At 38.9% G+C, this 57,671-nt stretch carries 48 protein-coding genes, 6 tRNA genes and 4 pseudogenes (1 of these 58 running past the window's edge); 17 read left to right on the forward strand and 41 right to left on the reverse strand.

What is annotated here, in order from left to right; translation table 11 throughout:
* Positions 1 to 152 precede the first annotated feature (152 nt).
* The 11 genes from I6F10_RS05340 to I6F10_RS05390 form a co-directional block, all read right to left on the reverse strand.
* The gene (locus I6F10_RS05340) at positions 153 to 2,054 is read right to left on the reverse strand and encodes a SurA N-terminal domain-containing protein (RefSeq protein WP_165744919.1); all 1,902 of its coding nucleotides are present in this window, start codon (positions 2,052 to 2,054) and stop codon (positions 153 to 155) included.
* Between the two features lie 171 nt (positions 2,055 to 2,225).
* Complete coding sequence (locus I6F10_RS05345) at positions 2,226 to 2,516, reverse strand: HU family DNA-binding protein (protein ID WP_158000827.1); 291 nt, start codon at positions 2,514 to 2,516, stop codon at positions 2,226 to 2,228.
* Positions 2,517 to 2,699: 183 nt separating this feature from the next.
* Positions 2,700 to 5,069 (reverse strand): endopeptidase La, encoded by a 2,370-nt coding sequence (gene lon / locus I6F10_RS05350; protein ID WP_024596372.1) that lies wholly within the window; start codon positions 5,067 to 5,069, stop codon positions 2,700 to 2,702.
* Positions 5,070 to 5,220: 151 nt separating this feature from the next.
* Positions 5,221 to 6,504 carry an ATP-dependent protease ATP-binding subunit ClpX gene (gene clpX / locus I6F10_RS05355; protein ID WP_002958344.1) on the reverse strand — a complete coding sequence of 428 codons (1,284 nt, stop codon included), beginning with the start codon at positions 6,502 to 6,504 and terminating at the stop codon, positions 5,221 to 5,223.
* A gap of 135 nt (positions 6,505 to 6,639) precedes the next feature.
* Positions 6,640 to 7,257 (reverse strand): ATP-dependent Clp endopeptidase proteolytic subunit ClpP, encoded by a 618-nt coding sequence (gene clpP, locus I6F10_RS05360; protein ID WP_002958346.1) that lies wholly within the window; start codon positions 7,255 to 7,257, stop codon positions 6,640 to 6,642.
* A 164-nt stretch (positions 7,258 to 7,421) separates the two neighbouring features.
* The gene (tig, locus tag I6F10_RS05365) at positions 7,422 to 8,726 is read right to left on the reverse strand and encodes a trigger factor (RefSeq protein WP_197098567.1); all 1,305 of its coding nucleotides are present in this window, start codon (positions 8,724 to 8,726) and stop codon (positions 7,422 to 7,424) included.
* A gap of 378 nt (positions 8,727 to 9,104) precedes the next feature.
* Positions 9,105 to 9,181 (reverse strand) — tRNA-Pro (locus I6F10_RS05370).
* A gap of 70 nt (positions 9,182 to 9,251) precedes the next feature.
* Positions 9,252 to 9,328, reverse strand: a tRNA-Pro gene (locus tag I6F10_RS05375).
* Positions 9,329 to 9,342: 14 nt separating this feature from the next.
* A tRNA-His gene (locus I6F10_RS05380) sits at positions 9,343 to 9,418 on the reverse strand.
* A gap of 23 nt (positions 9,419 to 9,441) precedes the next feature.
* Positions 9,442 to 9,518: transfer RNA gene (locus I6F10_RS05385), tRNA-Arg, on the reverse strand.
* A 57-nt stretch (positions 9,519 to 9,575) separates the two neighbouring features.
* A tRNA-Pro gene (locus I6F10_RS05390) sits at positions 9,576 to 9,652 on the reverse strand.
* A 353-nt stretch (positions 9,653 to 10,005) separates the two neighbouring features.
* Here I6F10_RS05390 and folD point away from each other — a divergent pair.
* The gene (gene folD, locus I6F10_RS05395; protein WP_002958348.1) at positions 10,006 to 10,860 is read left to right on the forward strand and encodes a bifunctional methylenetetrahydrofolate dehydrogenase/methenyltetrahydrofolate cyclohydrolase FolD; all 855 of its coding nucleotides are present in this window, start codon (positions 10,006 to 10,008) and stop codon (positions 10,858 to 10,860) included.
* A gap of 72 nt (positions 10,861 to 10,932) precedes the next feature.
* Here folD and cysS read toward each other — a convergent pair whose 3' ends face one another.
* Entirely contained in the window at positions 10,933 to 12,312 is a 1,380-nt protein-coding gene (gene cysS, locus I6F10_RS05400) for a cysteine--tRNA ligase (protein WP_165744918.1), read from the reverse strand.
* 155 nt (positions 12,313 to 12,467) lie between these two features.
* Between cysS and I6F10_RS05405 the strand changes: the two genes are divergently transcribed.
* From I6F10_RS05405 to I6F10_RS05415, 3 genes are all read left to right on the forward strand, one after another.
* A complete protein-coding gene (locus tag I6F10_RS05405) occupies positions 12,468 to 12,959 on the forward strand; it encodes a peptidylprolyl isomerase (RefSeq protein ID WP_002958350.1) in 492 nt (163 codons plus the stop codon).
* A gap of 89 nt (positions 12,960 to 13,048) precedes the next feature.
* Complete coding sequence (locus I6F10_RS05410) at positions 13,049 to 13,786, forward strand: UDP-2,3-diacylglucosamine diphosphatase (RefSeq protein WP_165744917.1); 738 nt, start codon at positions 13,049 to 13,051, stop codon at positions 13,784 to 13,786.
* Between the two features lie 54 nt (positions 13,787 to 13,840).
* A complete protein-coding gene (locus tag I6F10_RS05415; protein ID WP_165744916.1) occupies positions 13,841 to 14,626 on the forward strand; it encodes a transporter substrate-binding domain-containing protein in 786 nt (261 codons plus the stop codon).
* 2 nt (positions 14,627 to 14,628) lie between these two features.
* On the opposite strand, the gene miaE is transcribed toward I6F10_RS05415, so the two are convergent.
* Positions 14,629 to 15,390, reverse strand: a complete 762-nt coding sequence (gene miaE / locus I6F10_RS05420) for a tRNA isopentenyl-2-thiomethyl-A-37 hydroxylase MiaE (RefSeq protein WP_165744915.1) — start codon at positions 15,388 to 15,390, stop codon at positions 14,629 to 14,631.
* Between the two features lie 206 nt (positions 15,391 to 15,596).
* Here miaE and I6F10_RS05425 point away from each other — a divergent pair, with 206 nt between their 5' ends.
* The gene (locus tag I6F10_RS05425) at positions 15,597 to 16,196 is read left to right on the forward strand and encodes a Yip1 family protein (protein WP_165744914.1); all 600 of its coding nucleotides are present in this window, start codon (positions 15,597 to 15,599) and stop codon (positions 16,194 to 16,196) included.
* Between the two features lie 114 nt (positions 16,197 to 16,310).
* Here I6F10_RS05425 and purF read toward each other — a convergent pair whose 3' ends face one another.
* The 10 genes and pseudogenes from purF to I6F10_RS05475 form a co-directional block, all read right to left on the reverse strand.
* Complete coding sequence (purF, locus tag I6F10_RS05430) at positions 16,311 to 17,837, reverse strand: amidophosphoribosyltransferase (protein ID WP_024596369.1); 1,527 nt, start codon at positions 17,835 to 17,837, stop codon at positions 16,311 to 16,313.
* 18 nt (positions 17,838 to 17,855) lie between these two features.
* Positions 17,856 to 18,350: a CvpA family protein gene (locus I6F10_RS05435; RefSeq protein WP_002958356.1), complete on the reverse strand. Its 495-nt coding sequence runs from the start codon at positions 18,348 to 18,350 to the stop codon at positions 17,856 to 17,858.
* A 190-nt stretch (positions 18,351 to 18,540) separates the two neighbouring features.
* Complete coding sequence (locus I6F10_RS05440; RefSeq protein WP_165742690.1) at positions 18,541 to 19,182, reverse strand: SPOR domain-containing protein; 642 nt, start codon at positions 19,180 to 19,182, stop codon at positions 18,541 to 18,543.
* A gap of 11 nt (positions 19,183 to 19,193) precedes the next feature.
* Positions 19,194 to 20,459, reverse strand: a complete 1,266-nt coding sequence (gene folC, locus I6F10_RS05445; RefSeq protein WP_182682347.1) for a bifunctional tetrahydrofolate synthase/dihydrofolate synthase — start codon at positions 20,457 to 20,459, stop codon at positions 19,194 to 19,196.
* A 25-nt stretch (positions 20,460 to 20,484) separates the two neighbouring features.
* Entirely contained in the window at positions 20,485 to 21,360 is an 876-nt protein-coding gene (gene accD / locus I6F10_RS05450; RefSeq protein ID WP_024606166.1) for an acetyl-CoA carboxylase, carboxyltransferase subunit beta, read from the reverse strand.
* A gap of 155 nt (positions 21,361 to 21,515) precedes the next feature.
* The gene (gene truA, locus I6F10_RS05455) at positions 21,516 to 22,310 is read right to left on the reverse strand and encodes a tRNA pseudouridine(38-40) synthase TruA (RefSeq protein ID WP_002958360.1); all 795 of its coding nucleotides are present in this window, start codon (positions 22,308 to 22,310) and stop codon (positions 21,516 to 21,518) included.
* Between the two features lie 279 nt (positions 22,311 to 22,589).
* Positions 22,590 to 26,660, reverse strand: a complete 4,071-nt coding sequence (locus tag I6F10_RS05460) for a FimV/HubP family polar landmark protein (protein ID WP_197098568.1) — start codon at positions 26,658 to 26,660, stop codon at positions 22,590 to 22,592.
* 354 nt (positions 26,661 to 27,014) lie between these two features.
* On the reverse strand, positions 27,015 to 28,031 hold the full coding sequence (locus I6F10_RS05465; protein ID WP_024594855.1) for an aspartate-semialdehyde dehydrogenase: 1,017 nt from the start codon (positions 28,029 to 28,031) through the stop codon (positions 27,015 to 27,017).
* Positions 28,032 to 28,079: 48 nt separating this feature from the next.
* Positions 28,080 to 29,201 carry a 4-phosphoerythronate dehydrogenase gene (locus I6F10_RS05470; protein WP_197098569.1) on the reverse strand — a complete coding sequence of 374 codons (1,122 nt, stop codon included), beginning with the start codon at positions 29,199 to 29,201 and terminating at the stop codon, positions 28,080 to 28,082.
* Between the two features lie 265 nt (positions 29,202 to 29,466).
* Positions 29,467 to 30,807: pseudogene (locus tag I6F10_RS05475) on the reverse strand (TonB-dependent receptor); the annotation flags it as partial.
* 94 nt (positions 30,808 to 30,901) lie between these two features.
* Here I6F10_RS05475 and I6F10_RS05480 point away from each other — a divergent pair.
* Positions 30,902 to 31,159: pseudogene (locus I6F10_RS05480) on the forward strand (hypothetical protein); the annotation flags it as partial.
* A 12-nt stretch (positions 31,160 to 31,171) separates the two neighbouring features.
* Positions 31,172 to 31,579 (forward strand): phosphate ABC transporter substrate-binding protein, encoded by a 408-nt coding sequence (locus I6F10_RS05485; protein WP_197098570.1) that lies wholly within the window; start codon positions 31,172 to 31,174, stop codon positions 31,577 to 31,579.
* Between the two features lie 224 nt (positions 31,580 to 31,803).
* Here the strand turns inward: I6F10_RS05485 and I6F10_RS05490 are convergent.
* From I6F10_RS05490 to rlmE, 8 genes and pseudogenes are all read right to left on the reverse strand, one after another.
* Positions 31,804 to 33,429 (reverse strand): annotated as a pseudogene (locus I6F10_RS05490) (methyl-accepting chemotaxis protein).
* Between the two features lie 208 nt (positions 33,430 to 33,637).
* Positions 33,638 to 33,722: transfer RNA gene (locus I6F10_RS05495), tRNA-Leu, on the reverse strand.
* 80 nt (positions 33,723 to 33,802) lie between these two features.
* Entirely contained in the window at positions 33,803 to 34,156 is a 354-nt protein-coding gene (gene secG / locus I6F10_RS05500; protein ID WP_002962769.1) for a preprotein translocase subunit SecG, read from the reverse strand.
* A 1-nt stretch (position 34,157) separates the two neighbouring features.
* On the reverse strand, positions 34,158 to 34,907 hold the full coding sequence (tpiA, locus tag I6F10_RS05505; RefSeq protein ID WP_197098571.1) for a triose-phosphate isomerase: 750 nt from the start codon (positions 34,905 to 34,907) through the stop codon (positions 34,158 to 34,160).
* 71 nt (positions 34,908 to 34,978) lie between these two features.
* Positions 34,979 to 36,328 carry a phosphoglucosamine mutase gene (glmM, locus tag I6F10_RS05510; protein WP_197098572.1) on the reverse strand — a complete coding sequence of 450 codons (1,350 nt, stop codon included), beginning with the start codon at positions 36,326 to 36,328 and terminating at the stop codon, positions 34,979 to 34,981.
* Positions 36,328 to 37,173, reverse strand: a complete 846-nt coding sequence (gene folP, locus I6F10_RS05515) for a dihydropteroate synthase (protein WP_197098573.1) — start codon at positions 37,171 to 37,173, stop codon at positions 36,328 to 36,330. Before folP ends, glmM begins: the two co-directional genes overlap by 1 nt.
* Before the next feature lie 78 nt (positions 37,174 to 37,251).
* Positions 37,252 to 39,186 carry an ATP-dependent zinc metalloprotease FtsH gene (gene ftsH, locus I6F10_RS05520; protein WP_138488736.1) on the reverse strand — a complete coding sequence of 645 codons (1,935 nt, stop codon included), beginning with the start codon at positions 39,184 to 39,186 and terminating at the stop codon, positions 37,252 to 37,254.
* 66 nt (positions 39,187 to 39,252) lie between these two features.
* Positions 39,253 to 39,882 carry a 23S rRNA (uridine(2552)-2'-O)-methyltransferase RlmE gene (gene rlmE, locus I6F10_RS05525; protein WP_002963155.1) on the reverse strand — a complete coding sequence of 210 codons (630 nt, stop codon included), beginning with the start codon at positions 39,880 to 39,882 and terminating at the stop codon, positions 39,253 to 39,255.
* Positions 39,883 to 39,970: 88 nt separating this feature from the next.
* Between rlmE and yhbY the strand changes: the two genes are divergently transcribed.
* Positions 39,971 to 40,267, forward strand: coding sequence for a ribosome assembly RNA-binding protein YhbY (gene yhbY / locus I6F10_RS05530; RefSeq protein ID WP_002963153.1), 297 nt, complete (start codon positions 39,971 to 39,973; stop codon positions 40,265 to 40,267).
* Positions 40,268 to 40,349: 82 nt separating this feature from the next.
* On the opposite strand, the gene I6F10_RS05535 is transcribed toward yhbY, so the two are convergent.
* A complete protein-coding gene (locus I6F10_RS05535; RefSeq protein WP_002963152.1) occupies positions 40,350 to 40,850 on the reverse strand; it encodes a SixA phosphatase family protein in 501 nt (166 codons plus the stop codon).
* On the reverse strand, positions 40,847 to 42,001 hold the full coding sequence (locus tag I6F10_RS05540; protein WP_197098574.1) for a serine hydrolase domain-containing protein: 1,155 nt from the start codon (positions 41,999 to 42,001) through the stop codon (positions 40,847 to 40,849). Before I6F10_RS05540 ends, I6F10_RS05535 begins: the two co-directional genes overlap by 4 nt.
* Before the next feature lie 112 nt (positions 42,002 to 42,113).
* Here I6F10_RS05540 and I6F10_RS05545 point away from each other — a divergent pair, with 112 nt between their 5' ends.
* The 6 genes from I6F10_RS05545 to I6F10_RS05570 all read left to right on the forward strand — a co-directional run bounded on the left by I6F10_RS05545 (position 42,114) and on the right by I6F10_RS05570 (position 47,838).
* On the forward strand, positions 42,114 to 42,917 hold the full coding sequence (locus tag I6F10_RS05545; protein ID WP_188085382.1) for a hypothetical protein: 804 nt from the start codon (positions 42,114 to 42,116) through the stop codon (positions 42,915 to 42,917).
* A 164-nt stretch (positions 42,918 to 43,081) separates the two neighbouring features.
* Positions 43,082 to 43,864, forward strand: coding sequence for a MipA/OmpV family protein (locus I6F10_RS05550; protein ID WP_231619887.1), 783 nt, complete (start codon positions 43,082 to 43,084; stop codon positions 43,862 to 43,864).
* Positions 43,854 to 44,237, forward strand: coding sequence for a DUF3019 domain-containing protein (locus I6F10_RS05555; RefSeq protein WP_149591801.1), 384 nt, complete (start codon positions 43,854 to 43,856; stop codon positions 44,235 to 44,237). Before I6F10_RS05550 ends, I6F10_RS05555 begins: the two co-directional genes overlap by 11 nt.
* Before the next feature lie 24 nt (positions 44,238 to 44,261).
* Positions 44,262 to 44,966, forward strand: a complete 705-nt coding sequence (locus I6F10_RS05560; protein ID WP_165742699.1) for a response regulator transcription factor — start codon at positions 44,262 to 44,264, stop codon at positions 44,964 to 44,966.
* 19 nt (positions 44,967 to 44,985) lie between these two features.
* Positions 44,986 to 46,278, forward strand: a complete 1,293-nt coding sequence (locus I6F10_RS05565; protein ID WP_149591799.1) for a sensor histidine kinase — start codon at positions 44,986 to 44,988, stop codon at positions 46,276 to 46,278.
* A gap of 204 nt (positions 46,279 to 46,482) precedes the next feature.
* Entirely contained in the window at positions 46,483 to 47,838 is a 1,356-nt protein-coding gene (locus I6F10_RS05570; RefSeq protein WP_138488731.1) for a sodium-dependent transporter, read from the forward strand.
* A gap of 78 nt (positions 47,839 to 47,916) precedes the next feature.
* On the opposite strand, the gene I6F10_RS05575 is transcribed toward I6F10_RS05570, so the two are convergent.
* Complete coding sequence (locus I6F10_RS05575; protein ID WP_004335742.1) at positions 47,917 to 48,366, reverse strand: GNAT family N-acetyltransferase; 450 nt, start codon at positions 48,364 to 48,366, stop codon at positions 47,917 to 47,919.
* 69 nt (positions 48,367 to 48,435) lie between these two features.
* Positions 48,436 to 49,179 (reverse strand): sporulation protein, encoded by a 744-nt coding sequence (locus tag I6F10_RS05580; protein WP_004335740.1) that lies wholly within the window; start codon positions 49,177 to 49,179, stop codon positions 48,436 to 48,438.
* A gap of 266 nt (positions 49,180 to 49,445) precedes the next feature.
* On the opposite strand from I6F10_RS05580, the gene I6F10_RS05585 reads away from it, so the two are divergent.
* Both I6F10_RS05585 and I6F10_RS05590 read left to right on the forward strand, forming a co-directional pair.
* A complete protein-coding gene (locus I6F10_RS05585) occupies positions 49,446 to 51,020 on the forward strand; it encodes a cation:proton antiporter family protein (protein ID WP_004335737.1) in 1,575 nt (524 codons plus the stop codon).
* Between the two features lie 350 nt (positions 51,021 to 51,370).
* Positions 51,371 to 51,592 (forward strand): DUF3820 family protein, encoded by a 222-nt coding sequence (locus I6F10_RS05590; protein ID WP_024594942.1) that lies wholly within the window; start codon positions 51,371 to 51,373, stop codon positions 51,590 to 51,592.
* 91 nt (positions 51,593 to 51,683) lie between these two features.
* Here I6F10_RS05590 and I6F10_RS05595 read toward each other — a convergent pair whose 3' ends face one another.
* The 6 genes and pseudogenes from I6F10_RS05595 to ilvY all read right to left on the reverse strand — a co-directional run bounded on the left by I6F10_RS05595 (position 51,684) and on the right by ilvY (position 57,328).
* A complete protein-coding gene (locus tag I6F10_RS05595; protein ID WP_197098576.1) occupies positions 51,684 to 52,931 on the reverse strand; it encodes an ATP-binding protein in 1,248 nt (415 codons plus the stop codon).
* A 25-nt stretch (positions 52,932 to 52,956) separates the two neighbouring features.
* On the reverse strand, positions 52,957 to 53,649 hold the full coding sequence (locus I6F10_RS05600) for a response regulator (protein ID WP_004335729.1): 693 nt from the start codon (positions 53,647 to 53,649) through the stop codon (positions 52,957 to 52,959).
* A 14-nt stretch (positions 53,650 to 53,663) separates the two neighbouring features.
* Positions 53,664 to 54,044, reverse strand: a complete 381-nt coding sequence (locus tag I6F10_RS05605; protein WP_024594944.1) for a DUF3019 domain-containing protein — start codon at positions 54,042 to 54,044, stop codon at positions 53,664 to 53,666.
* 1 nt (position 54,045) lies between these two features.
* Positions 54,046 to 54,858: a MipA/OmpV family protein gene (locus tag I6F10_RS05610; RefSeq protein WP_197098577.1), complete on the reverse strand. Its 813-nt coding sequence runs from the start codon at positions 54,856 to 54,858 to the stop codon at positions 54,046 to 54,048.
* Positions 54,859 to 55,259: 401 nt separating this feature from the next.
* Positions 55,260 to 56,306 (reverse strand): annotated as a pseudogene (locus tag I6F10_RS05615) (GGDEF domain-containing protein).
* A gap of 116 nt (positions 56,307 to 56,422) precedes the next feature.
* Positions 56,423 to 57,328 carry an HTH-type transcriptional activator IlvY gene (ilvY, locus tag I6F10_RS05620; protein ID WP_024594947.1) on the reverse strand — a complete coding sequence of 302 codons (906 nt, stop codon included), beginning with the start codon at positions 57,326 to 57,328 and terminating at the stop codon, positions 56,423 to 56,425.
* Positions 57,329 to 57,466: 138 nt separating this feature from the next.
* On the opposite strand from ilvY, the gene ilvC reads away from it, so the two are divergent.
* Positions 57,467 to 57,671 carry the 5' end (the start) of a ketol-acid reductoisomerase gene (gene ilvC / locus I6F10_RS05625; protein WP_197098578.1) on the forward strand. Its footprint extends 1,268 nt past the window's final position, so only the first 205 of its 1,473 coding nucleotides appear in the window; the start codon lies at positions 57,467 to 57,469; its stop codon lies beyond the right edge, outside the window.

Raw genomic sequence — 57,671 nt, forward strand, 5'->3', positions numbered from 1 at the left:
TGTTCGTTAATCATAATGTGCCCTCAAACAAGATTTGAAGATCTGATCATGACATTGAGATTTAGTTCAAAAAAATCCCCGCTAATTTCTTAGCAGGGATTTGTGTATAAGAGACAGCTTTAAAAGCGCCTTTCTTTATGAGCTAAAATTAATTACTCAACAGTTTGTGTAGCCGTTGGTAAGTTAAGCTCAGCATTGGCTTTAAGCGCTTCAATAAATACCATGTAGTTTTTATTAGCTTGCGCCATAGTAATGCTTTGTTTTGCTTGAGGGTCAATATTAGCTGCAACTTGTGCATCTGTTACCGACTTAAGCGCAACAATTGCTGCATCACCATTATTTAAATTAACGAGATCGACTACCGCAGAATCCGCTGGGTGAGCCATTTTAAAAGCTTGAGTCACAATAGCAGGTGAAACAGTGTAGCTTTGACGTGTTAACTGCGCTTCTTGGCGAAGTGTTAAGCTTTGCTCGTTAGCAACATCGTTTAAGCTCTTACCTGCTTGTACTTCTGCAAATAAGCTACGTGTCTTTTCTTTAGCAAGCTCAGATGATTTTTCATTAACTAAACGCGCTTTAATTTCCTCGCTTACTTCATCCAGCGGCTTAGTAGCAGCAGCTTTGTGCTCGTTAATACGAACAATGATTGCATGCTCATCACCAAGCTCAATAACTTCAGAATTTACTTTATCTTCAAGTAAATCAACTGATGTTAATGCTGTAACAACTGCAGGGCTGTTTAACGGCTCTGGTAGAGCATTAAGTGCTAAAAGAGGTGTAGATTTAACTTCCACTTCAGCAACTTCTGCAGCATCATCTAAGCGGTCTGAAATTTCAAATGCAAGTGCACCCATTTCAGTTTGCTTTTCGTAAAATGCATCTATTTTTTCAGCTTGTTCTAATTCAGCACGTAAGTCAGCTTTAACATCGTCATACGCTTTAACTTGTTGTGGTTGAATGTCAGTAAGTTTAATTATGTGATAACCAAACTCAGAAGTAACAACGTCAGAAATATCACCTTTATTTTCAAGCGCGAAAGCCGCGTCTTCAAATGCAGGGTCCATTACGTCACGCTCAATCCACTCAAGATCGCCGCCCATTTCGCCACTAACGATATCGTCAGACGATGATTGTGCTAACTCAGCAAAGTCTGCACCTTGCTCTAGCTGTGCATGAAGAGCATTGGCTTTTTCTTTTGCTGCATCATCGTCTTCACTGTTATCAATTAAGATATGCGATACGCGACGCTTTTCTGGCTCAACGTATTGTGCTTTGTTTTGCTCATAATACGCTTTAACGTCATCCTCGGTTACCGATTCAACATTGATATCTGCTGCTTTAAGCTCAATGTAACTTACTGAGATAAGCTCTGGAGATAAAAATTGAGATGCGTTTAAGTCGTAGTAATCAGATACTTCTTGATCTGATACTTCAACATTCGCGGCAAGTGCCTCTTTGTTTACAACTACGTAATCAATACTACGAGTTTGCTGCTGAAGAGCAATTGCGCTTTTTAGCTCGCTCTCTAGAGCAAAGTCTGTACCTGCAACAGCAGATACTACCTGGCTGCGTGTCATATCTTTACGTAAATATTCACGAAAAGCATCTGGTTGAAAATTCATTTGACGAATTACTTGTAGGTAACGGTCGTTATTAAATTTTTCACCAATTTGAAAGTATGGTAATTCTAAAATTGTTTTACGTACACTTTCGTCGCTTACGCGAAGGCCTAAATCAGCCGCTAGCTGTGATTGCAATTCTTGTTGTACTAAGCGGTCAACTACACCTTGACGAATTTGTGCCATATAATTAGGATCAGCTGCAATTTGTGTAAAGTATTCACCAAATTGTTGCTCTAAACGGCTACGTTCATTTTGGTAAGCACGGTTAAAATCGGTTTGACTAATTTTAATTCCATTTACTTCAGCAACGGGTTGTTCTGTGGTTTGACCTAAGTAACTACCGATCCCTGCTAAGGCAAAAGATAAAATCACCGCGCCTAAAATTATTTTGGCTACAGGTCCTTGCGAACCTTCTCTGATTTTCTCAAGCATTTGTTTATCTCTTTTTGATCAAGGTATTTTACCTTGTCACATGTAAAAAAAGCGTATCTTACCAGATACGCTTTTTCACTTGAAGTAACTGGCGGAAAAGTTACTTAACTCATCTGTTGTGGTGAATCAGTAACTTTACACTCGCCATAACTAATGTGTTTAAAACAGTGATTAGTTTACTGCGTCTTTAAGCGCTTTACCGGCTTTGAAAGCTGGAATAGTTGCAGCAGCAATTTGGATAGTTTCACCAGTTTGCGGGTTACGGCCTGAACGTGCAGCACGTTCACGTACTGAGAAAGTACCAAAACCTACAAGTGCAACTGAGTCGCCATCTTTTAGCGCGCCAGATACAGATTCGATGAATGAATCTAGTGCACGACCTGCAGCCGCTTTAGAAATGTCAGCATCAGCTGCGATTTGATCGATTAATTGAGATTTATTCACAATATCATCCTCTTTCATTGTTATTATCAAGAGCGATGGTTTTTTAAACTAACATCACTTTTTTGAAAATTTTAGAGCAAACTTTTAATGCCCACATGATTATATTTTTCTTAAGCCTAGGCCCCGTAAGGGCTAGGCTTGAAAACCAGTGCTTAACTTATCATACCGTTTAGATTTGAAAAGCCCTAAAAAGCACTTTTTTTATGTTTTTTCTTGGTTTTTAGGTGTTTCGACCGAAAAACTCTCAACAGGATGCACTAAAGCAAGCTTTAACACCTCGTCAATCCAAGTAACTGGGTGAATATCAAGACCTGCCAGCACATTGTCTGGTATCTCTTTTAAGTCACGTTCGTTAATTTTTGGAATGATCACTGTTTTAATTCCACCACGATGCGCCGCTAATAACTTCTCTTTTAAGCCACCAATCGGAAGCACTTCACCGCGTAGCGTAATTTCACCCGTCATAGCAACATCTGCTCGTACAGGATTACCCGTTAAGCTAGATACAAGACCCGTTACCATTGCTGCGCCAGCACTAGGACCATCTTTTGGTGTTGCGCCTTCAGGTACGTGTACGTGAATATCACGTTTTTCGTAAAAGTCGCTGTTAATACGGAAAGTATCTGCTCGATTACGCACAACCGTCATTGCCGCTTGAATCGACTCTTGCATTACATCGCCAAGAGAACCGGTGTAACTTAACTTGCCTTTACCTGGCACTGCCGCACATTCAATTGTTAGCAAATCACCGCCAACTTCTGTCCATGCTAAACCTGTAACTTGACCAATACGGTCGCCATCTTCAGCTTTGCCATAGTCAAAGCGCTGCACACCTAAAAAGTCTTCTAGGTTATCTTGATTGATGGTCACTATCTTAGTGTCTTTTTCAAGTAAGATATTTTTAACGGCTTTACGACATAGTTTCGAAATTTCGCGCTCTAAGTTACGTACACCCGCTTCACGTGTGTAATAACGAATAATGCCAATAATTGCGCTGTCTTCGATAACTATTTCAGACTCTTTTAAACCGTTACGTTTAACTTGTTTAGTAATTAAGTGCTCTTTTGCAATGTTTAGCTTTTCATCTTCGGTGTAACCCGACAAGCGAATAACTTCCATACGGTCCAATAATGGGCCAGGAATGTTAAAGCTGTTTGATGTTGCTACAAACATAACGTCAGATAAATCGTAATCGACTTCAAGATAGTGATCGGCAAAATGACTGTTTTGTTCCGGATCAAGCACCTCTAACAATGCTGATGCTGGGTCGCCGCGCATGTCCGATGACATCTTATCGATTTCATCTAATAAGAATAATGGGTTTTTAACGCCCACTTTTGTCATGTTTTGAATTAGCTTACCTGGCATTGAACCTATGTATGTACGACGATGACCGCGAATCTCAGCTTCATCACGTACGCCGCCAAGCGCCATACGAACATACTTACGACCAGTAGAACGTGCAATAGATTGCCCAAGTGATGTTTTACCAACACCTGGTGGTCCAACTAAACATAAAATTGGCCCTTTGAGCTTATTAGTACGCTGTTGTACTGCGAGATACTCAATAATGCGTTCTTTTACTTTATCTAAGCCGTGGTGATCGCTATCAAGAATTTTTTGTGCGCCTGCTAAGTCTTTTTTCACTTTAGAGCGTTTTTTCCATGGCACATTAATTAATGTATCTATGTATGAACGCACTACAGTCGCTTCTGCAGACATTGGCGACATCATTTTAAGCTTATTGAGCTCTGTAGTTGCCTTTTCTTTAGCTTCATCAGGCATGCCAGAATCTTCAATACGCTTTTTAAGCGCTTCAAATTCATCAGGCACATCATCAAGCTCACCAAGTTCTTTTTGAATGGCTTTCATTTGCTCATTGAGGTAATACTCGCGCTGAGATTTTTCCATCTGCTTTTTAACGCGGGTACGAATTTTCTTCTCAACTTGCAATAAGTCTATTTCGCCTTCCATTAGTGCCATTAAATATTCAAGACGTTCTGTGACACTTGAAATTTCGAGCACTTTTTGTTTTTCAGGTACTTTAAGCGGCATATGCGCTGCCATTGTGTCGGCAAGACGTGCTGGCTCATCAATACCTGAAACTGAAGTTAGTACTTCAGGTGGAATTTTTTTATTTAGCTTTACATAGCCTTCAAACTGGCTAATTGCGCTTCGGATAAAAATATCTTGCTCTTGTTCATCTACAGAATCAGATTCAATAAATTGAGCATTAGCGACAAAAAAGTCATCGTTATCTACAAATTCTTCAATTTGTGCGCGCTGTGTACCTTCGACTAAAACTTTAACTGTACCGTCTGGTAATTTTAATAACTGAAGTACAGTGGCAATAGTACCGATACGATAAATATCATCTTGCTCTGGTTCATCTACAGTTGCATCTTTTTGTGCAACCAAGAAAATTTGTTTGTCTTTGTCCATTGCCGCTTCTAGGCATTTTATTGATTTTTCACGGCCAACAAAAAGCGGGATCACCATGTGCGGGTATACCACAACATCGCGCAGTGCAAGGACTGGGATTTCGACTCGGTCGGTTCTCTCAAGCGTCATTATAGTTTCTCTTCGCACTTCATTTATTTTAAAGATTACTCAAGTATATGGGGATAACCTAATTAAAGTTCAACAATTTTCCCTAACTCGATTAAATTAATTATAAAAAAAGGAGCCTAAGGCTCCTTTTTCCATTCAAATAGCTTAAAAACTATTCTGATGCAGCTTTATCTTGTTTATTATTTTCATAAATCAAGATTGGATCTGACTCACCTTTAATAACGGTTTCATCGATAACCACTTTGCTTACATCATCCATTGAAGGAAGCTCGTACATAGTATCAAGTAGTACACCTTCAACAATTGAACGAAGACCACGTGCGCCTGTTTTACGCTCCATTGCTTTGTGGGCAATTGCAGCTAAGGCATCATCGCGAAACTCAAGTTCAACGTCTTCCATACCAAACAATACTGAAAACTGTTTAGTAATCGCGTTTTTAGGTTCACTCAATATTTGTACAAGAGCTGCTTCATCAAGTTCTGTTAGCGTAGCCACTACCGGCAAACGACCTATAAACTCAGGAATTAAGCCATATTTAACTAAATCTTCTGGCTCTACATCTTTAAATGTTTCACTTAAAGAACGACTCGCCGCAGACTCTTTTACGCTAACGCCAAAACCGATACCGGTGTTTTTATGGCTACGTTGCTCAATTACTTTATCTAGGCCTGAAAATGCACCACCACAAATAAACAAGATTTTAGATGTATCTACTTGTAAAAACTCTTGCTGTGGATGTTTACGACCACCTTGCGGTGGAACAGAAGCAACGGTGCCTTCAATCAGTTTAAGTAGCGCCTGTTGAACGCCCTCGCCTGATACGTCACGCGTAATTGAAGGATTATCTGATTTACGAGAAATCTTGTCAATTTCATCGATGTAGACAATACCGCGCTGTGCTTTTTCAACATCGTAATCGCACTTTTGTAAAAGCTTTTGAATGATGTTTTCAACATCTTCACCTACATAACCTGCTTCGGTTAATGTAGTGGCATCGGCCATAGTAAACGGCACGTCAAGTAGGCGCGCTAATGTTTCTGCAAGTAATGTTTTACCACTACCTGTTGGGCCGATAAGCAAAATATTACTTTTACTTAATTCAATGTCTTGCTTAGTCGATTGGTTACGTAGGCGTTTATAATGGTTATAAACGGCAACAGACAATACTTTTTTAGCATGATCTTGACCAATAACATAATCGTCTAAGTGTTTACGAATTTCTTTTGGTACAGGTAGTTTGTCAGACGTATCATGCTTAGGAGCAATGTCTTTGATCTCTTCCCTGATAATATCGTTACACAACTCTACACATTCATCACAAACGTATACTGAAGGGCCTGCAATTAATTTACGCACTTCATGTTGGCTTTTGCCACAAAAAGAGCAGTATAACAATTTATTACTTTTGTCGCCGTCTGTAGGAGTGTCAGACATTCAGCTACCTCATTTTATTACGTTGGCCACCAAAACTATTGGCGGCTATTTCAATACGCTTTAACTATACCAAAATTTATTGGTTTTCGCATAGTAACTCAAAGTGGCAAACAGGTAGTCCTGCTTACCAAGCGCTTACTTTTTGTCGCGATTTGTAAACACAGAGTCTACCAAACCGTAATCTACAGCTTGCGAAGCACTCATGAAGTTATCACGATCTGTGTCTTTAGAGATAATATCCAATGGTTGGCCTGTATGCTCAGCCATTAAGCGGTTAAGCTTATCTTTAATAGACAGAATTTCTTTAGCGTGTATTTCAAAGTCAGATGCTTGACCTTGGAAACCACCTAATGGTTGGTGAATCATCACACGTGAGTTTGGTAGGCAAAAACGCTTACCTTTAGCACCAGCAGTAAGCAAAAAAGCACCCATGCTTGCAGCTTGACCTACACATATTGTACTTACATCTGGTTTGATGAAGTTCATTGTGTCGTAAATAGCCATACCCGCAGTTACTGAACCACCTGGTGAGTTGATATATAAAAAGATATCTTTATCAGGGTTCTCTGATTCTAAAAATAGCATTTGCGCTAAGATCAGATTTGCCATGTTGTCTTCAACTTGACCTGTTAAAAAGATAATACGCTCTTTTAATAATCTCGAATAAATATCATACGAGCGCTCGCCTTTTGGTGTTTGTTCAACAACCATTGGGACCAATGCATTTAGGGGATCTGTAATACCAGTATTCATACTTATTTAATTCCTTATGCGCTTATACTTATCCTTATTATAAGGAAGCATAGTTATCGTTTTTCGCAAATTTAGAGCCAAAAACTAAAATGGCCCGGGCACGCTGTATAAACAGTGTAACACGAGCCATTTAATCGTTAGCGAGAGCTTAAGTCAATGACTTATTAAGCACCTTGCTGTGGATTCATGATGTCATCAAATGCTTTTTCAACATCAGTAACAACTGCTTTAGCTAAAATAGCTTCAACAGCTTGCTCTTCCATTGCTACATTACGCATTTGCTGCATAAGTTGATCATTACCTTTGTAGTATTCTACTACTTCAGTTGGATCTTCGTATGCAGAAGCTACTGTTGCGATTAATGCTTCAACTTTAGCATCATCAACTTTGATGTCGTTAGCTTTAATCACTTCACCTAATAAAAGGCCAGTTTTTACACGTGTTACAGCTTGCTCGTGGAACAATTCAGCTGGAAGCTCTGGCATGTTTTGAGCGTCGCCGCCAAAACGTTGAGCTGCTTGCTGACGTAGAGCATCAACTTCTTGATCAACAAGTGCTTTAGGCACTTCGATTTCGTTGTTAGCTAAAAGACCTTTGATTGCTTGGTCTTTAACGCTTGCTTTAACCGCTTGGTCTAGCTCACGTGTCATGTTCTTTTTAACTTCTTCTTTAAGCGCGTCTACGCCGCCTTCGGTAACACCGAATTTAGTTGCAAATTCTTCGCTTAATTCTGGTAATTCTTGCGCTTCAACTTTTTTCACTGTGATAGTGAATTGAGCCGCTTTACCTTTTAAGTTTTCAGCGTGGTAATCATCAGGGAAAGTCACATCAGCAACTACTTCTTCGCCTGCTTTTTTACCTACGATGTTATCTTCAAAACCTGGGATCATACGACCTTGGCCAAGTTCTAATGGGAAGTCTTCAGCTTTGCCGCCTTCAAATACTTCACCGTCGATAGTACCTACGAAATCAACTGTTACACGGTCGTTTTCGCCAGCAGCTGCATCAACATTAGCCCACGCTGCGTGTTGCTTACGAAGTGTTTCTAGCATGTTAGCTAAATCTTCGTCAGTTACTGTTACTGCTGGTTTTTCAACAGTAATTTTATCTAAACCTTGAACTTCAACTTCAGGGTAAACTTCAAACGTTGCTGAGAATTCTAAATCTTTACCTGCTTCAAGTGATTTAGGAGCGAATGTAGGCGCGCCAGCTGGGTTGATTTTTTCAGAAACGATTGCTTCAATGTAATTACGTTGCATTACTTCGCCAGCAACTTCTTGACGAACTGCAGGGCCAAAACGCTTATTAATTACAGATACTGGAACTTTACCAGCACGGAAACCATCTATACGCTGTGTTTTTGACAGTTGTTGTAGGCGTTTTTTTACTTCGGTCTCAACGTTCTCTGAAGGAACGGTGATAGTTATACGGCGCTCAAGGCCTTGGGTCGTCTCAACAGAAACTTGCATGATTTACCTCAATATTCAATTTTGGCGACTGTTCGCCTTCCTTTACAAACAAAGTGTTCTGCATGAGTCTTGATAAAGTTTAAGCGGTTTTTCACACTTAAAAGCATCCGTCGCTACCATGAGACACCATTGCTGCTTTGCCCTTCGGGCACTATGTTAAACAATAGACGCGGCATTATAACCTAATATTTATGATAGTCGAGTATAGGGGGCAATTATTTGGACTAGATAAGGGACTATAAAGACTAACTGAATAAAAAACAGGCTAACTACGGACTAAATAGAATAAAATAGAAATTATTTAATAGAATTATAGGCTAACAGATTTAGATTTATAAATTAGAGGAATTTACTTATTGTTCTTATTAGATAAGAAAATGGTCGGCGATGCAGGATTTGAACCTGCGACCCCTTGGACCCAAACCAAGTGCGCTACCAAACTGCGCTAATCGCCGACATTGAAGAGTTAACTTCTTTTTTCATACTGAACACTTAAACTGAGAGTTTAAGACCATTTTAAGAAAATGGTCGGCGATGCAGGATTTGAACCTGCGACCCCTTGGACCCAAACCAAGTGCGCTACCAAACTGCGCTAATCGCCGATATTCGTTGTAAATGGGGTGACTGATGGGGCTCGAACCCACGACAACCGGAATCACAATCCGGGGCTCTACCAACTGAGCTACAATCACCGCTATATTTACATGTTTTCAAATGGTGCACCCAGAAGGATTCGAACCTTCGACCGACGCCTTAGAAGGGCGTTGCTCTATCCAGCTGAGCTATGGGCGCATCGAAAACTTCATAGTTTACCAATAAGCTATTCGATTATAAAAAATTATAAAAAAATGGTCGGCGATGCAGGATTTGAACCTGCGACCCCTTGGACCCAAACCAAGTGCGCTACCAAACTGCGCTAATCGCCGAAACTTATTATTGCTAGCGAGTGACCTCGTTGACAACGGGGTGCATAATAGTGATTTGACGGGGTTAGGTCAAACGTTTTTTTAAGAAAACCAATCAAGTGCTCATTTTTAGTGCATAATGGTTAAATATTACAATGGTCGGCTGAATTTTAAACTATTTAACAGTTCAAACGTTATATACCTTAAAAGCAACTTGGCGCTGCTATGCTTTTCTGCGAAAATAGTAGGCACATTATAAAACGAGTTAAATAAAGAGCGTATTTTTCTTTATTAGCATTTTTACCCCTATTTTATTATGCATTCGTTTTTAGAGTATCGGTATCTAGTTAATTAACCCCAATTAAAGGTCACCCATGACGGCAAACATCATTGATGGTAAGGCAATCGCAAAACAAGTACGTAGCGCTGTAGCAGAACGCGTAAGTGAACGTGTAGCAAATGGTTTACGTGCACCAGGACTTGCAGTAGTACTTGTAGGACTTGATCCAGCAAGCCAAGTTTATGTTGGTTCAAAACGTAAAGCCTGTGAAGAAGTAGGTTTTATCTCTAAATCATTTGATTTACCAGCAGACACACAAGAGCAAACTCTTTTAGATTTAATTGACGAGCTAAATAATGATGCCGAAGTTGATGGAATTTTAGTGCAGTTACCACTGCCAAAAGGTCTTGATGCTGAAAAGATTTTAGAACGTATTACCCCACATAAAGATGTTGATGGATTTCATCCATATAACATTGGTCGATTAGCACAGCGTATGCCTGCCCTTCGCCCATGTACGCCTAAAGGTATTATTACATTACTTGATTCAACGGGTGTACGTTATAAAGGGATGCATGCAGTTGTCGTTGGCGCGTCAAATATTGTTGGTCGTCCAATGTCGTTAGAGCTTTTATTAGCAGGTTGTACTACCACTGTGTGTCATAAGTTTACTCAAGACTTAGAAACACATGTTCGCCGCGCTGACTTATTAGTTGTGGCTGTCGGTAAACCTGAATTTATACCGGGAGATTGGATAAAAGAAGGCGCTATTGTTATCGATGTGGGCATTAACCGCTTAGATACGGGTAAATTAGTCGGTGATGTTCAATACAGTGTGGCCGAACAAAAAGCGCATTTTATTACACCTGTACCAGGTGGCGTTGGCCCGATGACTGTCGCAAGCTTAATTGAAAACACACTTGAAGCGTGTGAAAAGTATCACAGCTAAGCTGTTAAAAAATCAAAAAAGGGTTGCCGTTTGGCAACCCTTTTTTAGTTTGACCTGAATTACTTTAAACGCTTACGCTTTACGCCACGTTGTTTTACCAGCTGAATCTTCAAGTATTACACCTAATGCATTAAGTGCATCGCGAGCTTCATCAGCAGCAGCCCAGTCCTTACTAGCACGTGCTTCATTACGTTTTACAATTAATGCTTCAATTGTCGCAACTTCGTCGTCATCTTGCCCACCTTGTAAAAAAGCTTCCGGTGCTTGTTGAGCAACGCCTAACACTTCACCAAGGCTACGCAGTATAAACGCTAACTTGCCAGCTTGACCTGCGTCACTTTCTTTTACGCGGTTTAATTCTTTAGCAAGTTCGAACAACACAGGTAGTGCTTCTGGTGTATTAAAGTCATCATTCATTGCTTTTCTAAATTTAGCAACAAACTCATTGCCTTCTAAATCGCATTCTACCGGTACGACATCACGAAGCGCTGTATAAATGCGTTCAAGTGATGAGCGCGCTTGGTCTAAATTCTCTTGCGAGTAATTTAATTGGCTGCGGTAATGCCCTGAAATTAAAAAGTAACGAACAGATTCGGCATCGTATGCTTTTAAAACTTCACGCACAGTAAAAAAGTTATCTAACGACTTAGACATTTTTTCTTTATTTACTTGCACCATGCCAGTATGTATCCATGTATTTACATACTTGCCGTTGTTTGCACAGCACGACTGGGCAATTTCGTTTTCATGATGTGGAAACTGTAAATCAGACCCCCCACCGTGAATATCAAAATGCTCACCTAAGTGTTTTGAGCTCATTGCCGAACATTCAATATGCCAACCAGGACGCCCTTCACCCCACGGTGATGACCATGATGGCTCACCTGCTTTGGCTTTTTTCCATAACACAAAATCAAGTGGATCGTCTTTATCTTGCGCTACTTCAACGCGAGAGCCCGATTGCAGCATAGTTAAATCTTGCTGAGAAAGCGCACCGTATTGCTCAAACGTTGATACATCAAACAATACATCGCCATCAGCTGCAACATAGGCATGGCCCTTTTCAATCAAGCGCTTAACCATAACGATAATTTCATCCATATGGCTTGTAACTGTTGGTTCAATATCTGGGCGTAGCATATTTAGGCTATCAAAATCTTCATGCATCGCTTTAGTCATGCGCACAGTTAAATCGTTTATTGACTCATCATTTTCATTTGCGCGTTTAATTATTTTATCGTCGATATCTGTAATGTTACGTACATATTTTAAATCGTAACCAATATGACGTAAGTAGCGCACAATAACGTCAAAACCAACAAAAGTACGAGCGTGTCCAATATGGCAGTAATCATAAATGGTGATACCACACACATACATGTCGATTTTGCCTTCGACCATAGGTTTAAATTGCTCTTTTTGTCGCGTGAGTGTGTTGTATATATTTACCATTTACTTTGAGTCCTTGACTATTTACTTGAACAGTTATGTTACCACTTGAAAAGCCCCTGCTCTAGCGCTTTATAACAAACCAAACATCTACTTTGTTAATCTTAGCCAACTACGATAAAATAGCGCCAATATTTAAACCAGATATAGGAAAACACATGGTTGTTCTACACACCAATTTTGGTGACATCACCATTAAAATGTTTGAGCAAGAAGCTCCAAACACTGTTAAAAACTTTTTAGAGTATGCAAATGCTGATTTTTTCAACGGCACTATCTTTCATCGTGTAATCGATGGTTTTATGGTTCAAGGCGGTGGTTTTGTACCAGGTATGGAACAAAAAGAAGTTAACGACCCAATTAAAAATGAAGCTAATAATGGCCTATCTAACAAGATAGGTACTTTAGCAATGGCACGTACACCTGATCCTCATTCAGCTACAGCGCAGTTTTTCATTAACGTGAATAACAACGACTTTTTAAACCACAGCAGCGAAACATCGCAAGGCTGGGGTTACTGTGTTTTTGCTGAAGTAGTAGAAGGTATGGACGTAGTAAATAAAATAAAAGGCGTAGCAACAGGTAGTACTGGTTTTCACCAAGACGTGCCTCTTGAAGATGTGATCATCGAAAGCGTTACTGTTAGCTAATAGTAAGTTTACCCACGTAATGTGGAGTATCAGCGGGCATTTACGCAATGTGTATACGCCCGCTTTATTTATATCGAAAAGACTGACCTATGACTCGCCAAACTTACTTTATTGCAGATTTACACCTAAGCGAAAACCGCCCCGACATTAGCGCTGCATTTTTTGACTTTTTAAATACGCATATACTAAATAAAGATGTAGATGCACTTTATATTTTGGGTGATTTTTTTGAAGTATGGGTTGGAGATGACTACATTACAGCGCTGAGTGCCGATGTAGCAAAGCATTTAAGCGCCGTTAATGATGGTGGGACACCTGTTTATTTTATACATGGCAATCGTGATTTCATCATGCGCAAGCAATATGCAGACATGGCCGCAATGACTTTACTCGATGAACAAACAGTCATTGATTTATATGGTACGCCTACCGTTATTTTACATGGCGACGAAATGTGCACTCAAGATACTGAGTATCAAAAATTTCGTAAAAAAAGCCGTGGTTGGTGGTGGCCAAAACTAATGCTTGCAATGCCACTTTGGTATCGTAAAAAAATAGCGCGTAATGCCCGTGAAAAAAGTAAGTTGAGCCAAGCTGATAAACCTATCGAAATTTTAGACGTTGTAGATGAAGCCGTGCTTGCCACCTTTGCCAAACATAACGTTACTAATATGATTCATGGTCATACTCACCGCCCTAATGTTCATAACTATAAAGTTAATGAACAAACGCTTACTCGTACAGTGCTAGGTGACTGGTATACCCAAGGCTCTTATTTAGTCGTTACCCCTCAATCACAAGAATTAATTAGCACGCCTTTCGCATAATTTAAAATCCTGACTATTATTTAACTATATATTTGAATAATAGTGAGAGGTTTAATGATTAAGCTGTTAATTTTCATCGTAGTAATTGCCATTCCTACCAAAGTATTTAGCGAGCAAACATGGCAAATTGTTACTGAAAACTACCCTCCCTATTTTAGCGAAAACCTTCCTGATAACGGTTGGTTATATGAAATCACTCAATCAGCCCTTAAAACTCAAGGCATTAATAGCGAAGCCGAGTTTACGACATGGGACCGCGCCCTAAAGCTATTAGAAAAAAAGAGAAAAACAGCTATTTTAGGCGCTTTTTATTCATTAAAAAGAAATGAAGTTTTTTACTACTCTCGCCCACTTGCAGTTGCTCATTCAGGAATTTTTAAACGCAAAGAGAGTGCTATTAACTTCGATGGTACAGTTCAGTCATTAACACCTTATAGTATTGGTACAGAAGACAATGCCTTTGTAAGCCAAGAGTTTGCTAGAAATACTGAGCTGGCAATAACATCCACTAAAAGCCTTCCTACAAGTTTATACCTGCTACAACAAGGACGTATTGATTTGGTCGCAGGTACTAAAGAGGTTGGAAATTATTGGCTTGAACACACTAAAACCGAAGATTCAGATGATAATAATATTGAGTACTTATTGCCAGATCTTGCTTCTCATAAACTATATTTAGTTGTCTCTAAATCAAATTACAGGGCAAAAGAGTACTTACAAAAATTTAATAGAGGGATTGATATAATAATTGAAAACGGAAGCATTGCTGAAATCATGAAGAAACACAATTTCAGCAATCAAAAAACAGCTGAATACATTAATTTTTTAAAAGAAAATTAGCTTTATGCTATTGGCAGGCCACTATGAAACTTAAAATTTTCATCCTGTGATGAAATTAATTCAGCTTCAATCTCGCCAAATTCTTTAACTCGTTCGGTAATATCAAAATCAGCAATTTCTTGCGCTAAAGTTAGATAATCTTGGTAATGACGGGCTTCAGAGCGCAGCAGCGAAATATAAAAATCACCTAAACGTTTGTCAACATGCGGCGCAAGCTTTGCGAAACGCTCACACGAACGCGCCTCAATGTAAGCGCCTACAATTAATTTATCAACAAGGGCGTTTGGCTCAAACGTTTTAACATGACGAAGCATGCCTTTTGCATAACGACATGGTGTAATGCTTTGGTACTCTACACCGTACTCGTCCATAATTTCGAGCACTTGGTAAAAATGATGCAACTCTTCTTTTATCAACAATACCATTTTATCAATTAAATCTTGTCCATATGGCGAATTAGATTTAGGAATTATTGATTTAGTTAGCTTATTTTTAGCCGCGAGATCACGCCAATTTCCTTCACGCTTATAAATAAGCGATTCAAATGGCTTTAGCCACTCGAGTAAGGCATCACTGCCCTCTTTATCAACAGCGTATTTACGTATTAAAAACATCGCACTTTGAGCCGCTTTTAACTCACAAATTAAGTGATCGATTAAGATTACTGATAAGTTCTCTTTTTTAATTGCCTGCTCCACCCACTGCTGTGGGGTTGTACACACTAAAAAGTTATTGATCGGCTCTAAAAGTTGGCTATGTGGCACGTTGACTGCTCATTACTAAATAAATTTGATAGAGCGTTATTTTAACACGAAATTTTGTTTGGGATAAATCAAAGCCCTAACCTGTGCAAAAATGTTAATATTGAGTTAACTTGACTTTGCAAGATAAGTGAACCATAACTGTACATAGACTGTATAAAAATAAACCAACCAAAACAATAATACGTTCCTTTTATGGAGTAAGTACTATGATACTAAATCACCTCTGGGGCATTTATGCTCACCCACTTGAAGAATGGCAAACAATAGATAATCGCCATGAAAGTTTAACCTATAGTTTGTCGCATATTTTACTGATTGCTTTGTTTCCTTCAATAATGGGTTATTACTCATCTGTTTATTTAGGATGGAGTATAGGCGCAGGCGATCCCGTATTTTTAACGCACGATAGTGCGCTATTAATTGCAGGTGCAATGTATTTTGCTTTAATAGCGGGCGTTTTTGCATTGGCGTATTTGGCTCATTGGATGGCCGTTACATTTGGCTCTAAGCCTACATTTACACAAACACTTGAACTTGCAGCTTATACTGCAACACCTGTGTTTATGTCGGCGCTTGCCGCCTTTTGGCCTGTACTTTGGTTTGTAGTGTGTATTGGAATTATTGCACTAGCTTACTCGGTCTACTTACTTTATACCGGCGTACCAATACTTATGCATATTCCAGAAGAGCGTGGCTTTATTTATGCCAGCTCGGTTGTAACGTGTGGATTAATATTACTAGTTATTATTTTAGCTGTAACAGCTATGCTTTGGACAAATGGGATTGTTAGTCCAATGTTTACTTAATAAAGTTTAGCTAATAAAGAGTCGTGTTTGATAGAAATGTTCCCTTTCTTTCCTTCGCAAAAAAGGAGCTAATTAGCTCCTTTTTTTATGTAACGACTTTTTATTAACTAATTATTAATCAGCTTCGTTTTCGTCTTGGTTGTGAATCTCTAAACTTGAAGACATCGCACTTTCGCGGGTGCTTTTTGCTGAATCGTTACGTAGCTCATCAATACGGTTTAAATAGTTTTGATCAATGTCGCCTGTAATATATTGCCCATCAAATACTGAGGTTTCGAACTTAGTAATTTCAGGATTTTCTTGGCTAACCGCAGCTATTAAATCTTTTAACGATTGAAAGATTAAACCGTCAGAACCAATACTTGCATTAATATCTTCAACTTCACGGCCGTGAGCAATAAGCTCAGCTGCTGAAGGCATATCAATACCGTACACATTAGGGAAGCGTATTTCAGGCGCTGCGGATGCAAAGTAAACATTTTTAGCACCAGACTCACGAGCCATTTCAACAATTTGTGCTGATGTTGTACCACGAACAATTGAGTCATCAACCAATAATACGTTTTTGCCTTTAAACTCGCGATCAATTGCATTTAGCTTTTGACGCACTGATTTTTTACGCATCTCTTGACCAGGCATAATAAATGTACGACCAATATAACGGTTTTTAACAAAACCTTGGCGATACGGTAAATCAAGCACACGTGCAATTTCCAGTGCTACATCGCATGAAGTTTCTGGGATTGGGATAACTACATCAATGTCTTTATCAGCCCATTCGCGTGCAATTTTTTCGCCTAGTTTTGTGCCCATGTTTACGCGTGTTGCATAAACAGACATACGGTCTATTGTTGAATCAGGTCGAGCAAAATAAACAAATTCAAAAATACACGGCGAGTAAGATGCTTTATCTGCACAACTAAGTGAATGAAATTCACCTTCTTCTGTAACATATATAGCTTCACCAGGGGCAACATCACGTACAAACTCAAAGCCGTCCGGTTTTAACGCAACGCTTTCAGAGGCGAACATGTACTCAGTCCCTTTTGCAGTCTCACGTTTACCAAATACAAGTGGACGGATACCATTCGGGTCGCGAAAAGCAACAATACCGTGACCAATAATCATAGCAATTGTTGCATAACCACCGCTTACTTTATTATTTACCTCGGTTACCGCAGTAAATATATCTTCAGGGTCTAAATGCAACTTATCAGATTTACTTAGTTCATGTGCCATGATGTTGAGTAAGATTTCTGAATCAGATGTTGTATTTACATGACGACGTGCTTCTGAGAATAACTGCTCTTTTAAAGCTTCTGCATTAGTAAGGTTACCATTATGGGCAAGCGCTATACCAAACGGTGAGTTAACATAAAAAGGCTGTGCTTCAGATGAGCTTGAAGACCCTGCTGTAGGATAGCGCACATGGCCAAGACCTATCGTACCTTGTAGTCGTTTCATATGACGAGTGTGAAAGGCATCTTTCACTAAGCCATTTGCTTTGCGTAAGCTGAACGTATTATTCTCAATGGTAATGATACCCGCGGCATCTTGACCACGGTGCTGCAAAACAGTTAAGCCATCATAAATCGCCTGATTGACAGGGGATGTTCCGACTATTCCAACGATACCACACATGTAATTTATCCTCGCCGATTAACGGTTTACTGAATTTAAAAAGCTCGAGTTGTTTTCTAGGTACGAAAAGAACCATTCAACAACAAAGCCAAATTCTGGAATCAAAATAGAATTGCCCCACCAGTGCGTATTGGGTGCACCAGTAAAAGCATCAAGAAAGAAGAGTAACGCGCTCACGACCAACACGCCTCGTAGAGCACCAAACACTATACCAAAGACACGGTCGGTACCCGATAAACCAGTACGATGTACAAGTTCACCTAAAATGTAGTTTAGTAAACCGCCTAACAGTAGCGTCGCAAAGAATAATATGGCTATGGCCGCCGCATTTCTTAAAAGGGGTTCAGAAATGGTTGTTAGGAAGGAAGCTAAATATTGGTAAAATAAGCTAGAGATGATAAAGGCGCCAGCCCATACCGCTAATGACATTGCTTCTTTTACAAAGCCGCGTATTAAACCGATGATGGTAGACAATACAATGATGCCAATAATGGCGTAATCAACCCAGATCATAAGAACCAATTAGTCGCTAATTTGGGGCGCATTCTATACCCAAACATCGTTAGTATGCAAGTTTAAACGGGAGATTACTGGGTTGTAGTTAATACAAAAAATTAACATTCTAGTCTAGGTATTGTGAGATAAAGATAATGATAAAAAAAATATAAATAAATAAATAAAGGCTTGTTATACAAGCCTTTATTTATTTTGTTACTTCGTACTGCGTAACTTTACCATTTAATTTAGTAAGCTCTTTGAGCTGGGGGAGCTGCTTTTGTAATTCACTTTTATCAAGCGAAGGACCAACAAATACTTTGGTTAATGCCCCATTTGGGGTTTTAATCGGTTTAGTAAACGTTTTAAACCCTTCAGCCTTTAATTTAGCCTGTAATGCTTTAACGTTTGCAACATGTGAAAAACTACCTAATTGAATAACATAGGCCATACTCGTTAGGTTTTCATCACTTTTACGTGGTGCAATTGGCTCTGGCTTAGCTTGAACAGGTGCTTTTGTAATTGGTGTAGCTTTGGGTTCTATAGTTGCTTCAACAACTTTATCTTCCACAGCGTAATCACTCTCATCCTTCGCGCTTTGCTGCTCAAAAGCTTCATCGTCAGCTTGAATGTCTTCAATTTCATCTTGCTTTAGTGGCTCAGCATTAGCCATATTTTCATCAATTGACTCTTGAAGATCGATTGTTTTGAACTCAGGGCGGTCTGGGATCGCTTTAAAGCCTTCTTTATAATGCACTTTTTCGCCATCGAGTATATTAGGGATAAACACAATTGCTGCGATCACCACTATACTTGTTCCGACTAAGCGATTAATAAAACTTGAGTTCACCGACATCCTCTCTATTTTTTAAAGTAATTAATAGCGCCAGCAACTGTAAAAAATGAACCAAATATAATCAACATAGTATCACTTTGTTGTTCTGGTAAAATTACATTCAGTGCCTGTGCCACACTATCATAGCTATTAATAGTATTATGATGAGACAATTCCTGCAGTGCATTTTGTAAATTACTTGCAGTGTCGCCTCGCGGGCCACTTAAGCTCGCTAATGACCACTCATCGACCAAGTGACTTACTTCTTTAAGTACACCCGTTTTATCTTTATCAGCAAGCATAGCGGCTAATGCATGAATTTTAAAGCCTTTATCTTTATAGCTTGATAACTTATTGGCTAAATAACGCGCCGACTCAGGGTTGTGTGCTACATCGGTAAAGACTAAAGGCTCAATACTTAACTGTTGAAATCGCCCTTCGACAACTAAATTAGCTAAACAACTTCGTATAACTTGCTCACTTGGTAATAAGTTTAAAACACTGAGCGTGGTTAATGCGGTTGCTGCATTTTGACACGGTATTGCTGGCTTATCTATTTCAAGATTATGTTCTTTATATTGCCAATTAAAGCTCTCAGCATTTTCTTTAAAAATAAAGTCACTGCCCGACAACGTCATATTGGCATTAATTTCTTTGCCGTAATCAGTCATTGTGTGAGGAATATTTAAATCCCCTATAATAGCGGGAGTATTTTCACGAAAAATACCGGCTTTATCATAAGCCACTAACTCACGGGTATCACCTAAGTACTCTTTATGGTCTAAGTCTATAGTCGTGATCACGCTTGCAAAGGGAGTGACTATATTTGTGGCGTCAAAGCGCCCACCTAAACCAACCTCGAGTAATACATAATCGACGTTACAGCGTTTAAAAATTGCCAACGCACCCAAAGTACCATATTCAAAATAAGTCAGAGGAGTGTCTTTACGGCCTTGCTCAAGCTGGTGAAAAGCATCTATATGAAATTGGTCTGCCAATTCTTCCCCATTAACTCGTACACGCTCGTTATAACGAATTAAATGTGGAGATGCGTAAGTACCCACATTGAAACCTTGCGCTAGCAATAGCGACTCTAAGCAGCGTGCTGTGGTGCCCTTACCGTTTGTACCGGCAATAAGAATAATTTTACTTGGAGTGTTTAACAGGCCAATATTGTTAGCAACATTAGCAACTCGTTCTAAGCCCATAGCAATGTTAGCTGGGTGAACACTTTCTAAATAAAAAAGCCAATCATCAAGGCTTGATGATTGGCTAGGAGTTTTTTTTGTCATAGCGTGTAATCAGTAAAGCTGAAATTTACGCTACTCTATGCTCTTGTTCCGTAGAAGGCAAGTTCATAAATTTAGCTAAAATGCGTGCAAGGGTATCGCGCATTTCACGGCGGTCAATAATCATGTCAATTGCACCGTGTTCAAGCAAAAATTCACTACGCTGAAAGCCTTCAGGTAATGTTTCGCGAACAGTTTGCTCAATAACACGAGGACCCGCAAAACCAATTAATGCTTTAGGTTCCGCAACGTTAATATCGCCCAGCATAGCAAGTGATGCAGATACACCACCCATAGTTGGGTCAGTCATGACTGAAATAAACGGAAGACCTTTTTCAGTCATTTTTGCAAGTGCAGCACTTGTTTTAGCCATTTGCATAAGCGACATAAGCGCTTCTTGCATGCGTGCACCGCCTGATGCAGAAAAACAAATAAGCGGCATGTTATGCTCTAAACATTGATCAACAGCATCAACAAAGCGAGCGCCAACAACAGAAGCCATTGAACCACCCATAAACGAGAACTCAAATGCTACTGCTGCAACTGGAATACCTTTTAATCGGCCTTTCATAGCTACAAGTGCATCTTTTTCACCACTTGCTTTTTGGGCTGCACTGATACGATCAGAGTATTTTTTAGAATCTTTAAACTTAAGAATGTCTTTAGGCTCATGTTGTGTGCCAAGCTCTTGACGGTCACCTTCATCTAAAAAGTGCTCCAGGCGCTTACGGCCACTAACACGCATATGATGGTTACACTTAGGACATACGTTTAATGACTTTTCTAATTCAGCTTTATATAAAATTGAATCACACGATGTGCACTTAGCCCAAATACCTTCTGGGATTTCTTTACGACCTGATGATTTTGTCGTTTTAGGTAAGATTTTTTCTAGCCAACTCATTTGCAACTCTCTTAATGCTGTTCTGTGTCGCGAGCCTGCCAATAGCAATTAGCAGACAAATTTTTTCAATTAAAACATGAATTACACTAACGCGGTATAAAAAACTGGTCTTAGTAGTTAAAAGTGTTCATAAAAAGCACTAACGACAACCATAACTAAATTTCAGCGTCAGGTAAAAACAATGGACCTAAAGGCATTTTAGGAATATTAAACTCTTCAGGATAATCGACATCAACCAAGTATAAACCTGCAGCTTTAGCTGTAGCACTTGCTTTAGCACGCTCTTTACAATCAAGTAATTCTTTCAACCAAATAGGCTGTTGCTTATGTATGCCAATATCCATCAAGCTCCCCGTTATATTACGTACCATGTGATGTAAGAACGCATTCGCCTTAATATCAATAATAACGTAACACCCTTGGCGCTGTACCGATAAATGATGAATAGTACGAGTCGGTGTATTCGCTTGACAATGGATCGCTCGAAAAGATGTAAAATCGTGTGTCCCGATCAAATACTGACAGGCTTCCTGCATTTTAACTTCATCTAATGGGTGATGAAAATGCGTAACCCCTTCGCTTAACACTGCTCCTCGAAAAGGAGAGTTATAAATAATATAGCGGTATCGGCGAGCGGTTGCACTAAAACGAGCATGAAAATCGACAGCAACTGGTTGTGCAAAGCGAATAGCAATATCTTTAGGCAATAAGGTATTCATACCCATTGTAAATGCGACCATGTCACGCGAAGCTTCAGTTTCAAAATGTATTATTTGACCTGTACCGTGCACACCCGCATCAGTTCGCCCCGCACATACTACTTCAACTGGGTGATTACAAATACGCGACAATGCCTTTTCTACTTCTTGTTGTACGCTATTTACATGTGATTGACGTTGCCACCCACTATAGCGTACGCCGTTGTATTCAACTCCAAGTGCTACTCGCATAATTACTGCTTTACCTACTGTGCTAATGAACACGGCATTTTATGCTATCTCTCGACGCAATAAAAGGAGGTGTGCAGTAATACCCTTTTTATTAAAAACATGATCATTTTAATGAATCAAATAACTTAATAATCACGATGTGAATTATTCTTTTATAACAATTACATACTATAAAATTCGCTTCATTAATACGTTGCTTTTCCTTGTTATAATTAAACTAACTTCCATAAAAAAACCCTTAATTAGAATGACCAATTAAGGGTTTTTTAAAACAATTTGTTATTTTAGTTTCGCTTTTAAACTAAGTGCCTCTTCTTGAACTTCTTCAGGGCCTTTGTTGATGACATCCTCAATGACCTTGAGCGCAGAATCAAAATCATCAATTTCAATATAAGCACGCGCTAAATCTAGTTTAGCTGAATAGCCACCACTTTCAGCATCAACATCGGTTGGGTTATCACCAGCAAGTAATGCATCAAACTCACTCAAACCGACATCCATATTAACGTCGGTGTAAGGTTCGTGTTCAAGTTCAGCCTCTTCACTTTCTTCTAATAATGAATCTATATCTACAAATTCATCATTATCAAGTTGCTCAATATCACTACTTTCAACAAGTGGCTCTTTTGTAGTTAATGAGTCATCTTCCTCTAAGTCTTCTTTTAGCAAGCTGTCAAAGTCGACATCAAATTCACTGCTATCCTCAGCACTTAATCCTTCAGGCTCCGCTAACTCACTAAGTAATGAATCAAAATCAGTTTGCGTCAAATTTGACATAAACTCTTCATCAAGTTCATCGTCAGAGCTAATATCAGTGCTACCTGCTTCATCTGAGTTTGTTAACTGTGCTTCGCGCTCTGCATTTGTTTGCTCTTGCTGCTCGTCTGATAACTCATCAGGTAGCGCTTGCTCTAAAGTATCTTCGTCAAACTCAACATCTAAGTCAGAAAAATCGTCTTCAATTAAAATTTCATCATCAAAATCGTCTTCTAAACTATCTAAATCATTATTTTCAGAAAGCGCATTTGATAAGTCCTGCTCAGCTTGGCTGGAAGCGACTCCCTGCGCCTCACCGTCTAAATCATCACCTTGTAATTCTTCGGGGGTAAATGGCAACTCACTTTCTAGTGTTTCTTGAACTTCATCAAGGTTAAGAGGTTTAGTATCCTCTTCTATACTAACTGGTTCAACAGAATCAATTCCGTCATTAATTTCTTGCAGTAAATCATCATCAAACGACTCGTCTTCAACCTTAGCTTCTGATTCAGAGAAGTCATTATCAATTAATAGTTCATCATCAAAATCATCTTCTAAGCTATCTAAGTTAGCATTTTCAGAAAGCGCATTTGCGAGATCTTTCTCTGTTTGACTAAGTGCTACTGCATTTTCTTCACGCGGTGCATTTTCTTTAGGTTCTTGCTGCTCAAACGAAGGTTCATTCTCCAATAATGAATGATCATCGTCTAATTCAAGTTCAGGATATTCATCTAACTCTTCACTTGGCGTTATAAGATCGCTATCAAGCTGCTCTTCAATTTTGGTAAGATCTGAGTCATCGTCGCCCGCTAACGGATCGTCACCAAGATCTACTTCTATTTCTTCAAGATCGTCGTCAAGCTCATCTAAAGACCAATCTGGTGTTTCTATATAGTCATCATCCGTCGCTTGTTGTAGCTCATTTAAAAGCTCATCAACGCTCTTTAAAGTATCATCTGTATATTCTTCAAGCGCATCTTCAGGATCAAGAAGCGACTCTGATGTATCTGAAAAATCATCAACCGTTACATCTATAAGTTCAGGTTCTTCTGCAAGTTCAGGCTCATCGTCAAGCTCGGGCTCTTCTTCAAACTCAGGTTCCTCTGCAAACTCAGGTTCCTCTGCAAGCTCAGGCTCATTGTAAAGCTCAGGCTCTTCTTCAAGCTCGGGCTCTTCTGCGAGTTCAGGCTCATCGTCAAGCTCTGGTTCTTCTACAAGCTCAGGTTCTTCTACAAGCTCAGGCTCATCGTCAAGCTCAGGCTCTTCTTCAAGCGCAGGCTCATCGTAAAGCTCAGGTTCTTCTATAAGCTCAGGCTCATCGTCAAGCTCGGGCTCTTCTTCAAGCTCAGGCTCTTCTGCGAGTTCAGGCTCATCGTAAAGCGCAGGCTCTTCTACAAGCTTAGGCTCTTCTTCAAGCTCAGGCTCATCGTCAAGTTCAGGTTCTTCTATAAGCTCAGGCTCTTCTTCAAGCTCAGGTTCTTCTGCGAGTTCAGGCTCATCGTCAAGCTCGGGCTCTTCATTTAATGATGAAGCAAGCGACTCAATATCATCAACATTTAATTCTTCTTGAGCATCTGCTAAATCCTCAACTGAGTCTGCCAATGCATTATCAATTTCTGAATCTCTTACATCTGAATTTTTTACTTCATCATCAATTAGGTTATCTATATCGTCTAAATCAAAGCCATCACTTTGTTCAACTAATGAATCATTTGCAGCATCAACTGCTGCCTCATCAATTAGGTTATCAATGTCGTCTAAATCAAAGTCGTCACTTTCCTCAACTAATGAATCATTTGCAGTATCAACTGCTGCCTCATCAATTAAGCTATCTATGTCGTCTAAATCAAAGTCGTCACTTTCCTCAACTAAAGAGTCATTTGCAGTATCAACCGCAGTCTCATCAATTAAGCTATCTATGTCGTCTAAATCAAAGTCGTCACTTTCCTCAACTAATGAATCATTTGCAGTATCAACTACTGCTTCATCAATTAAGCTATCTATATCGTCTAAATCAAAGTCGTCACTTTCCTCAACTAATGAGTCATCTGCAGTATCAACTGCAGCCTCATCAATTAAGCTATCTATGTCGTCTAAATCAAAGTCGTCGCTTGTATCAAGTTCAGCTGTAGTGTTATTTGAGGTATCTAATTCTGTTGATGTTTGATCTAATAATTCATCTATATCAAAATTATCTTCATCTGCAAGCTCTTCACTTAAAGCCGCCATTTCATCATGAGATTCTAAGCTGTCATCCTCTAAAGCTTCGCTTGTTTGCGGTGCATCAAACTCAGGTAGACTATCGTCTTCATCAAACAAGCTATCTAAATCGTCATTAGTTAGGATTTCGTCATTGTTAATTGAGTCATCAGATAAGTCTAAATCTATATCTTCAGCGTTTTCATCTGAAGGTTGATCAAACCCTTGCTGCATAAAAATATCGAGCTCATCATCGTCATCGGTATTTTCATCATCAAAAACAATGTCATCGCTTAGCAAGCTTTCGAGCTCATCCTGATCAAGTAAATTTTCGTCGCCAGAAAAATCATCTAAGCCGTCGTCTAAATCATCATTAGGCAACATATCACTTTCGAGACTATCATCTAATTGAACACTCAAGTCATCTAAAGGGTCAGGTACAATTGGATCGTCATTTAAGCTTGGGCCTAAATCATCATCGCCAGTATAAGTTGGGGTTTGTGGTAAAAAGTCATCATCGTTTTGCGGCTCTTCTTGATTACTTGCTCGTTTGCGTAAAAACATAACGATTGCAAAAATAATCAGTAACCCAGGAATAAACATTAACAAGCCCAGTACTATGGGGTTTGAAAATAATGAGCCAAAATCAAATGACTCTTTTGGTATTACTTCTTGTTTTTTTTGTTGGGCAATAATCTCGTTTTGTTTAACGATGAGTTCTTTTAACTGATTTTGAATTTCGCTGTCTTGTCCTAATTGCAAACGTAAGTTTTCGAGCTCTTTAGATATTCCTGATAACTGTTTTTTAAGATTATTATTTTCAACTAAAATCTCTTCTACATTACTAACTGAGCTTTTAAACTGTTGTTGTAACTCAACAAGCTTAGTACCTTGCTCTGTTTTTATTTCATTTAATTCTTTCTGTATCTCTTTTTTAGCATCGTCTACATCAATTTTACGCGCTTGAGTTACTTTTGTTTGCGCTGAGTTAATTTCGCTTTGTGTAAGCGTGCCATTTTTTTTCTTTTCCCATAATGCATCATCTTGCTCAGAGCGTTGCTTTGCGAGCTGCGTATTTACAGCTTTTATTTCGGCTAAGGTAGGGATTTTTAAATAGGTACCATTTTGAATGTGGTTAAGATTTTGTTCTAAAAATGAATCGGGATTTTTGTTATACAAAGCCTGCATAACTTGATAAATACTGACAGAATTGTCTGGGCGCACTTTAGCCGCTATACGCCAAAGCGTATCAGTTGGTTTAATTGGCCCAATTGATCGCCCTTGCGCACCATAGTCAACGCCTTTAGGCCCCTTTAATTGGGTACTGTCCTGAGAGTAAACTGGCGTTACTATCAATGCAGACGCTAATATAATAAGTGTAGCTAAACCGCGCATGCTGATCCTTTAATATTTAAATATTAATAAAACACCTAAAACTTAAGTGCATAAATATTGTTTATTATTGCTATTATCAGCCAAATGACTGACTCGCATTTATTATTACAATCTATTTTTATTGCAAGCTCTATTCCAATTACAAACTATAAACCAGTTAGAGCGTAATATCCATCGCAACACCTTGAAAATAAATGCCTTAAAACATCTTTATAAATATTAATTTATTGAGTGTTATCAATCAGTTTTTGTATTTTTAAAATTAAACGGCAAAAATTTGACAAGCCATATAAACAAAAAGCGGCAAACAACTACTGTTTACCGCTTCAAAAGCATGTTTAGCGCAATTAACTATTACATGTAATTGGCAATAAGCTCTTCTGCAATTTGAATGCTATTAGTTGCAGCACCTTTACGAGTGTTGTCACTTACAACCCACATGTTTAATCCATGAGGATGAGAAATATCAGCACGTAATCGACCTATATACACAGTATCGTTACCACTAGCGTCAGACACTGCTGTTGGGTAGTCACCTTCATCATCAATTAGCTCGACACCAGGCGCGTCTTTTAAAAGTTGTTTAACGTGTTCAAAGTCATAAGGCATGCGCGTTTCAATATTAATTGATTCTGAGTGCCCAAAAAATACGGGAACACGTACACACGTTGGGTTCACTGCAATAGTGGTATCACCCAAAATTTTATGAGTTTCGTTTACCATTTTCATTTCTTCGCGCGTATAGCCATTATCTTCAAAGCTATCAATTTGAGGAATAACGTTAAATGCAATTTGCTTTGGAAATACTTTATTATCCATAGGGCGTGCATTCATCAAATTAGCTGTTTGCTTTGCAAGTTCATCAACCGCGTCTTTACCTGCACCCGATACAGCTTGGTAAGTAGATACATTAATACGGTCTATTCCGTAAGCATCATAAATTGGTTTAAGTGCTAACATCATCTGAATAGTTGAACAGTTAGGGTTAGCAATAATATTACGATTTCTAAAATCAGCTAGGCTTGAAGCATTAACTTCTGGCACCACGAGTGGTATTTCAAAATCATTTCTAAAGTGCGATGTATTATCGATTACAATACAGCCGGCTTCAGCAGCAATAGGAGCATATTTTTCAGATACACTGCCACCAGCAGAAAACAAACCTATATGCGCTTGGCTAAAGTCAAAGCCTTCAACGTCAAGTACTTCAATGGTCTCACCACGAAACTTTATATCTTCACCTGCGCTGCGGCTGCTAGCAAGTAAAAAAAGCTGATCAACAGGAAACTTACGATCTGCTAGCGTTTCAATGATTTGACGGCCTACTAAACCAGTAGCGCCAAGTACGGCAACGTTATATTTTTGCGACATATTTCTTCCTCTATAAACGACATTAAAACAACATCGTTAGTTAAATAATTATTCAGCTATGCTAAAGCCAAGCTGGCTAAGTGCTGCTAATTGTGGGCTATCACCTTGTAGAAATAAGGTGCTAAATTCTCGCCTTATAGGATAGTTTTTACGTAAACTATCAAAGCCGTCGCTCTCTAGACGACGAAGTAATATTCCGTCATCGCGGCGAACGTCATAAATTAAATGCACTAAACGGGCAATATCTTGCTCATTAAGGCTTTGCGTAACAGTTGCATTTGTAACGGCTGGTGTTGGTAAAAAATCATCCAACGATTTAATCGCCTCAACACCTTTGAGCTGACACAGTTTTTGATACAACATTTGTGTACCACGAGCTTTCCCCTCAAGTGTATGCCCTGCAATATGCACACTAGCGTAACGAACATGCTCTAGTAATTCAGTTAAAATATTGGGTTCTTTCTCCCATACATCAAGTACTAAATCTAAATCAGCCCCAGCTTCCATTACCTCAAGTAATGCTTGGTTATCAATTACATCGCCACGGCTTGCATTAATTAGCGTGGTTCCTGGCTTAAGTGCCTTTAAACGCTCTTTACCCATCATGTGCAGTGTTTTATGCTCGCCACTTTTAACAAGGGGAACGTGAAAAGTAACAACATCTGACTGCGCTAATAACTCATCAAGCGCTACATGCTCTTGTAATAAGCCTTGTTCGTGCTTAATCGGATCGCACAGCAGTACAACTACGTTTAATGCTTTTAATTTTTGCGCCAAACATGTACCAATGTTGCCCATCCCTACAATACCAATTGTTTGACCACACAATGGACGCGCATTTTCTTGGCTTAATGCAAATAAGCTACTAATTACATATTCAGCTACAGCAACCGCATTACAACCAGGTGCACTTGTAAAAGCAATATTTCTATCATGCAGTAATTGCGTATCAATATGGTCAATGCCGATTGTGGCAGTACCTACAAAGCTCAACTTGTCAGCTTGTACCAAAAGTTCATGATTAACATTTGTCACCGAACGAGTAAGAAGAACATCTACATCTATTAATTGTTCAGGCGTTAATTTACGACCATCAAAACGCTCAACCTCACCAAAGTCTGCAAAGTACTGCTCAACTAAAGGCATATTTTGATCGGCAAGAATTTTCATTACAGAGTCCGTTTGGCAATTAAGAGGCGCCATTGTAGCGAACAACCTAGCCTTTACACAAACTAAAAAGGCGCATTTTAGTTAATACAAACACTCAAAAATGGGGATGTGGATTGTTTTAAATCAGCAATTAAAATTAGGAATTTAAACGATGCAAATAATAACCTTACTATTGAATACACAAAGGCCGAATCACAGCATGATTCGGCCTTTATTATGCAAAATAAACTTCAATTACATTATATTTTATTTACTTGATTTTAGTTTATAGCTCAAAGTCTTTTTTGAATTTCAAACCAAATTCACTTCGATCATTACTACGCATTACGCCAACAAAACCTGATTGTTGTAGACGACCAACATCGTAAACTTCGTTTAGAACGTTTTCACCATACAGTGTAACTTCCATATCGCCATATGGATTAGTGTAGGAAATATTAAAACCAACTAGTTCACGTGAATCTATTGTCTCACTTTGGTTATAAACTGATTGCCCTTGCATGTCGCTTCGGTACGAATAGTTAGCATTAAATGCAAGTGTTGCGCCGCTCTCTAAATCCATAAAGTAAGAAGGTGCAACCATGACAGTCCAGCGTGGTGTAAGTGCTGGTGAATCGCCTTTACCTATACCTTGTACACCCTCAGCCACTTCTGTTATTTCAGAATCTAAATAACCAACTGCACTGCGAATAGTAAAGTCATCAGTAATAGCGACGGTTGTTTCAAGCTCAATACCTTGTGCTTTAGACTGACCCGCATTTTCTACAATTGTTACGAAACCGCCACCTGCTGTTGGGTCTGAAAACGGTAATGCTAAATCAGTGTAATCAGTCACAAATACCGCAAGCATCATAGATACATTTTCGTGTACTTGGCCTTTTAGACCCATTTCATAGTTAACCGCTTTCGTTTCGTCAAATGATACAAACTGGTCTGGCCCTCCAAATGGGCGCGGTGGAAAACCACCTGTTTGGTAGCCTTTTTGAATTTGGCCATACACATTCATATTATTACTAAGCTGATAAGATGCATTTACATCCCAGGTAACTGCATCAAAATCTGCACTTACATACTTACGAGTAGGAAATGATGGGAATATAGCATTTGCATCTTTTTCATCTTTTGAATAACGAAGACCACCACCAACGGTTAAATCGTCAGTTAAATCATAGCTTGCATTAAAGTAGGCTGCGTAAGAATTAGTTTCTTGGTTAATTTCAAAATCGCCGTAACCACCAAATGATTCTGTTACTCCGTCATTCAATAAGCCATTGGGTGTATTAAATGGGCTGAATACAAATGGGCCTGAACGTGTAAAGCCATCTTCATTAAAAAAGTAAAGGCCTGACACAAAGTCCATATTATCAAATGTTGCATTTAGTTGAATTTCAAACGAGTACTGATCAGCTCCGCCCTCTTCTGGAAACTCAGATAAGTTTAAAGGTGATGCATCGTCATCTAGGCCACCTTCATACTCAGATGTACGGTAGCTTGAGATAAACTTAGTAGTATAAGTATCGTTAATTGCCCAATCAGCCGAGAACGATGTGCCCCAACCTGAGTAAGAAGTTGATTCAATACCTGCAACGGTTGTGCCTAAATCATCAGACCACATAATTATAATGCCGGTTTAGCGCCAAATGAGTCTGAGGTCAGATACAAAGATTCTAAAACTGTGGCCAAATTTTATTGACCACTACATTCACTTCACCTATGAAAAAAATGATGATAAACATGATTCGTCACGTTTTAATACACTTGAATCAATTCCTTTATTAAATACTACAGTGAACTTTGCCCTAGAGAGCATGCGTGCAGAGAGTAACGTATACACAATTGGCGCACGTTATGACTTCCACCCTTCAGCTGCATTTAAAATTGACTTTAGTCGATTTGATGATGACATCACTGACACTGAAACGGATGTAGTAGCCGTTGGTGTTGATTTAGTATTTTAATTGGAGCGGAATATGAAAAAATTAATCCTAGCTAGTGCGCTTTCATTATGTTCTTTCGGTGCTTTGGCTGAAGTTGCAGTAATTGTAAATCCTGGTAATGCAAATGCACTCGATGCAGAGACTATTAAGAAAATTCACTTAGGAAAGGCCAAGTCGTTTGATAACGGCAATAAGGTCAACCCAGCAACTCAAAACGGTACCGCTATTGCTGATGAATTCAATTCTAAAGTGGTAGGTAAATCGAGCAGCCAATTAAATGCCTATTGGTCAAAACTTGTTTTTACAGGTAAAGGGACACCGCCTGAAAAGTTTGACTCAGCTCAAGCTGTCATTGACTTTGTTGCCGCTAATGGTGATTCAATCGGCTATATAGATAGCAGTAGAGCAACTGATAAAGTTAAAGTGATTGCTACCTTTTAATTGCTATTATTAAATTAAAAAAACCACCTAATCGGTGGTTTTTTTATAACTAAACTTTAATAACAATTCGCTCAATTAAGTAAGATATTTTGAGGGAGAAAAACTGTTCAATAGCAAGGCAAAAATTTCTTATTTAGTATTCTAAATAAGAAATTTTAACGTGGCTAGCGTCTGACCTGCCCTCTCAAAATGAATAAGCATTACTGCGAATTGGTGCAGTTACATTACTCAATTTTAAATTTAGCCGTGGCATCTAATAGGTTATCTGAAAGGTAATGAAGGTTTTTAGCTACATCCCTCACAGCTGTTAGCGAGTCCATTGTATCTTCAAATGATACGTGCATGTTTGTCACGTTTTCTACAACCATAGCAGCAACTGATGTTTGCTCTTCTGTGGCAGCAGCAATTTGTGAGTTCATTCCATTTATTTCTAACATTTGCTCTGCAATTTTCTCTATAGAAATACCTGTTTTTTCTGCTGCAGTTGCATTATCTGTAGCCATATCTCTTGCAGTCGTCATTGCAGTAACTGATTCGTTAGCCGCTTCAGTTAAAGTAGTCAACAGCTCTCTAATCTCATTTGTAGAGTGAGCAGTTCGCGATGCAAGCTCTCTAACTTCATCAGCAACAACAGCAAAGCCTCGGCCATGCTCACCAGCACGGGCAGCCTCAATGGCAGCATTAAGTGCAAGTAAATTTGTTTGCTCCGCTATTGATGTAATAACATTTAATATTTGCGACACATTTTTTGTATCGTCTGCTAATTTATTTATAGTTGTAGCAGCGTGATTAATCTCATCACTTAACGTACGAGAAGCGGTTACTGATGTTTGTACTTGAGTTCGACTTTGCTCAACTTCTTTCTCAGCCGTTTGCGCTGCATGAGAAGCACTTGCAGCTGATTGAGAGATATCTCCTACACTCTGTTTCATCTCTTCCATCGATTGCTTTACAATCTCAGCATCAGTGGTTTATTTAGTCGTTGCACGCTCCGCTTGTTCCATCCCCTGCACTAAGCGAGTAGAGTTTTCCATTAACGGTTCGCAAACCGCGATAATTTCTAACACCGTTTTTTTCAATATGCCAATAAAAGAGTTGAAGTTTATAGATACTTGACCTATTTCATCTTCAGAGTTAACTGTCAATTTAGTGCTTAGCGAGCCTTTACCGCTTGCTAATAAGCTTAAATTATTTGCCGCATCACTTGCCGAAGAAGCAATTCGCTTAGCTATCCAAATAGCCATAAAGAGCAATAAAATAAGCGATACAATAGAAACAACTAACATTAACGTAAGGGCGTAATCAGAGCGGTCCTTTGTGCTTGCAACAAGTTCAAAAAAACGATCGTCAGCTTTGACTTGTGCTGCCTTAAACTTTTCTAGGACATCGTTATAAAGCGCTGTTTTCCTCTGTGCTTGTTGTTGAATTTTACTAAAATCTGCTGTTCCATTTACCATGCCATTTGCGATAGTCGCTGATATTTTTTCGTAATTTGCGAGCTGCTCTTTAGTGTCACTGTGAATGTAAGAGGCATTTATTTTTTCTATCGCAATAATATTCAATTCAAGTTGCTTGTATGTGTCAGATGCTTTCTCGACTAAATCTTGCTCACCAAATGTTACGGCTTGGGTGTAAAGTTCGTCCAGCTTCTCTAAAATACCAACATTAGCTGATGTTAACTTAACAACTTTGTAGGATGATTTTTCCATTTCATCAAGTGCAATTCTATTATCATTCATAGCAAAATAGTTGATCAGAACAATCACTAAAAATGCAACGACAGCAATACTCGTAATCGCATGTATTTTTTTACTTATGCTGAGATTTTGAAAAGAGAAGCCTGAAGCCATTGTGAATAGCTTATTTTATTGTCTAAATCTATTATCGGCTTATTACTCATAAGTGTTAACTAAATTTGTAATATTTCTAGTTTTTTTTACAAATAATTCAAAATTCTACATAACTAATTGCCCTTTAAAAAAGAAAGTACAAATAACATTCAATTTAAATTGCAGGCACAAAAAAACCAGTAACATTTCTGTTACTGGTTTCTAAATTTGGTGCGGATGGGGGGACTTGAACCCCCACGCCCGAAAGCACCACCCCCTCAAGGTGGCGTGTCTACCAATTCCACCACATCCGCATTTTTAAGCTCTCGCTTATTTGTTAAACATATGATTTATTTGAGGAGTATAAATCGTTTAACGATAACATTACGCTAAATTAGTTCGGTACGTCAGAGCTTTGCTCTTTCGTAGATGTTACCGGAACATCTTCTTCAACAGGAACTACAGTTTCCACTGCAGGAGCTGCTTCTAGGTTTTCCCACTCGTCAGTCTTTTTAATTTGACCTGCAGTTAGGTTACCTAGCACAATGCTTAAAACAAAAAATACTGTTGCTAAGCTTGTGGTTGTTTTTGTCATAAAGTTACCAGCACCTGACGAACCAAAAACCGTGCCTGATGCACCAGCGCCAAATGAAGAACCCATATCTGCGCCTTTACCTTGTTGAATTAAAACCATTCCAACTAGAGCTAAAGCCACAACTAAATAAACTACTAATAAAATTTCGTACATCTTATACAGTCCCTTTTGCACTGTTACAGATTGCAGAAAAAGATTCTGCTTTTAGACTTGCGCCGCCAATTAAGCCGCCATCTATATCTGTTTGTGCAAATAATAATTCGCTATTTTTTTCATTAACGCTACCACCATATAAGATGGTAAGCCCTTGTGCTAAAGTGCTATCAAGTGCAGCAATTTTATCACGGATAAATTTATGAACAGTTTGTGCCTGCTCTGGCGATGCAGTCTTACCTGTGCCTATGGCCCAAACGGGCTCGTATGCTATCACAGAATCTTTCAGTGCTGCTACACCTAACTTTTCAATTACTGCATCAATTTGTGCAGCAACTACTTGTTCGGTTTGACCGTTTTCTTGCTCACTTTCACTTTCGCCAACACATAAAATTGGTGTTAACCCAACTTCTTGTGCTCTAGCAAACTTTTCAGCGACAGTTTCATTACTTTCGTTATAAATACTGCGGCGTTCAGAGTGACCAACGAGTACGTAAGTTGCACCTAAATCTTTTAGAAGCTGTCCGTCTACTTCACCGGTAAACGCACCAGGTGTATTTTCAGAAACAGTTTGAGCGCCTGTAGAAACACCACTAGCTATCATCGCTGGTACAAGTGGGAATGGAGGAAATAAAACAATGTCCATCTCTTGTGATTTTACATCGTTAATAGCATCAGACATTTGTTTAACTAGGTCTAACGAACCATTCATTTTCCAGTTGCCTGCGACCATCGCCTTGCGTATTGCCATTTTCCACTCCACATTAGAAAGCGGGCGAGATATTAACTTTTCTCGCCCAAAGTTACAAGAGGTTATTGTTATTAATCAGTCTGTTTGCTCATAGATTCTACAACAGCTGCAATTTTTTGAGCGCTGTCTATTACAATTTTTTCTTGCTCGGCTTCAACCATAACACGAACCACAGGTTCAGTACCTGATTTGCGCAGTAAAACTCGGCCTTTGTCGCCTAAAGCAAGCTCAACTTCTGCTACAGCTGAAAGTACCTCTGGCGCTTTTGTCGGATCTGTTCCAGCGGTATAGCGCACGTTAATCATTTTCATTGGATATTTAGTAAAACCAGCACCCAAATCTTGTAGTGTACGGTTTTGTGCAACCATAGCTGCAAGTACTTGCAAACTTGATATAATGCCATCACCCGTGCTAATTAAATCTAAATTTAATACATGGCCTGAGCTTTCACCGCCAATTTTCCAGCCTTTTTGCTGTAGTAATTCCATTACATAGCGATCACCCACTTTACTGCGAGCAAACTCGATACCTTTTGCTTTCAAAGCATTTTCAAGGCCCATGTTAGACATAACAGTGCCGACTACACCACCGCCCAGCATGTGATCTTCGGCAGCTTGGCAAGCAATAATATAAACTAAATCGTCACCATCAAATACACGACCATTATGATCAACCATCATTACACGATCGCCATCACCATCGTATGCAATACCTACATCGGCTTTAAGTTCAAGTACTTTACGTTTAAGGGTATCTACGTGAGTAGCGCCACATTCATGGTTGATATTAACGCCGTTAGGCTCGCATGCATGTGTTATTACTTCTGCGCCAAGTTCGCGCATGACAGAAGGAGCTATATGGTATGTAGCACCATTTGCGCAATCGACAACAATTTTAAGACCTTCTAAAGACAAACCTTGGGGAAACTGGCTCTTACAAAACTCTATATAACGGCCGTCTGCACTAACTAAACGCGAAGCTTTACCTAGTTTATCTGAAGCAACACAGGTCATTTGCTCATCAAGCATCGCTTCAATTTGAAGCTCTACTGCATCATCAAGCTTTAAGCCTTGACCATTGAAAAACTTAATACCGTTATCGTAATACGGATTATGTGAGGCACTAATTACAATACCTGCCTCAGCACGAAATGTTTGCGCTAAATACGCAACTGCAGGTGTCGGCATTGGACCCAGTAATACAACATCAATACCAGCGGCAATTAAACCAGCCTCAAGTGCAGTTTCAAGCATGTAGCCCGAAATACGCGTATCTTTACCTATAATGACTTTTTTAGTACCACTTTGCGATAATACACGCCCAGCAGCCCAACCCAACTTCATTGCAAACTCAGGGTTTATAGGCGCTGTACCTACTAAACCACGTACGCCGTCAGTGCCAAAATATTTTCTTTCTTTCATTATGCAATTCCTTTCTCGCAGGCTTGATATACACCAAGTACATCTGCTGTTTCTTTAACGTCATGTACACGAATAATTTTTGCGCCATTTTGCGCTGCGATTAGCGCACCTGCTAAGCTGCCCGCTAATCGCTCATTTGTTTCTCTATTTAATAGATTACCTATCATCGACTTACGAGATAATCCGGCCAATAATGGCAAACCTAACTTGTTAAAATCATCAAACTTAGCCAATATTTGATAGTTATGGCTAAGTGTTTTTCCAAATCCAAAACCAGGGTCTAGAATAAGTCGCTCAAACTTAATCCCTGCTGTTTCACATGCTTTAATACGTTCACTAAAAAACATATTTATATCTGCAAACAGATTGTCGTAATGAGGTGCGCACTGCATGCTGCGGGGTTGCCCTTGCATATGCATTAAACAAATTGCTACATCTTCATACTGCGCAACCGTTTCTAAGGCGTTTATTTCTTGTAGAGCTCTTACATCATTGACTATATCTGCCCCAGCGAGTATTGCTTGCTCCATAACTTGCGCTTTACTAGTATCAATTGAAATAACGCAATCACTGTACTCACGTATCGCTTTAATAGCAGGAATTACTCGGGCAAGTTCATCTTTTAAACTCACATCTGGCGCGCCGGGGCGGGTAGATTCTCCCCCTATATCTAAAATTTGCGCACCGTCATCTAATAATTGCATTGCGCGCTTTAGCGCTATTTTAGGGTCTAAAAACTGCCCGCCGTCAGAAAATGAGTCTGGCGTTACATTCAATATTCCCATAATAACAGGCTTTTCAATATTGAGCGTACGTCCTCTGGGAAGCTTTAATATATTAGTCATTGCCAACCTTTATTCTTTTTCTAAATAGCTGATACAAAAAAGCCCCGAAATTCGGGGCTTTCATTACTATTTTAACGATTATTCAGCTTTATCATCAAGGTTTGTTTCATCTTTTTTCGATGAATCATCCGCTTTTTGACTTTCATCAAGCACTGGCTCTTGCTCTTTTACCGGCTTAGCTTCATGGCGGTCATGAGCATCGCGCGGCTCACGCACTGGTTGGCGTGCCATTAAATCATCAATTTGCTTAGCGTCGATTGTTTCGTATTTCATTAACGCGTCTTTCATTGAGTGAAGAATATCAATATTTTCTTTTAATATTTCTTCTGCTCTTTGGTAGTTACGATCTGAAAACAAGCGTACTTCAGCATCAATTACTTTAGCAGTATCATCCGACATACTAGATGCACGGCTTCCGCCACCACCCATATACATCTCGTTTTGATCTTCAGCGTAAAGCAATGGACCTAGCTTTTCACTTAAACCCCAATGTGTAACCATTTTACGTGCAATATCAGTTGCGCGCTCAATATCGTTACTTGCACCCGTTGTTACTTTGTCAGCACCATAAATAAGCGCTTCAGCAATACGGCCACCATAAAGGCTTGAAATCATTGATTCTAAAAGTTCTTTTGAATGACTAACACGGTCTTGTTCAGGCAAGTACATTGTTACACCTAGCGCACGGCCACGTGGAATAATAGATACTTTGTAAACTGGATCATGTTCAGGAACCATACGGCCCACAATTGCGTGGCCTGCTTCGTGATATGCTGTCATTTCTTTTTCTTGCTCGCTCATCACCATGGTTTTGCGCTCTGCGCCCATCATGATTTTATCTTTAGCAGCGTCAAATTCAGCCATACTTACAACACGTTTATTACCACGTGCAGCATAAAGTGCAGCTTCGTTTACTAAGTTCGCTAAATCAGCGCCAGAAAAACCTGGTGTTCCACGTGCTATAAGAGCCGCTTCTACGTTATCGCCTAATGGCACTTTACGCATGTGTACTTTAAGTATTTGCTCACGACCACGTATATCAGGTAAACCTACTTCTACTTGACGGTCAAAACGACCTGGACGAAGTAATGCAGGGTCTAGAACATCTGGTCGGTTAGTTGCCGCAATAACGATAATACCTTCGTTACCACCAAAACCATCCATTTCTACTAGCATTTGGTTGAGTGTTTGCTCACGTTCATCGTTACCGCCGCCCATACCTGCGCCACGTTTACGACCAACCGCATCAATCTCATCTATAAAGATAATACAAGGTGCCGCTTTTTTAGCTTGTTCAAACATATCACGTACACGTGACGCACCAACACCGACAAACATTTCAACAAAATCTGAACCAGAAATTGTAAAAAACGGTACTTTCGCTTCACCCGCAACAGCCTTTGCAAGTAAAGTTTTACCAGTACCAGGAGGACCAACCATTAGTACGCCCTTAGGAATACTACCGCCAAGCTTTTGAAACTTAGAAGGGTCACGTAAAAAGTCTACCAATTCGGTAACATCTTCTTTCGCTTCATCACAACCAGCAACATCTGCAAACGTGGTTTTAATTTGATCTTCGCTCATTAAACGGGCTTTACTCTTACCAAATGACATAGCGCCTTTACCGCCACCGCCTTGCATTTGACGCATGAAGAATATCCATACACCTATAAGCAGTATCATCGGGAACCAAGAAATAAATATACTTGCTAAGAATGATTGTTCTTCAGGTTGTACCCCCTTCACATTTACATCATTTTTAAGTAAATCATTTATTAAGTCTTCATCGTACATTGGCATCGTTGTTTGAAAACGCTCACCACTGCTCTTAGTACCAGTAATATTTCCTGTACCGCGGTCGATAATAACTTCTTGTAAAGAGCCACTGCGGACATCTTTAACAAATTGAGTGTAACTTGTTTGACGATCAACTTGCTCGCCACCATTAAAGCTCTGAAAGACTGACATCAGCACAACTGCAATCACCAGCCATAGTATTAAATTTTTCGCCATATCGCTCAAGGGGTTAACCTCTTGTATCCAATTAATTTAAATTCAACTAAACGCCAAGCAACTGTACTACAGTTTGTATCCAGTCGCTACTATATATACTTCCCGAGAACGGGCACGTGAGGCATCAGGTTTGCGTATTTTCACTGCTTTAAAACTATTACGTACATCTTGCAAGTATTGATCAAAGCCTTCACCTTGGAAAACCTTAACAATAAATGCGCCATTTTTCTTTAGTACTTGACTACACATATCCAGCGCAAGTTCTACCAAATACATACTACCCGCTTGATCTACTGAGTTATTACCACTCATATTTGGTGCCATGTCAGAGAGTACCACATCAACATTTTTACCATCAATACGTTTTAGCAACGCATTTAACACAGCTTCTTCACGAAAGTCACCTTGTAAAAAGTCAACACCCGCAAGTGAGTCCATAGGTAATATGTCACAGGCAATTACTTGACCTTTGTCACCTACTTTTTCTGCCAAATACTGTGACCAGCTTCCTGGAGCTGCTCCTAAATCAACAACGGTCATACCAGGGCGAAGTAACTTATCTCTATTTTGTACTTCATCTAATTTAAAAACCGCTCGTGAACGCCAGCCTTTTTTTTGCGCTTCTTGAACATATTTATCATCAAAATGTTCTTTCAGCCATCGCTGTGAACTGGCTGACTGTTTTTTATTTGTCATAAATTAACACGCAACTAATTAGTAATATTCTCTAGATGGCGTTAGAATACCCTTAATTCAAGCCATATTCAGCAAAATTTGTATAAACATGACATTATCAAACAAACAAAAGCAGTTTTTAAAAGGTCAGGCACATAGCCTCAAGCCTGTAGTTTTACTAGGTTCTAACGGTTTAACCGAAGGCGTAGTAGTCGAAATTCAAAGTGCATTAGAAATTCACGAATTAATCAAAGTTAAAGTTCCAACTGATGATCGTGAAACAAAAGCACTTATTTTTGAAGCAATCGTACGTGAAACTGGTGCGACTAAGCTACAAACGATAGGTCACACTATTGTGCTTTATCGTCAAAGTGTTGAGAAAAAAATACATTTACCACGTAATTAATTAATCCTATTTAAAGGATTTAGCACGTTTAAATTAAAAAATCAGCTTAATGCTGGTTTTTTGTTATATAACACTTTTTAATTTAAAAGCTCATTGTATGGTGCGTTACATCATAATCAGTGCCATTACTTCTGGGCTTATTATGCAATATAAAATACTGAGTAAATTGTGTCTCACTCATAGCTGGCACTTTTTCATTGGAGAGTAGTTCAGCCAGTTGCGGCGTAGTATTACTGTGCCCAATAACAACAACTACACCCTTTAGTTTGAGTAACTCATTTTTTAAATCACCTAGCTCACCTGCGTTATACACATTTAATTTGGTATTAAAATGTGCCTGCAAAGGTGCGGCTGTCTGCAACGTGCGTTTATAGTTGCTGCTAAAAAGATGTATATTTTGATGTTCTTTAAACAAAGTAACTAAATTATTTGCACGTGCCTTCCCCTCTTCTGAGAGCGCTGGGTTTTTCCCCGTTAACTTTTCGCTATGACGAAACAAATATACCTCATCAGGTGCGGCAAATGCCAAACTACAATTAAATGACAAGGCTAAAAAAGTGATTGCTAATATTATTTTATTCATATTTTTTCACCTCGTTTGTATTCTAATAGCCTGTCGATAAATTCAGTTGTTAATTCATTTATTACGCCGGTTTCAGCATTAACGATTAAACTAAAACCAACATTTAAGTGGGGAAACACAACCACATCGCTTCTATATCCTTGCACCCAGCCACTATGATAGTAAAGCGTTTCATCAGCGTAATTATAAACCCGCCAACCTAGTCCGTAATAAGCCTCATTAAGGTGTTTTTTCCACACCCTGCGATGCATTTCTTTTTTTGTATGTGTATAAGGACGCGTTTGCTTTGCGAGAGTATCCAATGACAAAACATCAGGGTATTGCCCTAGCTGGGCTTTTAACCAAATGGCCATGTCACTTGCACTTGCGTTTACACCCGCTGCAGGTCCCACTTTATAATAATTTTTTTTAAGCTTAGCGCTATACCAACGTTTTGTACCGCGCACGTGTGGTAATGCGTAATTTTCATCCTGAATCATAGATTCAAAACCTAAGCTGGCATCACTCATTTTTAAAGGCTCAAAAATAGCTTCTCGTAACCACTGTCCGTAACTTTTACTACTGCTTTGCAATATTACATCACCGATGAGGCTAAACATTACGTTTTGATAGCCATAGCACTCACCTGGTTTACAAATAGGTTTAACGCTAAGTAATTTTTCGACAATTCCGGGGTAATCCATACGAGACTCAATTAAATTATCGTATGCATTAGGCACTAACCCGCTTGAATGGCTTAAAAGATGAAACACCTTTAAATCATCTTGATAAACAGTCCCTTTAAAATCAGTTATGTATTCGCTAACAGCTTTGTCTAGTTCAAGTAAGCCATCACTGGCTAATTTAGCTGATAACGAGCCTGCAAATGTTTTAGAAACAGACGCGAGCCTAAACCGAGTATGCTTATTAACTTTTTTCCCGTTGCGTGCTTTAGTAACACCCATAGTGTGGATATAATCAGAGTTGTTTGCATTTACAATCGAAAGCGCTGCACCGGGTATACCTTTACTTTTTAATTTTTTTTGTGCGTAACGGCCGTACTTTTTTACAAATGCATCCCAATCAGGATCTGCTTTTGCTGCAAAACTCACAGAGCTAAACAACAAACACAAAGCAGGTAGGCTATACAATAAAGATTTGAGATACTTCATTTTTATAAAATTTATCTTTTTAACTACATCTATGTAGATAATATCATGAAGTTTTGTTTGGACTAACGTACAATACGACGATTATTTGGTTTTTAGTGAGTGTTTAGTACTTATGCGTTTTTTCGTTGTGTCACTTTTTGTTATATTATCAACTGGTTGTACTCTTACAAAGCAGCCGGCCGAACCACTGGCTATGCCATTAAAGCCAACATTAAAAAGCCAGACCTACCAGCTTGAGTACACCACAGGGCACTCATCACCAAAAGTTAAATCCGTTCAACTTCCTGCACATAAGGTAATTAGAAACCAAACAGTAAAAATTATTACCGATAAGGCAAGTGTAACCGATAAACTTTTATCACAAATTAGCCAAGCACTTAACGATAAACAGCTAAAAGTAACCACTAAAAATAACAGCGACTATACACTAACTATTCAGCAACTTGATTTAACCTTCACTGACGATGTTAAGTACGCAATAAAGCAACCTGAGAACCCTTTTACATTATATTCAGATATTGCTCAGCAATACCCAACTCAGGAATGTGCTGCAATATTTGCACAAGTAAGTATGCGCCTCACACACAAAGCATCGGGTGATGTTGTTTGGTTTGCTAAATCTTCTATTGATAGTGCTAGTTTTCATCGTGAGCCACTAGTTTATAGTTTCACCGAAGAGCAAAAAATAACTAATGAGCTTGAGGTTGTCGCTTTTGTCCATCAGCAAAATACTGATGAAGCCCGCATGGAAAGACTTGGAAAAGACATTCAAATTCCTCAGTACAAAACGTTGTCAAAATTATCAAGCCTTACTAAGCTTAGTGGTCCGTGTAACAGAACAGAAGTAAGCGCATTAACGCCTATGATGCAGTTCTACTTAAGCAGTATATTAATCGATAAAATTAAAGTTCAGTAAATTTATACTTACTACATTTTTTTACAGATTAAAGGGACGAATTAACAATATACTACGCTTAATAACAAATAATAATTAGGCCCTTAGGGATGAGAAACACTTTGCTTAACCATACTTTAGCGAGCATAACATTGCTTTTTTGCTTTATTTTTAGCACCACAAGTATGGCAAGTAACCGCTATTATGCCGATAACACGTTAGAGCCAACCCAAGGCTTTGCGTGGGATTGGAGTGCTGGTGCGGGCTTTTATATTGAAGATTCCTACCTAATCGGTATCGAATCTTACGATAAAGGCGTTGAGCTTGATTTAAGTCTTGCTGTTTCTTACGATAAATTTTATCTTGATTTTGATCACAATCAACTCAGCGGTGGTCTTGTAATTGGTTACAGTCTTATAGATAAATTTGATTGGGGCTTAGATATACTTGGCACAAATACTCAAGCCGGGTTTGACGAAAAAGGCCTCGGGTTTTATAACCACGGTGTTATAAAAGAGCTTCAAGGTATTAAGAAACGTAATTACGATTTTGATGTTGGTCTTAGGCTCACCCGCCGATTTGAAAACTCACAATTCTCCTTTGAATACCTTCATGACGTATCTGGTGCTCATAATGGCTGGGTTATAAATAGCTTTTTTAGCCACATTTTGCCATGGCGAAACTGGGAGTTTAGATCTGGTGTTGGTTTAAGCGCCTACTCTGCCGATTTTACCAATTATTACTTTGGCATTGATAACGATGAAGCCACCAGCCTTCGCCCGATTTATAGCAGCAATGCCAGTACGAGTATTATCTTTGAGTTCCATGCTGAATATCCAATAAGCCAAGATTGGGTGTTTTTATCCGGTTGGCTCACTACATGGTTTTCAAAAGAAATTGACGACAGCCCCATTATTTCCCAAGGATATCAGCATAAAGCCAAGGTAGGCCTACGTTATGTATTTTAGATGGATTTGGGTATTACTGATCTTTCCCAGTACCTTTACTGTTAAAGCGCAGGAGCCCCCTGAAGCACTCATAGCACTACCCGACACTTGTGTTGCACTGCGCGAAGGGCGTAATTGCTATGCCGATGTCACACTTACGTGGGAGCAACCTATCATTGGTAATTACTGCCTACGCGATGCAACTTCAAAGTACATTATGCAATGTTGGCTAAAGCAACAAAGTGGTACTTTTAATTATGCTTTTGACTCACAGCAAAGTATTTCATTTGAACTATTTGATAGCAATACATCCAAAGTCATCAGTACAGCAGAAGTAAAACTACAATGGGTTTATCAAAACAGACAAAAAAAACGCCGCTGGCGACTATTTTAATACCAATCGCATTAGGGATATTTTATGGATAACTACGGGACTATTTTACTTGTTGAAGACGATGCATCACTAGCGCAATGGGTTGCTGAATATTTAACAGAGCAAGGCTATACAACGCATGTTTGTCATCGTGGTGACGAAGTTGTTAGCCAGGTCAAAACGTTAAATCCAAATATTGTACTCCTTGATATTATGCTCCCGGGGCAAGATGGTATCAGCGTATGTAGAGAGCTTCGTAGCTTTTATAATTCGCCTATTATAATGCTCACCGCACGCGATGAAGAGATGGATGAAGTTATTGGTTTAGAAGTTGGCGCAAGCGACTACATAATGAAACCGGTGCGTCCACGTGCATTGCTAGCGCGAATAAAAGCAGCACTGCGTCAAAACAATGAGCCAAATAAGCCACAGGTTAGCCAAAGCGTTATTCAAGTTGGTACGCTTAGTATTAATACCGAATCAAGAAATGTGACCCTTAACGAGCAAGATGTAAACATATCAAGCGCCGAATATCTATTATTGCACTACCTTGCAAGTAATGCAGGTCAAGTTGTCTCACGCGATGCCGTATTTAAAGCGACGAAAGGTAGAGAGTACGACGGGCTTGATAGAAGTGTTGATGTACTTATTTCTGCACTTCGTAAAAAATTTAATGATGACCCACAAAACCCTGAAAAAATTAAAACCATTTGGGGCCGTGGCTATTTACTTGTTTCTACCGCGTGGTAATAGAGCGATGAATAAATAAATGAAAAAGTTTTATATATCGCTTCTAGGCAGTGCACTTTTATCTATTGTGGTATTGGGCTGGCTTATTGATGCTTTTAGTCAACAAGCGCATACCCCACAAGATGAATTTAGTCAGCAAAGTAAAATGATCATGGGTTTTAATAAGCAATTAGCTAACATACCTACATCTGAGCGCAGCGATTATGTGAAACAACTAGCCCGAGAGTTTGATGTTTTAATTGACTACAAGCCAAATGAGTCACTCGCTTTACCACCTTCGCTATTGTTACAAATGCACACGCCAGGTGGGCTGATTTTAGAGGATCAGCAAGGCTTTTATATGCTCTATAGTAGCGACGTTTTAAATCCTTTTCACTTATCAATGCGTTTAGATAAAATCTTTGATAGCGAGCAGCATAACGACATTATATTAACTCTACTATTTTACGCAGGCTTATGTGTATTTATGGGGTTTATTATCGCCCCTTTAGCTAAACGGCTGACTGTCTTAAACGAAGCCGCTAAAAAGTTTGCCTCAGGTAATGTTCAAGCCCGAATAAAAGTATCGCACTTTACCTATATAAAAGACGTAGAACTTACTTTTAACCGCATGGCTAGCCAAATAGAGAAACTTGTCGCCGAAAACAAACTAATGGCCTCAAGCTTGTCTCACGACATACGTACCCCTATCGCGTGCCTGCGATTTGGTTTAGATGCGGCATTAGATAGCCATGATGAGCAAAAAATAAAACAGTATTTAATCCGTATGGAGAACGATTTAGATCATATGGAATCGATGCTTAGTAGCTATTTAGCATTTGCTACTTTAGAACAAAACGCGAACAAACTGACCTATTCATCAACCAATATTAAATCCTACCTTGAAGATATTTTAGTTCAACTTGCACCAAAACTTGAAATGCAAATGCTCAACGTACAACTCAATAGTACAGATAAAATAATAAATGCAGATCTTCACTGGTTGGCTCGTGCAATTACTAATTTATTAACTAACGCATGTGATTTTGCAAACCAACATATTTACCTCAGTGCAAGGTTACACGAGCAACAGCTTATAATAACGGTAGAAGATGACGGCCCAGGTATCGCACAAGAAAACTTTAGTAACGTATTTAGCCCATTTTTTAGAGAGGAAGACCACCGTAACAGAGCCGATAAAAGTTATGGCCTTGGCTTAGCCATTGTTACCAAAGTAGCTGATTGGCATCATGGCAGCGTTAAAGTAACTAAAAGCACCCAGCTAGGTGGTGCGTGCTTTACCCTCACTATTGCACAGCACCATAATCCGTAAAGCAATAGTTACAGACTGTAATTAACAATTATTAAACAAAATCAACTCGTTATTTTAAACGACTTAATAACAACAATTAAAATCGATGGTTATAACATACACTTTACTTATTAATTTGTGCTAGATCAGCAAATAAGCACTTTTTATTTTTTTACATTTCCAGTAGATTGTCACCGCCGTCACACAATAGAGAAGTACAATAATATGAGCGCAGTTAGAGGCGAGTTTAGCTCTCGCTTTGGTTTTATTATGGCCGCCGCGGGTTCTGCCGTTGGTTTGGGCAATATTTGGGGATTCCCTACACAAACAGCCAGTAATGGCGGTGCTGCATTTTTAGTCGCATATTTAGTGCTTGCGTTCTTTTTAGCCTACCCCGCTTTAATGGCTGAACTTATGATTGGACGTCATGGCCAAGCAAACGCAGTGTCATCTCTTCAAAAAATATCTAATAAGCCATGGCAAAAACACTTTGCTTTTGCTGTTGGTTTTGGCGGTATTTTATGCGCTGGCTTTATACTAAGCTTTTACGCCATTGTTGCCGGTTGGATGCTCAGCGCCACAGCTGAACCCATAGCCACTTTAGTTGGTGCCAACACAGCATCTACATGGTTAAGCGAGCAATCACTTACTCGAAATATTATATTCACTATGATCTTTATCGTACTAACTGTCGCTATTATAAGTAGAGGCGTTGAAAACGGTATTGAAAAGTGGTCTAAGCGTTTAATGCCTGCACTTTTAGGCATTTTATTTGCACTTATTGCTTATGTGATGACGCAAGATGGTGCTATGGAAGGCTTAAAAGCCTACTTAGTTCCTGACTTTTCATCTATTTTTGACGCAAAACTATTAGTAAGTGCACTAGGGCAAGCTTTCTTCTCTTTATCGCTTGGCACTAGCGTAATGATTATTTACGGCTCGTACATTAGTAAAAAAGAAAATCTCGTTTCTTTAGGTGCCTATGTGACCCTTATTGATGTATTTATAGCCTTTGTTGCAGGTTTACTGATTATTCCGGCTATGTACGTAGCACAAGCTCAAGGCGTTGAAATATTCTCGGCCACAACGGGTAAGCTACTCTCTGAAGATACATTAGTGTTTCAGGTACTCCCCGCTTTATTTGATGGAATGGGCGAAGTTGGCTTATTTGTGGGTTTTTCATTTTTTGCGTTAATGAGTATTGCCGCTTTAACATCATCTATTTCAATGTTAGAGGCGCCAGTATCATACACCGTAGAGCGCTTTGGGATGAAACGCGTTCAAGCAACGTGGTTAATTGGGGCGCTAATCGCTATCGTCAGTATTACAATTGTGTGTAACCTTAGCAGCTTATTTGGCTTAGTAATCACTCTCACTACAAAAGTAGCTCAGCCTTTACTTGGTCTTATGTGTTGTATATTTGTAGGCTGGATTTGGTATAGAGGCTCATTACTAAAAGCAATTCAAGAGGGTAACCCTGAAGTTCACAATACATTGTTTTGGAAAATATGGCCTTGGTATACTAAGTTTGTATGTCCACTTGCTATTGGCATGGTGTTTTTACATTCACTATTAAGCTAAATGATACCTTAGCCTTAAAATAGTTTTAAATAAAATAGCCCACATTAGTGGGCTTTTTTATAGCTGCTTAAATTGGATTTATTGAGTGAGTTTTAAAATCATATCTTGATGAGGTATACCGTCTTCTAGATATTCACTTTTGTAATCTTCAAAGCCAAAGGAGCGGTAAAAATCAAGTAAGTAGGTTTGTGCGCCAATATAAATATCTCGTTCAGGCCACCGCTCTTTACAGCATTCTATAGCTTTACTTACAAGTACAGTGGCGTCGCCTTTGCCACGCGCACTTTTACTTACCAGCACGCGCCCTATTGCGCTGTATTGCTCATTTTTTTCATAGCATCGGGCATAAGTGTGTAGCCGCCCATTGTCTAGTGTATATAAATGCTGTGTATTTAAATCAATATCTACATCATCAAGTTCAGGGTAAGGGCACGCCTGCTCTACAACAAATACGTCTACACGTCCTCGCATAATAGTAAAAAGAGTATGCGCATCTAAAGCATTAAACTGCTCACATTTAAATTGCATTTTAAATCCTATAAACAATAAACCCAGCCTAGGCCGGGTTTAATAAAATTATTCACTTGTTAGTTTATATTAAGCAAATAAGCGCTCTAGTTGGTCGCACAACTGCGATAAATTCACGTGGTCATGCTCTATCGTTAAATCTACATAACCATCGCCTCTAAAGGCCCTGTCTAGCTCTATAAGCACGTGTGTTTTATGTGCCTCTGGTACAAATGACAACTCGATCTCTTGAATGCCAAATAAACTACGGCTATTTGGCTTATATTCAAGTTCCTGATAACAGCCCGATAACGATTGAAATGTTGAAGCGCGCAAATGGCCTTTTTCTACATCAGCTTTCATTAAGCTAAAACCTAGCTTTTCCATCGCCTGCATGCACGTTTTAACAGCTTCATTAGGGTAAATATGTAAATGGTCTTTATCGCTCGGATCAAGTGCTAAATCAATATCTAAACCTGTTTCAAGCCACACATGAGATTGATTGTAACCTGCATTAATTTCTGTAATAGGTGTTTCAGAATGAAGACGTGCTTCAAAAGGGATACTTTTAACTTCGCCAGGCTCAATTGTACCTATATCTGTAATTCGCCATTGGTCAATCACATGATTGGTAAAATAATCGCCATCATCACCTGCCACTTTAACACGGGTCATAAGTAATAAATCTAAGCCTGCAATATCTTGGCTAACATCACCTGCGGTAATGACTATTTGTGCATTAAAAAGCTGACCAGGTTGTAGGTGTTCAGTCTCTAAAACAGTATCTACTTTTGCAGCACCAATACCTACCGACGCTAAAATCTTTTTAAACATATATTTCTCCTTAAGCTGAGCGGTTCTATTATTTGCTCTTGCTTAAACTTCTTCGTTATCGCATCTTAACCATATTTAAAAGCCAATGTCAGTGAAAAAATGTTATTTACATGCTATTTACGATTAAATATATGTTTGATGCGTATTTTTTATACACAGCTAGGCAAGTATTTGATTAGACGCGTTCATTTTTAGGTCTATTTTTATTTTCAATGGTATAAATTTTTCGTTACACTGCAACCCCAAATGAAGTGATATTAAGAATTATGGAACTAATCTATTTTGCCGCCGCGTTTGTGTGTGGCTTTGCTGTTTATCAGTTAAAGCTGCCTCCTCTTATTGGATTTTTATTAGCAGGTTTTGCTTTAAATTTATCAGGTTATAAAAGTACAGAGTTGCTCGATACAATAGCAGCACTTGGCGTAACCCTTCTTCTTTTTAGTATTGGTTTAAAGCTAAAGGTAAACAGTTTAATTAAACCCCAAGTGTGGGCGCCTGCAACATTGCATATTATTTTTAGCAGCGCGCTTTTTAGTGGCTTTATGTTATTGCTTGGTGTTTTCGCTATTCCACTGTTTATTGATTTAAGTTGGCAAAGTGCTTTATTAGTTGGGTTTGCGCTTAGTTTTTCAAGTACTGTATTTGCAGTAAAAGTGCTTGAAGAACGCGGAGAAATGGCAAGCCTTCACGGTAAAATAGCCATTGGTATACTAGTCATGCAAGATATCTTTGCTGTTATCTTTTTAGCGATTAGTACAGGTAAAATTCCAAATGTATGGGCAATTGCATTAATAATTGCTCTGCCTTTATTACGACCTGTCATGTATGGCGTATTAAATCGCTCTAAACATGGTGAACTATTACCATTATTTGGTTTTTTCTTTGCTTTAGTTGCTGGTTATCATGCATTTGAATTTGCAGGATTAAAAGGCGACCTAGGCGCACTCATAATTGGGATGATGTTTGCACCACATAAAAAAGCAGGAGAACTATCAAAATCTCTGCTTAATTTAAAAGACATATTATTAGTCGGTTTTTTCTTAAGTATTGGCTTGAGCGCAGAGCTAACCACTAGCTCATTAATCGTTGCTATTATACTTGTTTTAGTTTTACCTATTAAAATAGCGCTTTATTACGTGTTCACAAATATATTCAAACTACGCGCACGTACATCATTACTTACCGCCTTTAGTTTATCTAACTACAGTGAATTTGGGTTAATTGTATGTGCAGTAGCAGCTAGCACAGGCATGATCACTTCGGAGTGGCTCGCTGTAATGGCAATTGCTGTTTCTATTACCTTTGTAATTGCCTCGCCGTTAAATAAGCGCTCAAACGAGCTATACGTAAAAATAGAGCACTGGCTATTAAAGTTTGAAAGCAAAACTCGTTTAGCTGAAGAGCTACCTGTTAACCTAAACGATACTAAAATAGTCATTTTTGGTATGGGACGTATTGGTACTGGTGCTTATGAAACAATCAACGCGACTCACCCAAATGTTGTTGCAGGCATAGATATAAAACCTGAAGTGGTAGATAAGCACGTTAACAGAGGCCGCAACGTATTAATTGCTGATGCAACAGATCCTGATTTTTGGCAACGAGTAAATCATTCGCAAGTAGAAATGGTCATGCTTGCAATGCCAAAGCATATGCAAAATATTTTTGCGCTAGAGCAACTACAAGCCTCAGGTTATAAAGGCCAAGTAACAGCTATTGCAAACTACCCTGATCAACAAAAAGAGCTAGAAGAAATGGGTGTTCATTCTACTTATAACTTTTACTTAGAAGCAGGTAGTGGTTTTGCAGAGCACGTTAAACAAGAGCTATTTAACGAATAATCACTTTTTATAACGTCTATAAATAACAAAGCCTTAAAATCATTAAGGCTTTGTTATTAGTTTTTAAATGAAAAGCAATTCTATTTACATTCCTTTACAAGCCATTTCACCACGACCATAAAAAACAGGTAGACTATCCATGTTGGTTAAATAAAACCCCATGTTCTAATAATAACTTAATTAGATCCCAGCTAATTAAAGTTCAACTAGGTTTATATTAATCAACAAAAAATTATTAAATCAGAGGGCCTACTCCCTCGCAAAATAGGCTGTTTCTTGCCCGTCACAGCCTATTTTATATTTCTAAAATCCCTTACACTTACGCAGACTTTAAAACCTAAGTAACTCTTATGGATCCAAAACAATTAAAAATAGCTGTAAATACAACGATGCCTTTTGGGAAATATGCTGGGCGCCCTTTATTATTACTACCAGAACCTTATTTGGTGTGGTTCAAACAGCAGGGATTTCCTAACTCGAAACTTGGTAGCCAACTAGCGATGATGTATGAGGTTAAACTAAATGGCCTTGAGCAAATGTTAATGCCATTACTTGAAAAAAATAAAAAATAATTGAGAACTTTTTTAAATACTTGCGGTCTATTATATTGCTACTTGTTGATTTTGGTTTTTAACCGCAAAAAAAGCGCCTTAGGCGCTTTTTTTATGTCTTAAATTTGAGAGGTAAATATACAATAAATTTAGCACCACCTAAGCTTGAGCTTTCTGCTTTACACTCTCCTTGGTGCCACGACACAATTTTAGCAACTATAGCAAGCCCTAAACCAAAGCCACCAGTGTCCTTGCCTCTACTTTTATCTAATCGAGTAAAGGGCTTAAATACGTTTTCTCGCTCAACGGGGTCAATCCCTTCACCATCATCTTCAACAATCAATACGATGTGAGTTGCCTCTTGTAGCAATGAAATTTTGACTTGTTGATGAGTGTATTTGAGCGCATTGCCAATTAAATTTTGAAATACTCGCGCCATAAAGTGGCTATCACAGAAGTAATTTAAATGCTCAGGGAGGTTTATAGAGAGCGTTGTTCTAGCTTCAAAATTTAGCTTTTCAATAGTGGTTTTTACCAGCCCAGCTAAATCGCAGTTTATTGGCTGTAAACTTGGTTGTTGAGAGTCTAATCGCGCGTATTCAAGCATTTCAGAGACTAGTGACTCAAGCTCACTAATGTCTGTTTGCATGTTTGTTAGGTATTTTTCGCCTTTTTCATCAAGCATTTGCTCTTGTAACATTACAATTGCAAACTTTAAACGTGCTAATGGCGTTCTAAATTCATGTGATACCGATGAGGTAAGCTCTTGCTGCGCACTAAGTAAAAACTCAATACGTTGCTGCATTACCTTTAATGTATCTGTTATAGGTAAAAAGAAAGACTTAGAAGAGTCATTTAGTTGAAAGTCTTGCAAACCCTCTACCGCTTCACACGCTTTACGTAGCTTTGCAAAGTCACGCCAGAGTAAAAAGCTCCATAGCCCAACTGGTATACCTACAATAATAAGTAGTAATAAATACGGCCAAACTGAAGATGATTCTTGCGTTAATACACCTACCGGCCCTACCTGAAGTAATGAATCATTACCGAGATCTACATACCAAACAATGCGTTGTTGCTTATCATACAAATATAAGTAGTGATTTTGATTTAGCTGCGATTGTTGTTTTTGAGGGAGTATTAAATCACGTCGTTCAATCACTTTACTTTCAAAGTTATGCTTTAGCTTTTTAAGACCATTTGGGGTTTGCGAAAGCAACCACAGTGATTGCCCAAACTCATCGTCTAAGAAGACCTGCTGCTGTGACTCTTCATAGGGCCACAGCTGCTCAATAACACCACTTACAACAAATAATGAAACAATGATATATAAGTATAAGCTGGTAAACAGTTTTCCCATTACAGCCGATTAACCTTAAATAGTTCTAGAGATCCCACGCATCAGAAACAAATAAATAGCCTTGTCCCCATACAGTTTTTATACGATACGGCTTATCACTGTTGTCGCCTAATTTTTTACGAATTCGTGATACGCGTACATCCACAGTTCTATCAAGTCCGTCGTATTGACGGCCAATCATATGTTGGTGCACATGCTCTCTGCTTAGTACTTCACCCGCATTTGACGCTAATAGCCATAGTAGTTCAAACTCGTGCGAAGTTAATACAATCTCTGAATCACTTAGTTTTACAATACGGCTTGTTTTATCGATGACTAAATCACCAAACTGCAGTTCTTCACTAGATTTTACTATTGGTTGCCCACGTCGAAGTAATGCATTGATCCGCGCTAGTAATACACGTGGCTCTGCTGGTTTTATTACATAATCATCAGCACCAAGTTCTAAACCAAGTACTTGGTCGAAGTCTTCACCTTTAGCAGTCAACATTAAAATTGGTAGAGTAAATTTATCTCTTACTTGGCGGCAAACGCTAAAGCCATCTTTACCTGGCAGCATAACGTCTAGAATCATTAAATCGGGTGTATTGTTTTCTAGGTAATTAAACACTTCGTCACCGCGGTCTAACACTTCGACTTCAAGGCCATTATGTTCAAGGTAATCTTTTGTTAACTGTTGTAAACCGAGATCATCTTCAACAAGTAAAATTTTTGGCATTAGTTGCTCCTAAATTAAAAAAAGCTCCACGGAGAGCGAAGCCTACGCCTATTTTTTTTAGCATGGGCGCTTTGTACTTCAACCTGTGTTTTTGCTATTAACACACCCGTATGAGGATTGATTAAGGAGTATATGGTCTCCACCTGAACACGCGCTTTATAATTAAATTGCCCAGAACGCTGCTGCTGCCAGCATTGAAGTAGTTGTTCTTGTTGATACAAACAGACATCACTATAGGTGTTTAATAGCCATTTAAACTGTAAATCAAGATCGCAAAAATCCTGCTGTTCGGAAACCACGCAGACTTTTGGAGAAACACTAAAAACAGGGGTTTGTGCCACGCTAAAACCACTAAAAAAAGTGGTAATAAACACAACTAATATTGAATACTTCATATTAAAAAGTACGATCGAATCCTATAAATGCAGTCATTGAATAAGTACGTTCAAAGAGCGGACTGCCATCCATAGCCGAATAGTCGTAATATGCTACATGAAAACGAAGAGAGTCAGCCTTACTCAGTGGCCAACGGGCGTCGATTTTAGCATAAGGTTGCCAACTACTACCAACGTCTATTTTGCCAAATTGAGTTTCACCCTCATTAAGTCCATAAAAATAGCTATTTAGTTCCGCAGATTTATAGTTTATTCCAAGTGTTGGCTTTATTTTAAGCTTTCCTAGCACAGTATGATATTGCCACTGCAATGCACCGCGTACACCTCGATAAACATCGGTTATATCATGCAGAGCCTGAACTGAAAAAACATGGTCATCATTTACATAGTGATATGCAATACCCGCATCCAAGGCAATTTGCCGTTTATGCAAATTATCAATATCAGCGTAGCGAGAGGACGAGGCTTCATTTTGCATTACGAGCTGATTATTAAGAGCACTACTTTGCAATGCAAATACATTTTTAGGGTGCCAGTCTATAAAAAAGCGAGATTCAGAGTTGAGTTCACTAACTAGATTAAAGTGATGCTTTGGGGATTGTGAAAATGAATAGCCAAGGCGGCCATTATCAAAAAACCATTGCTCTGCATAAAATGCAATTTGTGGAATAAGCACAAGCGGAATATGATCTCCACCATGCAAAGGGTTGGTTATAACTCCAGCCCCAACGCTTAAACTCAAATGCAGGCGATCAGTTGTTATATCTTGCTCTGTATAATCGTCAGCATGCTTGCTTGCCTGTGTTGCTTGCACCGAAAGGCAAGCAAACAAAGTGCTAAAGCATAGAGCAGTTAATAAGGAGAAGGAATACCGCATCAGCGTACATCAAAGTATTAAATTAAGTAAGTTCCCCATACTAGCAAGGTCTTTTTAAACTAGCTCTAGCTGGTTACAATTATTCACAATTTGTATACACAAATGTTAACTTTTGTGTTTTTGAAGTGACAACCCCTTCAAATTAGTTATGTGCGTTGGCTAAGCTGGCACTGCTTTGAGAAACTTTGGAAATGAGGGATAACCTCGCAAATGCTTTAATTCAAATAAAATCTGCAGGAAGCCAACTCTAACAACTTTTTTTTATTAACCTTACAAGCTACTAGGTTACCAAAGTTAATAGCGGCTTTAGCCGTAATAAATCAAGCTTCTGATGCTTATTAAATATCAGGGGCTATTTCTATTCGGTTTCGGCCATGTGTTTTTGCGATATATAAGGCTCTATCTGCACGCTCAACTAAAACTGAGCTATTAGTAAATGGACGTAAAATAGCTAAACCAAAACTTGCAGAAATAGCACGTTTAGCTGTTATATCATGCTTTTTACGAATCGCTAATTTCGCAATAGCTAAACGTATACAATCGGCAAACGCTATTATATCGTTAATAGTGTCAAAATAAGCTGTTATACAAAACTCTTCGCCACCGTATCTATATATATTTGCTGTTTCAGTTGTATTTTCTCTCACTTTTTTGGCAACTAACCTCAACACTTCGTCACCCTTTTGATGACCAAAGTCATCGTTAAAACGTTTAAAGTGATCAATATCAAACATAATTAGTACGGCAAGAGAATCTTCCTGTGCTTTCTCTGAGTATTCAAAACAAAATTTTACGATATCTGAATCAAACTTACCTCGGTTATAAAACCCCGTAAGCGTGTCGGTATCAGCTGCTTCTTTTGAAATATTAAGTGCTTCTTTTAAATCTTTTATTTCGTTGTAAGCAACAGCTAACTTAGTTTGAAATTCTCTAGCATAATCCTGCATAGCAATAGAATCGTCGGTTAAGCGCTCTACACAACCTAATATTTCATTATAAGAATTTACATCAGCAAGCATATTTAATTCATTTTGTGAATCAACTAAACTTGTTGTAAAGCTTTTGGAATGCTCAAGCGTGGTGCTTATATCTTGCTGGACTTGCTCCATAGTTGTATGGAACTTTTCAGTCATTTCTTGAAAGAAAGCCAGATCGTCTTACGTTAAATGCTTATCAAAAATTTCTTTTGCTTTGTCTTGTGAGCATGTTTGTTGCTCAGCAATAACATGGTCTAATTCAGCATTTAATGAAGGGTTACTCCCTTGAATGTAACAGTACCAAATTGCATAGTTGATAGGCGTAACCGGCATGCGGTATTTTACCATCAAAAGAATCGCCTTTTTAAGGCATTGAGCAGAATGAGCAAGTGATACGGCGTGGTTCATAAATAAACTCTCAAGCGTCATTGTTTTTATTATTAGCACTCAATGTTAAGTAATAGTAAACTCATACGCAACCTATATTAATACTATTTAACTAATTTGCTTGCTCTGTGTGCATATTAAATTGCTTTTGCTTCTAAAGTTTGCGCAATATTCCACAACGCACTGATTGCAGGGTCATTTAACTCTTTTCTTAATACCGCCAAACCGATATCAAACCCTTCAGGTGCCTGCATTTTTGGTGTTAGTATTTGTACCTTATCCTGCAGCGGGCTATTATCTAGCACTATTTTAGGGACCATTGCGACGCCTAGCCCTAAGCTCACCATAGATACCATTGCTTCATGTCCTGCAACTTGGGCGTAGATTTTTCCGTGAATATTATTTTTGCGCCACCAGTGCTCTAACCTTTGGCGAGAAAAACCTTGTTCTGGGACAATAAACTCTAAATCAGACCAATTAATGTCATCACTATTTTGTGTAAGCTTTTGTGTGATCGGACATTGAATTTTTGGGCCAATTAATAAAAGTGGTGAGTGCCCAATATCAACAAAGGCAATTTGCGACGGTAATTTATTAGGCTTAGCTGCAATTGCCATTAATTCGTGGCCATCAAGTACACGATTTATAGCAAGTGCTGGGTCGCCTGTATTTAATGTTATCTCTATGTACTGATGCTGCGCACGAAGTTGTTCTAATATTTGATGTAAAAAACTATAAGATGCAGTTACAGAACAATAAATACTTACTTTGCCGTAAATATGCTGTTGTGGGTCTTTTACATTCGTTTTAAAACGTTGCCAATTAGCAAGCGTTGCCGTTGCGTAATCAATAAAGGACTCCCCCTCACGCGTTAATTTAACGCTTCGGTTATCGCGGATAAACAATGCTACTCCAACTTCTTCTTCCAAATGTTTTATATTTCGGCTCAAAGTGGGTGCGCTTATGTGGCAAAGCTCACTTGCGCGCCCAAAGTGAAGTGTTTTAGCCAACGCTAAAAAGTAGTTTAAGTGCTTATGTTCCATCCAACCCCCTGCATTTCATATTATGAAACACTTTAATTCAAATATATCATTTTACGCAAGCAACGATTTTACATATGGTGTTTGTAAGCGCAGTAAACATTGCGCATCTAACAAACATGACTTTATAGGACACTAACAATGGCGAATTATTTCAATACCTTACCTTTACGCGAGCAATTAGCGCAATTAGCGCAATGTGAATTTATGGACGCAGGCGAATTTGCCGATGGCGTTGATGCACTTAAAGGTAAAAAACTAGTTATTGTAGGCTGTGGCGCACAAGGTTTAAACCAAGGCTTAAACTTACGTGACTCTGGTTTAGATGTTTCTTACACATTACGCG

This window comes from Pseudoalteromonas sp. SWYJZ98 (assembly GCF_015864495.1).
GTDB lineage: Bacteria > Pseudomonadota > Gammaproteobacteria > Enterobacterales > Alteromonadaceae > Pseudoalteromonas > Pseudoalteromonas distincta.

Excerpts from the sequence above, each read along its gene's own strand:
- I6F10_RS05345 (WP_158000827.1), bottom strand. The coding sequence starts at position 2,516 with ATGAAAGAGGATGATATTGTGAATAAATCTCAATTAATCGATCAAATC.
- lon (WP_024596372.1), bottom strand. The coding sequence starts at position 5,069 with ATGACGCTTGAGAGAACCGACCGAGTCGAAATCCCAGTCCTTGCACTG.
- I6F10_RS05425 (WP_165744914.1), top strand. The coding sequence starts at position 15,597 with ATGATACTAAATCACCTCTGGGGCATTTATGCTCACCCACTTGAAGAA.
- I6F10_RS05560 (WP_165742699.1), top strand. The coding sequence starts at position 44,262 with ATGGATAACTACGGGACTATTTTACTTGTTGAAGACGATGCATCACTA.
- I6F10_RS05550 (WP_231619887.1), top strand. The coding sequence starts at position 43,082 with ATGGCAAGTAACCGCTATTATGCCGATAACACGTTAGAGCCAACCCAA.
- I6F10_RS05415 (WP_165744916.1), top strand. The coding sequence starts at position 13,841 with ATGATTAAGCTGTTAATTTTCATCGTAGTAATTGCCATTCCTACCAAA.
- I6F10_RS05565 (WP_149591799.1), top strand. The coding sequence starts at position 44,986 with ATGAAAAAGTTTTATATATCGCTTCTAGGCAGTGCACTTTTATCTATT.
- I6F10_RS05605 (WP_024594944.1), bottom strand. The coding sequence starts at position 54,044 with ATGAAGTATTCAATATTAGTTGTGTTTATTACCACTTTTTTTAGTGGT.
- I6F10_RS05405 (WP_002958350.1), top strand. The coding sequence starts at position 12,468 with ATGGTTGTTCTACACACCAATTTTGGTGACATCACCATTAAAATGTTT.
- tig (WP_197098567.1), bottom strand. The coding sequence starts at position 8,726 with ATGCAAGTTTCTGTTGAGACGACCCAAGGCCTTGAGCGCCGTATAACT.
- I6F10_RS05535 (WP_002963152.1), bottom strand. The coding sequence starts at position 40,850 with ATGAATAAAATAATATTAGCAATCACTTTTTTAGCCTTGTCATTTAAT.
- I6F10_RS05470 (WP_197098569.1), bottom strand. The coding sequence starts at position 29,201 with ATGAAAATTCTTGCCGATCAAAATATGCCTTTAGTTGAGCAGTACTTT.
- I6F10_RS05575 (WP_004335742.1), bottom strand. The coding sequence starts at position 48,366 with ATGCAATTTAAATGTGAGCAGTTTAATGCTTTAGATGCGCATACTCTT.
- I6F10_RS05410 (WP_165744917.1), top strand. The coding sequence starts at position 13,049 with ATGACTCGCCAAACTTACTTTATTGCAGATTTACACCTAAGCGAAAAC.
- I6F10_RS05540 (WP_197098574.1), bottom strand. The coding sequence starts at position 42,001 with ATGAAGTATCTCAAATCTTTATTGTATAGCCTACCTGCTTTGTGTTTG.
- I6F10_RS05435 (WP_002958356.1), bottom strand. The coding sequence starts at position 18,350 with ATGATCTGGGTTGATTACGCCATTATTGGCATCATTGTATTGTCTACC.
- clpX (WP_002958344.1), bottom strand. The coding sequence starts at position 6,504 with ATGTCTGACACTCCTACAGACGGCGACAAAAGTAATAAATTGTTATAC.
- I6F10_RS05600 (WP_004335729.1), bottom strand. The coding sequence starts at position 53,649 with ATGCCAAAAATTTTACTTGTTGAAGATGATCTCGGTTTACAACAGTTA.
- cysS (WP_165744918.1), bottom strand. The coding sequence starts at position 12,312 with ATGGTAAATATATACAACACACTCACGCGACAAAAAGAGCAATTTAAA.
- folD (WP_002958348.1), top strand. The coding sequence starts at position 10,006 with ATGACGGCAAACATCATTGATGGTAAGGCAATCGCAAAACAAGTACGT.
- I6F10_RS05570 (WP_138488731.1), top strand. The coding sequence starts at position 46,483 with ATGAGCGCAGTTAGAGGCGAGTTTAGCTCTCGCTTTGGTTTTATTATG.
- I6F10_RS05340 (WP_165744919.1), bottom strand. The coding sequence starts at position 2,054 with ATGCTTGAGAAAATCAGAGAAGGTTCGCAAGGACCTGTAGCCAAAATA.
- yhbY (WP_002963153.1), top strand. The coding sequence starts at position 39,971 with ATGACATTATCAAACAAACAAAAGCAGTTTTTAAAAGGTCAGGCACAT.
- folP (WP_197098573.1), bottom strand. The coding sequence starts at position 37,173 with ATGACTAATATATTAAAGCTTCCCAGAGGACGTACGCTCAATATTGAA.
- accD (WP_024606166.1), bottom strand. The coding sequence starts at position 21,360 with ATGAGTTGGCTAGAAAAAATCTTACCTAAAACGACAAAATCATCAGGT.
- folC (WP_182682347.1), bottom strand. The coding sequence starts at position 20,459 with ATGACAAAAAAAACTCCTAGCCAATCATCAAGCCTTGATGATTGGCTT.
- I6F10_RS05590 (WP_024594942.1), top strand. The coding sequence starts at position 51,371 with ATGGATCCAAAACAATTAAAAATAGCTGTAAATACAACGATGCCTTTT.
- I6F10_RS05485 (WP_197098570.1), top strand. The coding sequence starts at position 31,172 with ATGAAAAAATTAATCCTAGCTAGTGCGCTTTCATTATGTTCTTTCGGT.
- I6F10_RS05545 (WP_188085382.1), top strand. The coding sequence starts at position 42,114 with ATGCGTTTTTTCGTTGTGTCACTTTTTGTTATATTATCAACTGGTTGT.
- ilvY (WP_024594947.1), bottom strand. The coding sequence starts at position 57,328 with ATGGAACATAAGCACTTAAACTACTTTTTAGCGTTGGCTAAAACACTT.
- clpP (WP_002958346.1), bottom strand. The coding sequence starts at position 7,257 with ATGAATACTGGTATTACAGATCCCCTAAATGCATTGGTCCCAATGGTT.
- purF (WP_024596369.1), bottom strand. The coding sequence starts at position 17,837 with ATGTGTGGTATCGTTGGAATAGTCGGAACATCCCCTGTCAATCAGGCG.
- I6F10_RS05585 (WP_004335737.1), top strand. The coding sequence starts at position 49,446 with ATGGAACTAATCTATTTTGCCGCCGCGTTTGTGTGTGGCTTTGCTGTT.
- ftsH (WP_138488736.1), bottom strand. The coding sequence starts at position 39,186 with ATGGCGAAAAATTTAATACTATGGCTGGTGATTGCAGTTGTGCTGATG.
- tpiA (WP_197098571.1), bottom strand. The coding sequence starts at position 34,907 with ATGGCAATACGCAAGGCGATGGTCGCAGGCAACTGGAAAATGAATGGT.
- rlmE (WP_002963155.1), bottom strand. The coding sequence starts at position 39,882 with ATGACAAATAAAAAACAGTCAGCCAGTTCACAGCGATGGCTGAAAGAA.
- truA (WP_002958360.1), bottom strand. The coding sequence starts at position 22,310 with ATGCGAGTAGCACTTGGAGTTGAATACAACGGCGTACGCTATAGTGGG.
- I6F10_RS05580 (WP_004335740.1), bottom strand. The coding sequence starts at position 49,179 with ATGTTTAAAAAGATTTTAGCGTCGGTAGGTATTGGTGCTGCAAAAGTA.
- secG (WP_002962769.1), bottom strand. The coding sequence starts at position 34,156 with ATGTACGAAATTTTATTAGTAGTTTATTTAGTTGTGGCTTTAGCTCTA.
- I6F10_RS05465 (WP_024594855.1), bottom strand. The coding sequence starts at position 28,031 with ATGTCGCAAAAATATAACGTTGCCGTACTTGGCGCTACTGGTTTAGTA.
- I6F10_RS05555 (WP_149591801.1), top strand. The coding sequence starts at position 43,854 with ATGTATTTTAGATGGATTTGGGTATTACTGATCTTTCCCAGTACCTTT.
- I6F10_RS05460 (WP_197098568.1), bottom strand. The coding sequence starts at position 26,660 with ATGCGCGGTTTAGCTACACTTATTATATTAGCGTCTGCATTGATAGTA.
- glmM (WP_197098572.1), bottom strand. The coding sequence starts at position 36,328 with ATGAAAGAAAGAAAATATTTTGGCACTGACGGCGTACGTGGTTTAGTA.
- I6F10_RS05595 (WP_197098576.1), bottom strand. The coding sequence starts at position 52,931 with ATGGGAAAACTGTTTACCAGCTTATACTTATATATCATTGTTTCATTA.